This window comes from Arthrobacter sp. zg-Y1219 (assembly GCF_030125545.1).
Taxonomy (GTDB): domain Bacteria; phylum Actinomycetota; class Actinomycetes; order Actinomycetales; family Micrococcaceae; genus Arthrobacter_B.
The window spans coordinates 57672-113401 of record NZ_JASKLY010000001.1 but is presented as its reverse complement, the minus strand read 5'-3'; the positions used below and the strand labels follow the sequence as shown (position 1 = coordinate 113401).

57 protein-coding genes (1 of these 57 only partly in view) are annotated in these 55730 nt (G+C 64.9%); 25 read left to right on the top strand and 32 right to left on the bottom strand.

All coding sequences use genetic code 11. The features are described 5' to 3' along the window. The first annotated feature begins 8 nt into the window (after positions 1–8). Positions 9–2357 (top strand): alkaline phosphatase, encoded by a 2349-nt coding sequence (locus QNO00_RS00520; RefSeq protein WP_284023245.1) that lies wholly within the window; start codon positions 9–11, stop codon positions 2355–2357. A gap of 44 nt (positions 2358–2401) precedes the next feature. On the opposite strand, the gene QNO00_RS00515 is transcribed toward QNO00_RS00520, so the two are convergent. The 7 genes from QNO00_RS00515 to QNO00_RS00485 form a co-directional block, all read right to left on the bottom strand. Beyond that, positions 2402–3085 (bottom strand): response regulator, encoded by a 684-nt coding sequence (locus QNO00_RS00515; RefSeq protein WP_284023244.1) that lies wholly within the window; start codon positions 3083–3085, stop codon positions 2402–2404. After that, positions 3082–5640, bottom strand: coding sequence for a DUF4118 domain-containing protein (locus QNO00_RS00510; protein WP_284023243.1), 2559 nt, complete (start codon positions 5638–5640; stop codon positions 3082–3084). The genes QNO00_RS00515 and QNO00_RS00510 overlap by 4 nt, the downstream gene beginning before the upstream one ends. A 4-nt stretch (positions 5641–5644) precedes the next feature. Further along, positions 5645–6253 (bottom strand): potassium-transporting ATPase subunit KdpC, encoded by a 609-nt coding sequence (gene kdpC / locus QNO00_RS00505; RefSeq protein WP_284023242.1) that lies wholly within the window; start codon positions 6251–6253, stop codon positions 5645–5647. Between the two features lie 88 nt (positions 6254–6341). Then, complete coding sequence (kdpB, locus tag QNO00_RS00500) at positions 6342–8585, bottom strand: potassium-transporting ATPase subunit KdpB (RefSeq protein ID WP_284023241.1); 2244 nt, start codon at positions 8583–8585, stop codon at positions 6342–6344. A gap of 2 nt (positions 8586–8587) precedes the next feature. Continuing rightward, entirely contained in the window at positions 8588–10249 is a 1662-nt protein-coding gene (gene kdpA, locus QNO00_RS00495; protein WP_284023240.1) for a potassium-transporting ATPase subunit KdpA, read from the bottom strand. Beyond that, positions 10249–10338, bottom strand: a complete 90-nt coding sequence (locus QNO00_RS00490) for a potassium-transporting ATPase subunit F (RefSeq protein WP_229965910.1) — start codon at positions 10336–10338, stop codon at positions 10249–10251. The genes kdpA and QNO00_RS00490 overlap by 1 nt, the downstream gene beginning before the upstream one ends. A 247-nt stretch (positions 10339–10585) precedes the next feature. Continuing rightward, a complete protein-coding gene (locus tag QNO00_RS00485) occupies positions 10586–11086 on the bottom strand; it encodes a hypothetical protein (protein ID WP_284023239.1) in 501 nt (166 codons plus the stop codon). 105 nt (positions 11087–11191) lie between these two features. On the opposite strand from QNO00_RS00485, the gene QNO00_RS00480 reads away from it, so the two are divergent. Continuing rightward, a complete protein-coding gene (locus QNO00_RS00480; RefSeq protein ID WP_349643456.1) occupies positions 11192–12247 on the top strand; it encodes a lantibiotic dehydratase C-terminal domain-containing protein in 1056 nt (351 codons plus the stop codon). Positions 12248–12264: 17 nt separating this feature from the next. Here QNO00_RS00480 and QNO00_RS00475 read toward each other — a convergent pair whose 3' ends face one another. Then, positions 12265–12474: a RidA family protein gene (locus QNO00_RS00475; RefSeq protein WP_284023237.1), complete on the bottom strand. Its 210-nt coding sequence runs from the start codon at positions 12472–12474 to the stop codon at positions 12265–12267. A gap of 2 nt (positions 12475–12476) precedes the next feature. On the opposite strand from QNO00_RS00475, the gene QNO00_RS00470 reads away from it, so the two are divergent. Beyond that, a complete protein-coding gene (locus tag QNO00_RS00470) occupies positions 12477–12989 on the top strand; it encodes a DinB family protein (RefSeq protein ID WP_229965914.1) in 513 nt (170 codons plus the stop codon). On the opposite strand, the gene QNO00_RS00465 is transcribed toward QNO00_RS00470, so the two are convergent. The 3 genes from QNO00_RS00465 to QNO00_RS00455 form a co-directional block, all read right to left on the bottom strand. Continuing rightward, on the bottom strand, positions 12986–13315 hold the full coding sequence (locus QNO00_RS00465; protein WP_284023334.1) for an ester cyclase: 330 nt from the start codon (positions 13313–13315) through the stop codon (positions 12986–12988). The genes QNO00_RS00470 and QNO00_RS00465 overlap by 4 nt on opposite strands. A gap of 115 nt (positions 13316–13430) precedes the next feature. Next, entirely contained in the window at positions 13431–15068 is a 1638-nt protein-coding gene (locus QNO00_RS00460; RefSeq protein ID WP_229965916.1) for a ribonuclease J, read from the bottom strand. Between the two features lie 301 nt (positions 15069–15369). Further along, complete coding sequence (locus QNO00_RS00455) at positions 15370–15852, bottom strand: MarR family transcriptional regulator (RefSeq protein WP_229965917.1); 483 nt, start codon at positions 15850–15852, stop codon at positions 15370–15372. A gap of 160 nt (positions 15853–16012) precedes the next feature. On the opposite strand from QNO00_RS00455, the gene QNO00_RS00450 reads away from it, so the two are divergent. Next, the gene (locus tag QNO00_RS00450; protein ID WP_284023236.1) at positions 16013–17860 is read left to right on the top strand and encodes a flavin-containing monooxygenase; all 1848 of its coding nucleotides are present in this window, start codon (positions 16013–16015) and stop codon (positions 17858–17860) included. 120 nt (positions 17861–17980) lie between these two features. On the opposite strand, the gene QNO00_RS00445 is transcribed toward QNO00_RS00450, so the two are convergent. The 5 genes from QNO00_RS00445 to QNO00_RS00425 all read right to left on the bottom strand — a co-directional run bounded on the left by QNO00_RS00445 (position 17981) and on the right by QNO00_RS00425 (position 23079). Beyond that, positions 17981–19069, bottom strand: a complete 1089-nt coding sequence (locus QNO00_RS00445) for a cytochrome b/b6 domain-containing protein (RefSeq protein WP_284023235.1) — start codon at positions 19067–19069, stop codon at positions 17981–17983. 355 nt (positions 19070–19424) lie between these two features. Then, positions 19425–20411 carry an electron transfer flavoprotein subunit alpha/FixB family protein gene (locus QNO00_RS00440; protein ID WP_229965920.1) on the bottom strand — a complete coding sequence of 329 codons (987 nt, stop codon included), beginning with the start codon at positions 20409–20411 and terminating at the stop codon, positions 19425–19427. Further along, the gene (locus QNO00_RS00435; RefSeq protein ID WP_284023234.1) at positions 20411–21196 is read right to left on the bottom strand and encodes an electron transfer flavoprotein subunit beta/FixA family protein; all 786 of its coding nucleotides are present in this window, start codon (positions 21194–21196) and stop codon (positions 20411–20413) included. Before QNO00_RS00435 ends, QNO00_RS00440 begins: the two co-directional genes overlap by 1 nt. Before the next feature lie 153 nt (positions 21197–21349). Beyond that, on the bottom strand, positions 21350–22177 hold the full coding sequence (locus QNO00_RS00430; RefSeq protein WP_284023233.1) for a MaoC/PaaZ C-terminal domain-containing protein: 828 nt from the start codon (positions 22175–22177) through the stop codon (positions 21350–21352). After that, positions 22174–23079, bottom strand: a complete 906-nt coding sequence (locus QNO00_RS00425; RefSeq protein WP_284023232.1) for an SDR family oxidoreductase — start codon at positions 23077–23079, stop codon at positions 22174–22176. Before QNO00_RS00425 ends, QNO00_RS00430 begins: the two co-directional genes overlap by 4 nt. A 96-nt stretch (positions 23080–23175) precedes the next feature. Between QNO00_RS00425 and QNO00_RS00420 the strand changes: the two genes are divergently transcribed. The 5 genes from QNO00_RS00420 to QNO00_RS00400 all read left to right on the top strand — a co-directional run bounded on the left by QNO00_RS00420 (position 23176) and on the right by QNO00_RS00400 (position 27378). Further along, positions 23176–23934 carry an enoyl-CoA hydratase family protein gene (locus QNO00_RS00420; RefSeq protein WP_284023231.1) on the top strand — a complete coding sequence of 253 codons (759 nt, stop codon included), beginning with the start codon at positions 23176–23178 and terminating at the stop codon, positions 23932–23934. A gap of 7 nt (positions 23935–23941) precedes the next feature. After that, on the top strand, positions 23942–24793 hold the full coding sequence (locus QNO00_RS00415; RefSeq protein WP_229965925.1) for a CoA transferase subunit A: 852 nt from the start codon (positions 23942–23944) through the stop codon (positions 24791–24793). After that, the gene (locus QNO00_RS00410; RefSeq protein ID WP_229965926.1) at positions 24790–25542 is read left to right on the top strand and encodes a CoA-transferase subunit beta; all 753 of its coding nucleotides are present in this window, start codon (positions 24790–24792) and stop codon (positions 25540–25542) included. The genes QNO00_RS00415 and QNO00_RS00410 overlap by 4 nt, the downstream gene beginning before the upstream one ends. Beyond that, positions 25539–26618 carry an NAD(P)H-dependent flavin oxidoreductase gene (locus tag QNO00_RS00405; protein WP_284023230.1) on the top strand — a complete coding sequence of 360 codons (1080 nt, stop codon included), beginning with the start codon at positions 25539–25541 and terminating at the stop codon, positions 26616–26618. The genes QNO00_RS00410 and QNO00_RS00405 overlap by 4 nt, the downstream gene beginning before the upstream one ends. An 85-nt stretch (positions 26619–26703) precedes the next feature. Continuing rightward, the gene (locus tag QNO00_RS00400; protein WP_284023229.1) at positions 26704–27378 is read left to right on the top strand and encodes a hypothetical protein; all 675 of its coding nucleotides are present in this window, start codon (positions 26704–26706) and stop codon (positions 27376–27378) included. Positions 27379–27457: 79 nt separating this feature from the next. Here QNO00_RS00400 and QNO00_RS00395 read toward each other — a convergent pair whose 3' ends face one another. From QNO00_RS00395 to QNO00_RS00385, 3 genes are read right to left on the bottom strand one after another with little or no spacing between them, the layout of a single operon-like run. Next, complete coding sequence (locus QNO00_RS00395) at positions 27458–28609, bottom strand: acetyl-CoA C-acetyltransferase (protein ID WP_229965929.1); 1152 nt, start codon at positions 28607–28609, stop codon at positions 27458–27460. A 12-nt stretch (positions 28610–28621) separates the two neighbouring features. Beyond that, positions 28622–29425, bottom strand: a complete 804-nt coding sequence (locus QNO00_RS00390; RefSeq protein WP_229965930.1) for an SDR family oxidoreductase — start codon at positions 29423–29425, stop codon at positions 28622–28624. Then, positions 29422–30591 (bottom strand): acyl-CoA dehydrogenase family protein, encoded by a 1170-nt coding sequence (locus QNO00_RS00385; protein ID WP_284023228.1) that lies wholly within the window; start codon positions 30589–30591, stop codon positions 29422–29424. The genes QNO00_RS00390 and QNO00_RS00385 overlap by 4 nt, the downstream gene beginning before the upstream one ends. 120 nt (positions 30592–30711) lie before the next feature. Here QNO00_RS00385 and QNO00_RS00380 point away from each other — a divergent pair, with 120 nt between their 5' ends. The 6 genes from QNO00_RS00380 to QNO00_RS00355 all read left to right on the top strand — a co-directional run bounded on the left by QNO00_RS00380 (position 30712) and on the right by QNO00_RS00355 (position 36587). Beyond that, positions 30712–31569, top strand: a complete 858-nt coding sequence (locus QNO00_RS00380; RefSeq protein ID WP_284023227.1) for an enoyl-CoA hydratase — start codon at positions 30712–30714, stop codon at positions 31567–31569. Next, positions 31566–32744: an acyl-CoA dehydrogenase family protein gene (locus QNO00_RS00375; protein ID WP_229965933.1), complete on the top strand. Its 1179-nt coding sequence runs from the start codon at positions 31566–31568 to the stop codon at positions 32742–32744. Before QNO00_RS00380 ends, QNO00_RS00375 begins: the two co-directional genes overlap by 4 nt. Beyond that, positions 32741–33757: an acyl-CoA dehydrogenase family protein gene (locus tag QNO00_RS00370; RefSeq protein WP_284023226.1), complete on the top strand. Its 1017-nt coding sequence runs from the start codon at positions 32741–32743 to the stop codon at positions 33755–33757. The genes QNO00_RS00375 and QNO00_RS00370 overlap by 4 nt, the downstream gene beginning before the upstream one ends. Before the next feature lie 7 nt (positions 33758–33764). After that, positions 33765–34877 carry an acyl-CoA dehydrogenase family protein gene (locus QNO00_RS00365; RefSeq protein WP_284023225.1) on the top strand — a complete coding sequence of 371 codons (1113 nt, stop codon included), beginning with the start codon at positions 33765–33767 and terminating at the stop codon, positions 34875–34877. 85 nt (positions 34878–34962) lie between these two features. Next, complete coding sequence (locus QNO00_RS00360) at positions 34963–35829, top strand: CoA transferase subunit A (RefSeq protein ID WP_229965936.1); 867 nt, start codon at positions 34963–34965, stop codon at positions 35827–35829. After that, positions 35829–36587, top strand: a complete 759-nt coding sequence (locus QNO00_RS00355; RefSeq protein WP_229965937.1) for a CoA-transferase subunit beta — start codon at positions 35829–35831, stop codon at positions 36585–36587. The genes QNO00_RS00360 and QNO00_RS00355 overlap by 1 nt, the downstream gene beginning before the upstream one ends. Before the next feature lie 15 nt (positions 36588–36602). Here QNO00_RS00355 and QNO00_RS00350 read toward each other — a convergent pair whose 3' ends face one another. Further along, positions 36603–37220 (bottom strand): TetR/AcrR family transcriptional regulator, encoded by a 618-nt coding sequence (locus QNO00_RS00350; RefSeq protein WP_284023224.1) that lies wholly within the window; start codon positions 37218–37220, stop codon positions 36603–36605. A gap of 131 nt (positions 37221–37351) precedes the next feature. Here QNO00_RS00350 and QNO00_RS00345 point away from each other — a divergent pair, with 131 nt between their 5' ends. Then, the gene (locus tag QNO00_RS00345) at positions 37352–38956 is read left to right on the top strand and encodes an AMP-binding protein (protein WP_284023223.1); all 1605 of its coding nucleotides are present in this window, start codon (positions 37352–37354) and stop codon (positions 38954–38956) included. Positions 38957–39054: 98 nt separating this feature from the next. Here QNO00_RS00345 and QNO00_RS00340 read toward each other — a convergent pair whose 3' ends face one another. Together QNO00_RS00340 and QNO00_RS00335 are read right to left on the bottom strand one after the other, a co-directional pair. Next, positions 39055–40275: an acetyl-CoA C-acetyltransferase gene (locus tag QNO00_RS00340; RefSeq protein ID WP_284023222.1), complete on the bottom strand. Its 1221-nt coding sequence runs from the start codon at positions 40273–40275 to the stop codon at positions 39055–39057. Further along, on the bottom strand, positions 40275–41087 hold the full coding sequence (locus QNO00_RS00335; protein ID WP_284023221.1) for an SDR family oxidoreductase: 813 nt from the start codon (positions 41085–41087) through the stop codon (positions 40275–40277). Before QNO00_RS00335 ends, QNO00_RS00340 begins: the two co-directional genes overlap by 1 nt. 171 nt (positions 41088–41258) lie before the next feature. Here QNO00_RS00335 and QNO00_RS00330 point away from each other — a divergent pair, with 171 nt between their 5' ends. Then, complete coding sequence (locus QNO00_RS00330; RefSeq protein ID WP_284023220.1) at positions 41259–41837, top strand: acyl-CoA thioesterase; 579 nt, start codon at positions 41259–41261, stop codon at positions 41835–41837. A 431-nt stretch (positions 41838–42268) separates the two neighbouring features. Here the strand turns inward: QNO00_RS00330 and QNO00_RS00325 are convergent, their stop codons facing one another. Then, positions 42269–42622, bottom strand: a complete 354-nt coding sequence (locus QNO00_RS00325; RefSeq protein ID WP_284023219.1) for a hypothetical protein — start codon at positions 42620–42622, stop codon at positions 42269–42271. A 346-nt stretch (positions 42623–42968) separates the two neighbouring features. Between QNO00_RS00325 and QNO00_RS00320 the strand changes: the two genes are divergently transcribed. Further along, positions 42969–43400 (top strand): class F sortase, encoded by a 432-nt coding sequence (locus QNO00_RS00320; protein ID WP_349643457.1) that lies wholly within the window; start codon positions 42969–42971, stop codon positions 43398–43400. Positions 43401–43541: 141 nt separating this feature from the next. Here the strand turns inward: QNO00_RS00320 and QNO00_RS00315 are convergent, their stop codons facing one another. The 3 genes from QNO00_RS00315 to QNO00_RS00305 form a co-directional block, all read right to left on the bottom strand. Further along, positions 43542–43934, bottom strand: a complete 393-nt coding sequence (locus tag QNO00_RS00315) for a DUF6176 family protein (RefSeq protein WP_284023218.1) — start codon at positions 43932–43934, stop codon at positions 43542–43544. Positions 43935–45122: 1188 nt separating this feature from the next. After that, entirely contained in the window at positions 45123–45335 is a 213-nt protein-coding gene (locus QNO00_RS00310; protein WP_284023217.1) for a hypothetical protein, read from the bottom strand. 698 nt (positions 45336–46033) lie between these two features. Beyond that, positions 46034–46696 carry a GNAT family N-acetyltransferase gene (locus QNO00_RS00305; protein ID WP_229965952.1) on the bottom strand — a complete coding sequence of 221 codons (663 nt, stop codon included), beginning with the start codon at positions 46694–46696 and terminating at the stop codon, positions 46034–46036. Positions 46697–46825: 129 nt separating this feature from the next. Between QNO00_RS00305 and QNO00_RS00300 the strand changes: the two genes are divergently transcribed. Then, complete coding sequence (locus QNO00_RS00300; RefSeq protein WP_284023216.1) at positions 46826–47572, top strand: formylglycine-generating enzyme family protein; 747 nt, start codon at positions 46826–46828, stop codon at positions 47570–47572. Between the two features lie 97 nt (positions 47573–47669). Here the strand turns inward: QNO00_RS00300 and QNO00_RS00295 are convergent, their stop codons facing one another. Beyond that, on the bottom strand, positions 47670–48017 hold the full coding sequence (locus tag QNO00_RS00295) for a hypothetical protein (protein ID WP_229965954.1): 348 nt from the start codon (positions 48015–48017) through the stop codon (positions 47670–47672). 287 nt (positions 48018–48304) lie between these two features. Here QNO00_RS00295 and QNO00_RS00290 point away from each other — a divergent pair, with 287 nt between their 5' ends. The 4 genes from QNO00_RS00290 (at position 48305) to QNO00_RS17330 (ending at position 50268) form a co-directional block, all read left to right on the top strand. Next, positions 48305–48769, top strand: a complete 465-nt coding sequence (locus QNO00_RS00290; protein ID WP_284023215.1) for a nuclear transport factor 2 family protein — start codon at positions 48305–48307, stop codon at positions 48767–48769. 179 nt (positions 48770–48948) lie between these two features. Further along, complete coding sequence (locus tag QNO00_RS00285) at positions 48949–49380, top strand: hypothetical protein (protein WP_284023214.1); 432 nt, start codon at positions 48949–48951, stop codon at positions 49378–49380. Beyond that, positions 49380–49673, top strand: coding sequence for a transcriptional regulator (locus QNO00_RS00280; protein WP_283998361.1), 294 nt, complete (start codon positions 49380–49382; stop codon positions 49671–49673). Before QNO00_RS00285 ends, QNO00_RS00280 begins: the two co-directional genes overlap by 1 nt. A gap of 262 nt (positions 49674–49935) precedes the next feature. Continuing rightward, positions 49936–50268 (top strand): GNAT family N-acetyltransferase, encoded by a 333-nt coding sequence (locus QNO00_RS17330; RefSeq protein ID WP_502862889.1) that lies wholly within the window; start codon positions 49936–49938, stop codon positions 50266–50268. A gap of 88 nt (positions 50269–50356) precedes the next feature. Here the strand turns inward: QNO00_RS17330 and QNO00_RS00270 are convergent, their stop codons facing one another. From QNO00_RS00270 to QNO00_RS00250, 5 genes are all read right to left on the bottom strand, one after another. Further along, positions 50357–51130, bottom strand: coding sequence for an SAM-dependent methyltransferase (locus tag QNO00_RS00270; protein WP_284023212.1), 774 nt, complete (start codon positions 51128–51130; stop codon positions 50357–50359). Between the two features lie 148 nt (positions 51131–51278). Then, positions 51279–51788 (bottom strand): hypothetical protein, encoded by a 510-nt coding sequence (locus QNO00_RS00265; protein ID WP_284023211.1) that lies wholly within the window; start codon positions 51786–51788, stop codon positions 51279–51281. 327 nt (positions 51789–52115) lie between these two features. Then, a complete protein-coding gene (locus QNO00_RS00260) occupies positions 52116–53219 on the bottom strand; it encodes an MBL fold metallo-hydrolase (protein ID WP_284023210.1) in 1104 nt (367 codons plus the stop codon). A gap of 43 nt (positions 53220–53262) precedes the next feature. Beyond that, positions 53263–54027 carry an enoyl-CoA hydratase-related protein gene (locus tag QNO00_RS00255; protein ID WP_284023209.1) on the bottom strand — a complete coding sequence of 255 codons (765 nt, stop codon included), beginning with the start codon at positions 54025–54027 and terminating at the stop codon, positions 53263–53265. A 65-nt stretch (positions 54028–54092) separates the two neighbouring features. Further along, positions 54093–54917: a hypothetical protein gene (locus QNO00_RS00250; protein ID WP_284023208.1), complete on the bottom strand. Its 825-nt coding sequence runs from the start codon at positions 54915–54917 to the stop codon at positions 54093–54095. 336 nt (positions 54918–55253) lie between these two features. Here QNO00_RS00250 and QNO00_RS17285 point away from each other — a divergent pair, with 336 nt between their 5' ends. Both QNO00_RS17285 and QNO00_RS00245 read left to right on the top strand, forming a co-directional pair. Next, positions 55254–55388 carry a hypothetical protein gene (locus QNO00_RS17285; protein WP_349643455.1) on the top strand — a complete coding sequence of 45 codons (135 nt, stop codon included), beginning with the start codon at positions 55254–55256 and terminating at the stop codon, positions 55386–55388. Further along, positions 55348–55730, top strand: the 5' portion of a protein-coding gene (locus QNO00_RS00245; RefSeq protein ID WP_349643454.1) for an aldo/keto reductase. The gene runs 490 nt beyond the window's last position; 383 of the gene's 873 nt are visible here — the first part of the coding sequence; the start codon lies at positions 55348–55350; its stop codon lies beyond the right edge, outside the window. The genes QNO00_RS17285 and QNO00_RS00245 overlap by 41 nt, the downstream gene beginning before the upstream one ends.

The following is a 55730-nucleotide window of genomic DNA, read 5'->3' as shown; positions in this document are numbered from 1 at the left end:
AATTCGCTGTGAAACAGGCAATCGCGGGAAAACACACGCTGCGGGCAGTGACGACGGCGGCGGCAACCGCCGTCGTTTTGGGAACTGCACCATTCATCGGGCTGCATGGGACGGGAGAAGGTCAGGGAGGAGGCGACTACGGCGGGTCCCCCGCAGCACGGAACGTGATCCTGATGGTCGGGGACGGCATGGGACCGGGTCAGCGCGAAGCCATCCGACTGGCCTTGGTGGGACTAACCGGAGAGTTGGAGATGGATTCCCTGCCCTCCGCCGGCAGGGTGCACACTAATTCCGCGGATCCGGAAAGCTTCGTTACGGACTCAGCGGCGGCCGCCACGGCCATGGCCACCGGAGTCAAGACGTACAACCGCGCCATTGGCGTTGACCTCGAGCAGCAGCCGGTCACCACGGCTCTGGAAGTGGCCGAGGAGCTGGGCAAATCGACGGGACTGGTGACCACCAGCAACGTCACCGATGCCACGCCGGCGGCCTTCGGATCCCATGTTGCGGACCGGGACGAACAGAGTGCCATTGCGCGTCAGTTCCTGGAGAGCAGCCGGCCCGAGGTCATCCTGGGTGGCGGCGAGGATCACTGGTATCCGGCCGGAAACCCGGGGCGCCATCCGGACAATCCGCCGGAAGATCCGTCCGAGCAGAGTGCCGGAACCGAGGGGAATCTCGTCGAGGAGGCCCAGTCCCTCGGGTACGAATATGTTTGGGATCGCGAGGGCCTGCAGGCAGCCGACTCGCCCATGCTGCTGGGCCTCTTCGCCAACGAAGAGATGTTCCAGTACGGCGACGACGTCGAACCGCTGTACCAGCCCACAGTTCCCCTGACGGAGATGACGTCCAAGGCACTCGAAATCCTTGGCTCCGGGGGCGCGGGCGATGGCGGCAACGGCAACGACGCCGATAACGGTGACCGAGCCCAAGGAGACAACGGGAGCCGCGGCAATGACGGATTCTTCCTCATGGTCGAGGAGGAAGGCATCGATTCCTTCAGCCACGTGAACAACGCCGAGCTCACGATTGAATCGGGCATCGAGTTCGACCGGTCAGTGGCCCTCGCCAAGGATTTTGCGGAACAGGACGGCGACACCCTGCTCATTGTCGTGGGTGATCACCAGACCGGCGGCATGACCATTGAAGCCGTCGATGTTCCCGAGCCCGGAGAGGAACCGGACGAGTCCGGAGACGGCCCCTCCGCCGAGGACGGCCCGCTGCCGGTGGCGAACTCGAACCAGCAGTTCATGGTGGACTGGACCACCGGCGGACATACAGCGCTGGACGTTCCCCTCACGGCCATGGGGCCGGGATCAGAACTGCTGAACGGAGTCTACGAAAACACTCATATCTTCGACGTCATGGTCCAGGTGATGCGTGCGGGCGCGGACGGCGACGGCGAGGGCGGCGGTAATCCTCCGGACTGGAATAAGCCCAAGACCCGCTTCGACCTGCAGTCACACCGCGGCGGACGCGGCGAATACACGGAGGAATCCCTGACAGCCTTTGCCCGATCACTTGAGCTTGGGGTCAGCACCTTGGAACTGGACACGCATTTGACCGAAGACGGCAAGGTGATCGTGTGGCATGACGACTTGATCATGCCGGAGAAGTGCCGGGACACCGCCCCTGCCCGGCCTGTGGACCCCGAGTTCCCCTATGTGGGTGACCGTGTGGCACTTCTGGACCTGGCGCAGATCAAGACCCTCGACTGCGGCTTCCAGCAGCTGCCGGGCTATCCCGACCAGGAGGTGGTGGAGGGTAACCGCATCGCAGAACTCCGGGACGTGTATGCGCTTGCCGATGCCTACGATGCCCGAAAGATCCGCTTCAACGTCGAAACCAAGGTTGAAGACGGCCTGGAGGGCGGTCCGGGAATGGAAGCCCTGGCGCGTGCCGTCGTCGCGGAAGTTGAAGCCTCGGGCCGGGAACGCCGCACCACCATCCAATCCTTTGACTGGGCCGCCCTGAACGTGGTGGCCGACATCGCACCGGACCTGAAGCTGGTGGCGCTGGCCCACAACGCCGTTGCCCTGCAGGTGGGCCAGCCCGGCGCCGCGCCCCAGCTGGGCGGCATGGACATCGACGATTACAACGGATCGCCCGCCCTGGCCGCCGCAGCGGCCGGGTACGACGTCCTCTCCCCCATCGCCACTTCTGTCACCGCGCAGCTGATCCAAGAGGCGCACGACGCCGGTCTTCCGGTCATTCCCTGGACCGTCAACACAACGGATGCCATGAACGCCCTGATGGATCTGGGGGTGGATGGACTCATCACCGACTACCCGACACTGCTGCGCTCAGTCATGGAGGAACGCGGCCTGAAGCTGCCGCGGGTTTACAGCCGTTCCTGAGGCATCAGAGCAAAGCGCCAGGAGGAATGGAATAAGGAAGCCTGCTAAGCCCGGGCCGGAACAAAGCGGTACCCCATGCCGTGCTCGGTGACAAAGTGCACCGGAACGGCGGGGTCGGCTTCCAGCTTGCGGCGCAGCTGTCCCATGTAGAGGCGGAGATAGCCGGTGTCAGTGGTGCCCGGACCCCATACCTCGGTGAGCAGGGAAGGCTGGCTGATGAGCCGGCCCGGGTACTGCACCAGTGCTTCCAGCAGCCGCCACTCGGTGGGGGTCAGCCGGATGGCGGAACCGTCGGAAATCCGCACCACTGACTTCGCCGCCAAATCCACCCGGACGTCGCCGAAGACCACTTCGGACTGCTCCGGAGCCGCCGGAGTGCGGCGGGTCAGGGCACGGATGCGTGCCATCAGTTCCTCAGTGGAGAAAGGTTTGGTCACGTAGTCGTCGGCTCCCAGGTCCAGGGCACGGACCTTGTCGGCAGAGTCGGTGCGGCCGGAGATGACCAGGATCGGTGCCCGGCTCCAGCCGCGCACCGCCGCGATGACCTCCATGCCGCTGAGCCTGGGCATGCCCAAATCCAGGACGATCAGGTCCGGATGCTCTTCCACGGCCTTGCGCACCGCCGCGGCACCGTCGGCAGCCGTGGCCACCTCGTAGCCGTAGGCGGCGAGGGTGATGCGCAGGGCCCGGAGGATCTGCACGTCGTCGTCGGCGACCAGGATTTTCACAGGGCACCCGATTCGCGGGACGGGGCTGAGTCAACCGGAACCGCAACCGCACCCGAAGCCGCACCCGAAATGTCGGCCGCGGGAAGGGACAGCACCATGGTCAGTCCGCCGCCGGGCGTATCCTCGGTCTCCAGCGTTCCCATCATTCCTTCCATGAAGCCCTTGGCCAGCGCCAGTCCCAGACCCAGTCCGGTCAGGTTGTCGGTGTCCCCCAGCCGCTGAAACGGCACGAACACGTCTTCCAGGCGGTCGGAAGAGATTCCCGGCCCACAGTCTATGACGCGTACTTCCACCCGGCCGGCAAACGCGCTCGCCGCCAGCACCACCTTGGATCCGGACGGGGAGAACCGCACCGCGTTCGCCAGCAGATTCACCAGGACGCGCTGCAGCAGCACGGAATCGGCCAGCACCGGCGGAAGGTCCGGAGGAATCTCCAGCTCCACTTCGGCCGGGCCCAGGTTCAGTTCTTCCAGGGCCGGAAGCACCACCTCGGCCGTCTCCAGCGGGGCGAGGCTCACGCCAAGCACCCCGGCCTGCAGCCGGCTGACATCGAGCAGGCTCGTGACCAACCCCGACAGCGTGGCCAGGGATTCCTCAGCAGTGGCCAGCAGCTCGGCGCGGTCCTGCTCGCTCCACTGCACATCCGGGGCCCGCAGCCCGGTGACTGCGGCAGTTGCCGCCGTGAGCGGGCGGCGCAGGTCGTGCCCGACGGCGGCCAGCAGCGCGGTGCGGACCTTGTCGGCGGCCGCGAGGGACCCGAGACCCTCGGCAGTCTGGGTAAGGTCGCCGAAATCCAGGGCCGCCTCCAGCTGGGCAGTGATCACCGCCAGCAGCCGGCGGTCCGAGGCCTCCAGATCGCGGCCGTACAGTTCCAGCACCGCCCGATCCCCGACCGGCAGCCGGGTGGGGGCTGCAGTTCCCGGAACCGTGCCCGGAACCGTGCCCGCAGCGGCGAGCACGGCGTCGTCGGCCAGCAGACGCACGGTGGTGAGGTTGAAGGCTTCCCGGGTGCGTCCCACCAGTGCCGCCAGGGCGTCTTCTCCGCGCAGGACGTTTCCGGCCACCGAGGCCAGCAGGTCGGACTCGGCGGCGGCGCGGTCGGCCGTGCGGGAACGGCGGGCGGCACGGTCGACAACGAAACTGACCAGCACGGCGTTCACGATATACAGGATCAGCGCGAGCACATGCTCCGGAGTCGCAACCGTAACCGTGTACAGGGGCTGAATGAAGAAGTAGTCCAGGGTGATGCCGGAGAGCAGCGCAGCAAACAGTGCCGGCCAGATGCCGCCCGTGAGGGCCACCAGAATAACCAGCAGCTGGTAGCTGAGCACGTCGCCGGTGATCGAAGCCGGAGTGCTCATGGTCACTAGGAACCAGGTCAGCAGGGGCCCGCCGGCCAGGGCAAGCGCTCCGCCGTACAGCCGCCGGCGCATCGTCAGTGCGCCGCCGAGCCGCGGCAGGACGGGACGCCCGCCGGCCGCGGGGTGGTTGACGATGTGCACGTCGATGTCTCCGGACTCGCGCACCACCGTGGCGCCGATGCCCGGCCCGGTCAGCAGGGCCCAGATCCGCGGCCGGCGGCTGACACCGATGACCAGCTGGGTGGCGTTCACGCCGCGGGCGAACTCCACCAGGGCGTGCGGGACTTCCCCGCCCATCACTTGGTGAAAGGTTCCGCCGAGCTTTTCCACCAGCGCCCGCTGGGCTTCAAGTTCACCCGGATGGGTTTCCCTCAGCCCGTCGGGGCTGGTGACATGGACGGCCAGCAGCTCCCCGCCGGCGGAGCGCGCGGCAATGCGCGCACCCCGGCGCAGCAGGGTCTGTCCCTCCGGGCCCCCGGTCAGGGCCACCACCACCCGTTCGCGTGCCTCCCACTTGTTCGAAATGCCGTTCTCGGCCCGGTAGCGGTTCAGGGCGCTGTCCACCTCGTCCGCCAGCCAGAGCAGCGCCAGCTCCCGCAGCGCAGTGAGGTTGCCGAGCCGGAAGTAATTGGACAGCGCCGCATCCACCCGGCCGGACGGATAGATGATGCCCTGCGAAAGCCGGCCGCGCAGCAGCTGCGGAGCAATGTCCACCAGCTCCACCTGATCCGCGGCCCGAAGCACCGAGTCCGGCACCGTTTCGCGTTGCACGGTGCCGGTGATCTGCTCGATGACGTCGTTCAGCGACTCGATGTGCTGGATGTTCACGGTGGACAGGACATTGATTCCGGCAGCGAGCAGGGCCTGGACGTCCTGCCACCGCTTGGCATGGGCCAGGCCGGGGGCATTGGTGTGGGCCAGCTCGTCCACCAGGGCGTAGTCCGGCCGCCGGGCCAGCACCGCATCCAGATTCAGTTCGGACAGCAGCAGGCCGCGATGGTCCACCGCAATGGTAGGCACCGTTTCCAGGCCCTCGGCCATGGCTGCCGTGGCGGCGCGGCCGTGGGTTTCCACCACCGCCACCGCCACGTCCCTGCCCTCGCCGGCCAGCCGCTTGCCCTCTTCGAGCATGGTGTACGTCTTGCCGACTCCGGGCGCAGCACCCAGGAATACCCGGAGTTGTCCTCGTGTCATGCTTCTAAGTGTCCAACTGCGCGAGCGCAATGTTCAGTTGCAACACGTTCACCCTGGACTCCCCCAGCGCTCCTGCCTGCCTCCCTTCCACCGCATTCTCGACCAGCGCCCGCACCTCGTCGGTGTCCAGACCGCGCTCGGCAGCCACCCGGTTTGCCTGAAGCAGCGCGTACTCGGGGCTGATGTGCGGATCGAGGCCCGACGACGACGCCGTCAGGGCGTCTGCCGGCACCTCCTTCGGATTCACTCCCTCGAGTGCGGCGACGGCCTCGCGGCGCTCATCGATTGCCGCTGCCAGGTCCGGGTTCGTGGGACCCAGGTTGGAGCCGCTGGAGGCACCGCCGTCGTATCCGTCACCGGCCGCGGACGGCCGGGACTGGAACCACTGCGGCAGGGCGGCGCCCTCCTCGTCGGTGAAGGACTGGCCGATCAGCTCGGAGCCCACTGTGGCGCCGTCCACGGCGACCGGAGATCCGTTGGCCTGGTTGTTGGCCACGGCCTGCCCGATCCCGGTGACAGCCAGCGGATAGACGATGCCCAGGGCCAGGGTCAGGACCACTGCGGCCCTCACCGCCACTCCCAGCTGACGGGCGGACGTGCGTGCGGTACTCATGATGCTCCCTGGTTGTTGACCTGGTTGTTGACGCGCGGGTTGCTTGGTTGATCTGCTTGATGGTCAGTTCCTGCTCCGGGGTGCCGCATCAGAACCCCGGAATCAGGGACACGGCCAGGTCGATGAGCTTGATCCCGATGAAGGGTGCCACCACACCGCCGACGCCAAAGACCAGCAGGTTCCGGGTGAGGATTCCGGAGGCGTTCGCGGCGCGGTATTTCACGCCGCGCAGGGCCAGCGGAATCAGGGCGATGATCACGAGCGCATTGAAGATGACCGCGGAGAGGATCGCCGACGCCGGCGAGTGCAGGCCCATGACGTTCAGGACAGCCAGTCCCGGGAAAACTCCCATGAACATCGCGGGAATGATCGCGAAGTACTTGGCCACGTCATTGGCGATAGAGAACGTGGTCAGCGCCCCGCGGGTGATCAGCAACTGCTTGCCGATCCGGACAATGTCGATCAGCTTGGTGGGGTCCGAGTCCAGGTCCACCATGTTGCCGGCTTCTTTCGCAGCCGACGTTCCGGTGTTCATGGCCACGCCGACATCGGCCTGGGCCAGTGCCGGGGCATCATTGGTGCCGTCCCCGGTCATGGCTACCAGCTGACCTTTGGCCTGTTCCGTGCGGATCAGCGCCATCTTGTCCTCCGGGGTGGCTTCGGCCAAGAAGTCGTCCACCCCGGCTTCCGCTGCAATCGCCTTCGCGGTGCGCGGATTATCGCCCGTGATCATTACCGTGCGGATGCCCATGGTGCGCAGCTCCGCGAAGCGCTCCTTCAGCCCGTCCTTGACCACGTCCTTCAGGTGCACGACGCCGAGTACCCGGCTGCCGCCGTCGGCGTCGCGCACCGCCACCACCAGCGGCGTGCCGCCGCCGGCAGAGATTTTGTCCACCTGGTAGGCCAGGTCGGAAAGCACATCAACCTTGATTCCGCCGCTCTCGGCTACCCAGTCCATGACGGCCGAACCGGCACCCTTGCGGATCTTCGACCCGTCGGCACGGTCCAGGCCGCTCATCCGGGTCTGCGCGGTGAAGGGGACGCTGACGGCATCGGCCTCCTTGACGGGAAGCCTGTCCTTTCCGGCGCTGTCAGTTCCCGCCAGCAGGCCGGCGGCCAGGTCCACGATGGACTTGCCTTCCGGCGTCGGATCCTCCGCGGAGGACAGGACGGCGGCGCGGATCAGTTCATCCCGGTCCGCGCTTGCCACCGGAATGAAGTCCGCTGCCTGCCGGTTGCCGTACGTGATGGTGCCGGTCTTATCCAGCAGCAGGGTGGTGACATCTCCGGCGGCTTCGACGGCACGGCCGGACATGGCCAGCACGTTGTGCTGGACAAGGCGGTCCATGCCGGCAATGCCGATGGCGGAGATCAGCGCGCCGATGGTGGTCGGAATCAGGCAGACCAGCAGGGCCACCAGGACCGGGATGCTCACCGCGGCGCCGGCGTAGCCCGCCAGCGGGTTCAGCGTCACCACAACGACCAGGAAGATCAGTGACAGGGTGGCCAGCAGGATGTCCAGGGCGATCTCGTTCGGCGTTTTCTGCCGGGCTGCCCCTTCCACCAGACGGATCATCCGGTCCACGAACGTCTCCCCGGGCTTGCTGGTAATGCGGACCACGATGCGGTCCGAGAGCACCCGGGTGCCGCCGGTCACGGCTGACCGGTCGCCGCCGGACTCCCGGACCACCGGGGCGGACTCGCCCGTGATGGCCGACTCGTCCACCGACGCAATGCCGTCAATGATGTCGCCGTCGCCGGGAATGATTCCGCCGGCGGTGACCACCACGACGTCGTCGAGCACCAGATCCGCGGAGGCAACCTCCTCGCTGGCGGTGCGGGAGGCCGACGGATCGCCGGCCGGGTCATAGCCGGTAACCCGCTGCGCCGGGGTGGTGGTGCGGGTGGCGCGCAGCGACGCCGCCTGGGCCTTGCCCCGGCCTTCGGCCACCGCTTCGGCCAGGTTGGCGAAGATGACGGTCAGCCAGAGCCAGGCGGCGATCAGCCAGGTGAAGCTTCCCGGCACCGCGCTGCCGCCGGAGGTTCCGGCACCGCCGGTGACGGACTCCGCCACTGCAATGACGGTAATCAGCGCGGCGCCCACCTCCACGATGAACATGACCGGTGTGTGCCACATGATGCGCGGATCGAGTTTGCGCAGGGCTCCGGGAAAGGCCGCGGCAAGCTGGGCGGCCGAGAAGCCGCTGCCCCGCCCGGACTTCGTGCCGTCGCCGGGCCCTGAGCCGTCCGGCGTTTGGTCCGGACCGTTTCCGGGCTTGCCCGCAGAGTTTTTACCGCGGTTGGATGGGGAGTTTTTCGTCAGAGTGGTCATGGTCAGAGCAACCCTTCCGCCAGGGGACCCAGCGCGAGTACGGGAAAGAAGGTCAGGGCAGTCACGATCACGGTGACGCCCGCCAGCATTACGACGGCCTGGGGCCGGTGCGTGGGCAGGGTGCCGGCGGAGGCCGGAACCCGGTCCTGTGCCGCGAGGGAGCCGGCCAGGGCCAACACGAAGATCATCGGCAGGAACCGGCCCAGCAGCATGGCCAGGCCCAGCGCGGTGTTCAGCCACGGCGTGTTGGCGGTTAGCCCGGCAAAGGCGGAACCGTTGTTGTTTGCCGCCGAGGTGAAGGCGTACAGCACCTCGCTGAAGCCGTGCAGCCCCGGGTTCAGAATGGAGGTGTCCTGTACGTCTTCGCGGATGCCCGGAACGGCGAAGCTCAGCGCCGTGCCGGCGAGCACGAGGGTGGGCATGGTCAGCAGGTAGAGGCTGGCCAGCTTGATCTCGCGCGGGCCGATCTTCTTGCCCAGATACTCGGGGGTCCGGCCGACGAGCAGCCCGGCGATGAAGGAGGTAACCAGGGCCAGAATCAGCATGCCGTAGAGTCCCGAGCCGACACCGCCGGGTGCCACTTCGCCGAGCATCATGTTGAGCATGGCCATCATGCCGCCCAGCGGGCTGAAGCTGTCGTGCATGGCGTTCACGGCTCCGGTGGAGGTTGCCGTGCTGGTGGTGCCGAAGAGGGCGGAGGCGGCGATGCCGAAACGCTGTTCCTTGCCCTCCATCGAGCCGGCTTGGCCGGAGGCGGCGGAGAATTCCAGTGCCGTCATGGCCGCCAGCGAGACCGTGAAGATGCCTGCCATGGCGGCCAGGATGGCGTAGCCCTGCTTGCGGTCACCCATCATGGTGCCGAAGGTGCGCGGCAGGCTGAACGGAATGGCGAGCATCAGCACAATCTGGACCAGGTTGGTCCACGCCGAGGGGTTCTCGAACGGGTGGGACGAATTGGCGTTGAAGAAACCGCCGCCGTTGGTGCCCAGCAGCTTAATGGACTCCTGAGAGGCGACCGGCCCGCCCGGAAGGGTCTGGGTGCCGCCGCTGAGGGTGGCAACTTCCGTGAAGCCGTTGAAGTTCTGGATGACGCCGCCGATGAGCAGGACCAGCGCACCCAGGAAAGCCCCGGGCAGCAGCAGGCGCAGCACGGAACGGGTCATGTCGGTCCAGAAGTTACCGATGGTCGTTTCCTTCCGGGCCGCGAAGGCGCGGACGAGGGCCACGGCCACGGCCAAGCCGACGGCTGCCGAGAGGAAGTTCTGCACTGCGAGCCCGGTGAGCTGGACCGCGTAGCCCATGGTGACTTCCGGAGAGTACGACTGCCAGTTGGTGTTGGCGACAAAGGATGCGGCCGTGTTGAACGCGAGCCCTTCCGGAACGGCCGGCAGGCCCAGCGACCCCGGAAGCAGATGCTGGGTGCGCTGCAGTGCATAGACCAGCAGCAAGCCAACAGCCGAGAACGCCAGAATGCTCCGCAGGTAGGACTGCCAGGACTGCCGCGATGCGGAGTCGACCCCAATGAGGCGGTAAAAGCCGCGTTCAACGGCGAGGTCCTTGGTGGACGTATAAAACCGTGCCATGTAGTCGCCCAATGGGCGGTGGAGCGCTGCGAGCACCACGGCGACGAGGAAGAAGGAGGCCACGGCCGGCCAGAGGCCCATCAGAAACGCTCCGGTCGGATCAGTGCCGCGAGCAGATAAACTGCTGCGGCTGCCGCCAGGGCCAGCGCGAGGACGTCGAAGAAGATCACAGCTTCTCCACCGCCCGGATGCTCAGGAACAGAGCGGCAAAGAATGCCGCGATGCCCAGCACAATGAGAACGTCAAGCAAGGGGACCCCCAGGGATCAAATCGTTGTCCTCTGCCGGCTGCGGCAGCCGGCAGGGCGCGGATGCGCCTTTACGAGTAGATCCCCTGGAAAGGGGCTATTAACGTTTCCTCACGGATTCCTAACGGATCCGGGACGGACCTTAACGGAAATTCAGCGGTACAGGTCCGTTAATCCCTGGGAATAATGCACGGGCAGGCTACGGATCCGCCCGAGCTGGGAGCCGGGCACTGCGTGCAAAAGCTGGTCCGTTCAAAAAGGACATCCAGGAATTCGGGAACGGTGCCCGCGGTGGTGCGTCCTCCGGGCGCTGCGAGCAGCGGCGGGGTTGGATGGACATGTTCCAAGTCGAATTCCTCGATCCCCAGGGCGGAGCCGAGCAGGCTGAGCAGCTGCTCCTCGGCCTCCGGGCTCATGGTTCGTCTCTTGGAGATGCACCCGCGGGCAAGGCGCGGTCGGGGCCCGAGGAAACTTACCTCAAAGTATGCGGCCGACCGGCGGATAATGACGTCGACCGCATACATTGGCGGGCCGTCGGTCCACACCACCTCCACGCTGGACGCGTCGAAGGACGTCAGCGCCGTCACCTGGAACAAAACCCCGCCGAAGGTTCCGGTCAGTTCGTTGTCCAGCAACGCAGCAAGGGCTGGAGCCCATGAACCGTCTGTCATGCGGTCCTTACCGGATCCCCGTGACCCTGGGTGGTCTGTTGTTTCAGCAGAGCACAGTTACTTTGACTTGGCAATGGATTCTCGATCCTCAAAGGATTAAAGCCCATGCACCATCTCCACCCGCTTCTTACGTGTGACTCTTTGTGGAGTGGGGATTTCCCTGCCGGCAAGGGAATATCACCGGCAATAAGCAAATATGGGGGGAAAATGTGTCGATTGACTCCTGACAATGGCGCCAGTCTACTGAATCACGAAAACACATGGTGGATCCTGACCATTCAGCCTGCAAGGAAGGATGTCCGTGACCCGGTGGTTGGTCAAATTGTGACGCCGCTGGCTGCACACGCCCGGGTGCTGGGCGCCGAGCGGTGGTCTTACAAGCTGTCTCAGAGCCCCGAAACATCATCCGTGCAGGTCCGTATCCTTGCTCCCCCCGCTGTCCTGGAATGCCTGCTGTCTTTGACCCGGGCGCTGGTGAATCAGGCTGTTGCACAGCTGGGCAGCCTGGACATCTCCGAGCAACGGTTCTGCCCTGGCCCGACCTGCTGGGGAGGAGAGTCCGTGATGCCCAACTTCGAGTCTGCCCTGGCCAAGTTCGGCGGCTTGGAGGGCCTGAACTTGGCGGCTGAAGTTGGCGAGCTGTCCTCCGACCTCGCTGCTTGGGCTCTGTCCTGCTTTCCCAATGCACAGAGCCGCTCCCCGTTGGCGGCACTGCTGCTCTTCGATACCGCACACGCAATGATGCGCGGACCGCGCTCGTCCATCTGGGCTGACCGCAGGAGCGTTTCCTGGGACTACTACTGGGACAGCCATTTGCGCGGCTGCACCGGATCCGTTGGCCCGCAGGCCGCGAAGCTGCGCGAGGACCTCACAGCGCGGCTGGCGCCGCGGATCATGCCCGCCCACCGCCTGATGGCAGTTACGGCTTCGGAACCCGCGGTGGAAAACTGGCGTCGGCGTTGGTCCCGGGCCATCGACGGGTACCTGTACCGAGCGGACAAGGAGCGGGTCAGTCGAAGCGCCCAGCACCTCACTGTGTACCAGGGCAGTCAGCTGCTCAACCGTCTCGGTTTTGACGTGCTGGAGGAAGCCGCGCTGGGACTGTATGCCCGCTCGTGGAGCAAGGACCGTGAAGCCACCCTGCGCGGCCTGCGCCCTTAGGAAGATGCCCGGCCCGCTTAGCCTGGGGACCCGACGGTGGCGACCGCATCCAGCTGCACCTTTGCACCCAGCGGCAGTCCAGCTGCCTGGAGCGTGGTGCGGGCCGGGTGCGGTGCCGGGATGCGCCTGGCGTACACGGCATTCGTCAGCATTGCATCACACTGCTCGGCGACACCGACCGAAACCAGCTCGCCGTTGTCGGGACTATAGGAGCGGTAGGGTCGCATTCGTGAGTACACCGTCAAGCCATGATTCCGCTGCCTTCGCATCTCCGTTGGAACTGCAGTTCCAAGTATTTCTCGACGACCACCGCGGTGCCCTCTATGACTGCCTCGACGGCATGACCGAAACGGAGGTCCGCAGCAGGCTCGTGCCGTCAAAAACGACTCTCCTGGGACTGGTCAAGCACGCCACCTTTGTGGAGCAGGTGTGGTTCAACGAGGCGATCACGTGCCTCTCCCGAGCCGAAATAGGCTGCCCGGCGGGACCTGACGAGTCGTTCGACCTCACTCCGGAGGACACCATCGCCTCCGTCCGCGCCGCGTACAGCCTGGCCTGTTCGGCGTCGCGGGCCGCGGCAGCGGGCCGCGGAATCCATGACGTTGTGCACGGGAATCGCAGGGGGCCGCTGCCGATGCGGTGGATCTATCTTCATGTGCTCCGCGAACTCGCCCAGCACTGCGGCCATGCGGACGTCCTGCGCGAGCAGATCATTGCCGCACGAGGTGTGGCACGGGCTTAGCCCTCAGCCGCGCCCGGCCTCAAGCGCTTGAGCACGCCGGTCTGCTGGAGCAGCGAAAAGCGGTCCGGCACTCCCCAGTGTTCAGTGATGCGCCCGTCAGCGACAACGGCGATGTCAATTACCGTCACTTCAACCGTCTTTCCGCTCGGCGGTCCGAAAAACGGCCCCGTATTCGTGCCGCGTCCGCGAAAGCGCACCCAGGCGGTGTTGCCGCGCGTTGCCCAGTCTTCGAGTTCATAGCTGATGTCCGGCATGGCCTCGTGGACCTGCCGGATGGCCTCTTTGACGTGGGCAACGGCATCGGGTCCGCGGCCAGATGGAACGATAGGACCCGGCCCGCAGCACCGACAGGGCCAGAAGCAAAAAGAAGGTCCGGCGTCGGAATTACGACGCCGGACCTTCTTTTTTGCCGCTGCAGGGGGCTACCGCCCCGAGACAGGCTTAGGCATCGACGACAATCGCCGTGACGGCAGGCGTGCGGTTGTAGAAGCGGCGCATCCAGTTGGCAACGGAACGCTCAATGATGACCTCGGGGTCTTCATTGCGGGCACCGCGGCCGCGGCCGTTGGCTGCGTCGTTGATGGCCTTTTCCACAACGGCTTCGGCCTTCTTGACGTCGCCCGGGCTGCAGGCGAACCCCTTGATGAAGAACTCCGGCGGCTCGGCAACCGTGCCGGTGTCCGGATCGATGAGGGCCAGGACCGTGACGGAACCCTGCTCGGAGAGCTGCAGGCGCTCCTTGAGGTCATCCTCGGTGGTGTGGCCGACGCTGTCGCCGTCCACGAAGACCAGGCCGACGGGGATCTTGCCGGAAATCGACGCGCGGCCGCGGCGCAGGTCAACGGTCACGCCGTCTTCTGCGATGACGACGTCGCGCGGGTCCATGCCGGTGGCGACGGCGATGGCCGCGTTGGCCTTCAGGTGGCGCCATTCGCCGTGGACCGGCATGACGTTGCGCGGCTTGACGATGTTGTAGCAGTAGGCCAGTTCCCCGGCACTGGCGTGGCCGGAGACGTGGACCTTGGCGTTGCCCTTGTGGACCACGTTGGCGCCCAACTGGGTCAGGGAGTTGATGACGCTGTAGATGGCGTTCTCGTTACCCGGGATCAGCGAGCTGGCCAGCAGCACGGTGTCATTCTCCTGGATCCGGATCGGGTGGTCCTTGTTGGCCATGCGGGACAGGGCTGCCAGCGGCTCGCCCTGTGAACCGGTGCAGATCAGGACAACCTTGGGGTCATCGGAGCGCTGAAGGGCCTTGAAGTCCACCAGGATGCCCTTGGGGATGTTCAGGTAGCCCAGTTCCTCGGCGATGGTCATGTTCCGGATCATCGACCGGCCCACGAAGGCAACCTTGCGCTTGTAGCGGTCGGCAGCGTCGATAACCTGCTGGATGCGGTGGATGTGGCTGGCGAAGCTGGAAACGATGATCCGGCGCGGCGCGGTGCGGAACACCGTGTCGATGGCGGGAGCCAGTTCCTTCTCCGAGGCCATGAAGCCCGGCACGTCGGCGTTGGTGGAGTCCGTGAGGAACAGGTCCACGCCTTCGGCGCCAAGACGGGCGAAACCGGCCAGGTCGGTAATCCGGCGGTCCAGCGGGAACTGGTCCATCTTGAAGTCACCGGTGTGCAGGATCATTCCGGCCTCGGTGCGAATGGCAACGGCAAGGCTGTCCGGGATGGAGTGGTTGACGGCCACGAACTCGAGGTCGAAGCCGCCCATGGTGCGGCGGTCCCCTTCCTTGACCTGGATCAGCTTCGGGGTGATGCGGTGTTCCTTGAGCTTCGCCTCGACGAACGCGAGAGTCAGCTTGGAACCGATCAGGGGGATGTCCGCACGTTCGCGCAGCAGGTAGGGAATGCCGCCAATGTGGTCTTCGTGGCCGTGGGTCAGGACGACGCCAACGACATCGTTCAGGCGGTCACGGATGTACGAGAAGTCAGGCAGGATCAGGTTAACGCCGGGGTGGATCTCCTCGGGGAAAAGGACGCCGCAGTCAACGATCAGCAGTTTGCCGTCGAATTCAAAGACAGTCATGTTTCTGCCGATTTCGCCGATGCCGCCCAGCGCGACAATGCGCATGGTTCCTTTGGCGAGTTCCCGGGGGGCTTTTAGTGCGGCAGCTGTTCTATTCACGGATGAAAGTTCTTTCGTCGAGTACGGGTTTACTACGGGGGTGCTGCAGCTGTTCGCCGCTGCACCAGGAGGTCAGTGGTCCGTTCCGGAGCCGACTCCCCCGGGCCCGCGCGCAGCTATGCGCATCTTGGGCCACCGGGCTGTCACCGCTTTGATCGCCCTTTGGATGGTCAGCGGTGATGAGCCCACACGGGCAGAGTCGTCCAAAACCGATGGACATCTCTTATCTTCTCATTTTCTTCTGCTATTACCGCATTCGCCCTGCGGGCGGCCTCCGCACGGTCTCGGCATGGACAGCCTGCAGCCCCTGTTCCAAGGCCCGCAGGTCTTCCAGCGACAGCCGTCTGAGGATCTCGGAACTGAGTTCGGGCCGGTTCGCCACGAGGCGCCTGACGAGGGCCCTGCCCAGCGGTGTGGCATGGACCCGGCGCACTCGGCCGTCCTGTTCATCCTGGGACCGTGCAGCCGCACCCTGCGTGACGAGCCGGTCCACAAGGCCCGACATCGAGGCCAGTGAAACACCGAATGAGTCCGCCAGCCCGCGGCCTGTCGTTCCGTTCTCCGTGGTGGCCAGGACGGCCAGCACCTTCAGCTGCTGGATGGTGAGATCAGTTGTCAGGAGTGAATCGAGGAGAACCGGCAGCGTGGTCGCCTGATACGAATCGGCCAGCGACTCGAGGTTTCGTAATACTTGGTCGCGTTCCTGCCGCTCTTCGGCTCCATCGGTCATGTCCTCACCGTAGTAGCCGGCAGCCGATCAGGAAACATCCAGTGCAATTAGTTAGCCTGAAGTTAACTATTTTCGAATGGTTGAGATCCACGGGCATCCCGGCGAGCTGTAAATGGGGGGAACCGCCGGGGCTGCTTTTTCCACGAACTAAGGACGATTAATGAGCAACCGCAGTGCAACCGCCACCTCCGGCGGACACGCCCGCCACGACGGTCAAATCCTTGATGCGCTCGATGTTGATTCGCTGAGGGCAAAGTACAAGCAGGAACGGGACCGGCGGATCCGGCCCGACGGCGCCACGCAGTACCAGCCGGCCACGGGAACCTTCGGCTACTACGCCACTGATCCGTACACCGAGCGAACTGAGCGCGAGCCGCTCACCGACTCCGTCGAGGTCCTGGTGGTCGGGGGCGGATTCGGCGGCTTGCTCACCGGTGCCCGCCTGCGCCAGGCCGGCGTCGAGGACATCCGCATGATGGATGAGGCCGGCGACTTCGGCGGCACCTGGTACTGGAACCGCTACCCCGGCATCCGCTGCGACATTGAGTCCTATCTGTACCTGCCGCTGCTTGAAGAAGTAGGCGCGATGCCCAGCGAGCGGTACGCCCCGGGCGAGGAGATCCGCCGGCATGCCGTGGCCATCGCCAAGAAATTCGATCTGTACCGCGACGCCGTCTTCCACACCCGGGTCAGCAGCCTGACCTGGGACGAAGAGGCCCTGGAGTGGATCGTGCAGACCGACCGCGGCGACACGATGCGCGCCCGCCAGGTCATTACCTCCTCCGGAACCCTGACGCAGCCCAAGCTTCCGGGCATCCCCGGCATTGATTCCTTCAAGGGCCACACCTTCCACACCAGCCGATGGGACTACGGCTACACCGGCGGGAACCAGTTCGGCGGGCTGTCAAAGCTGGCCGACAAGAAGGTTGCCGTGATTGGCACCGGAGCCACGGGCATTCAGGTGATTCCCATGGTGGCGCGCGACGCCGAGCAGCTCTTCGTTTTCCAGCGCACCCCCTCCTCGGTGGATGTCCGGGACAACCGCCCCACCGATCCGGAGTGGGCAGCGTCCCTGAAGCCCGGCTGGCAGCAGGAGCGGATGGACAACTTCCTCTCCGTTATCTCGGGCGAGCCGGTGGAAGAAGATCTTGTCGGCGACGGCTGGACTTCCACGGCGCAGCTCCAGCGCAAGATGATCAGCGGTTCCGTTGACACGACCGTTTCGGCAGAGGAACGGGAACGGATCGACGAGCTGGTCGACTTCGCCAAGATGAACGAGATCCGTGCGCGGATCGGCGCTGTGGTGTCCGATCCCGCCACCGCCGAAGTGCTTCAGCCCTGGTACCGCTACATGTGCAAGCGGCCCACCTTCAGCGACTTCTACCTGGAGGCGTTCAACCGCCCCAACGTTACGCTGGTCGACACAGCGGACTTTGGCGGCATTACGCGCATGACGGAGACCTCCATCGTGGTGGGCGACGTCGAATACGAAGTGGACTGCGTCATTTTCGCCACCGGGTTTGAGGTCGGCGTCTCGGGCGTGACCTCCGGTGCCATGCCCGTCACCGGCCGCGGCGGGCGCACGCTGCTCGAGGCCTGGAGCCGGGGGCCGAGGACGCTTCACGGCTTCTATACCAACGGCTTCCCCAACCTCTTCCACCTGGGCCCGATGCAGAACGCCAACTCCGTCAACTTTGTGCATATCCTGCTCGAACAGGCCAACCACATTGCCGCCGTCATCGCCAAGGGACGCGAGACCGGAGCCGACTACATTGAGCCGACGGCGGAAGCCGAAGATGCGTGGTGCCGGACCATCCAGGAAACATCGAACGACAACAAGCAGTTCCAGGCCGAATGCACACCGGGCTACTACAACCGTGAAGGCAATCCGCCGCCCGTGAGCTTCTCCTTCGGGCCGGGGCCGGTTGTCTTCCACCGCCTGCTCAAGAAGTGGCGTGAAGAGGAAATCCTTGACGTCCTGGCCGTCAAGGAGAGCCAGCGCGCTTAGGAAACAAAGAATGTAAGGAGCCGACAACGAAACAAGGACTCCGGACGGCGATCGCCGTCCGGAGTCCTTGTCTTCATCGCGTTTTTGTTCGTGTTCTCCGTCGCTGACCTGGAGAGAAAGTTAGCGCCCGACCTTGCCAAAGAGCGAGGCGATGGGAGCCAGAATCAGCGGGCGGGCCGCAAACCACGCTCCAACCATCACGAGCAGCGAGGCGAAGAAGACCCAGAACCCGAACCAATTCACCGCATCCTGGCCGCCGTACATGTGGTTGAGATTGCGCAGCGCACCGGTTGATAGCACCAGGGCGACGTGCACAATGATGAATCCGACAAAGTAGAACATCACGGGGAGGTGGATGGCCCGCGCCACTTCGATCGGATAAAGGGTGCTCAGCCGCTTGGCCTTTGAAGGCCACAGGTCCGACATCCGGAACCCGCTGGCGGCAGCCAGCGGCGCCGCGATGAAGATGGTCACGAAGTAGGCAAGCACCTGCAGGCTGTTGTAGTTCACCCAGCCATTCTCCGTGGGCCAGTCCAGCGAAAGGTACTGCAGGGCGGCCGAAAGGGCGTTGGGGAAAACGTCCCAGCTCGTGGGAACCACCCGCATCCACTGCCCGGTAACGGCGAGCAGAACCACGAAGATTCCCCCGTTGACCAGCCAGAGAAGGTCCAGTGACTGGTGCAGCCACAGGGTGATGCTGATCTTCTTCGGATTCTTGCCCCAGCGCGGCGTCCAGGATGCCGGCGGCTTCCGCTGCGTCCGGACCTGCCAGCCCGAGCGAATAATCAGGACCATGAAGAAGGCATTAAAGAAGTGCTGCCAGCCAAGCCAGCCCGGCAGCCCGACGGGGGCGTCATGCGGGAGGTGGCTTTCACCCGGGTACTGGGCGATGAAGCCCTGCACGGAGTCCTGGGTGACGAGCCATCTGGCCACCAAAACGGCGATGGCGAAAAGGGCGAGCAGCGCAGCAGTCGCGAGACCGCCCCGCGCGAGCCTGCTGCGCCCGGACGCGGCAGCGCCGGCCTTTGCTGCAGGTTTTGCCGTCGTTTTCCCTGCCGGATTGGCTGCCGCGGCGGCGGAGGCAGCGCCTGCAGCCGGAGCCTGGGTCCGAGCACCGGACGCTGAAGCAGAACCCGAAGCTGAACCTGACGGGGCACCGGCAGGAGAAGCCGACGGCGTCCCGCTGCCTCCGGCGGCCGGGCGCGGCATACCCTGACGTCGCCCCGGCACTGCCGGAGCCGGTGTGGCGGTTGCCGCTGGTGTGGCCGCCGCCCCTACTCCGCTTCCATTGGCGGCCGAAGAGACTGCCGGCGCGGGGGCGGTGCTGGTCCCGGTGGCAGCGCGGGGCAGGCCCTGACGCCTGCCTGCCGGCGCAGCAGCCGGTGCTGCGCCGGCAGGCACGGCACCGGCTGCTGCGGTGTTATCGGATGCGGGCGTCACTGGTGTTGCGGTTTCTGGTGTTACTGGTGTTACTGGTGTTGCTGTTGCAATGTTCTCCTGCTTGTCCCCCGCCTCGCCGGCGGGAGCGCCGGGAACTCGGGGAAGGCCCTTCCTCACCATGGAACTATCCCCGCTTCGATTCGATTGCTTTGACCAGCTGGGGTACTACCGTGAACAGGTCGCCCACCACGCCGAAGTCGGCGATTTCGAAAATCGGAGCATCGGCGTCCTTGTTGATGGCGATGATCGTCTTGGCGGTCTGCATTCCGGCGCGGTGCTGGATGGCACCGGAGATGCCGAGCGCGATGTAGAGCTGCGGGGCAACCGTCACTCCGGTCTGGCCGACCTGGAGGGTTTGCGCCACGTACCCGGCGTCCACCGCTGCCCGCGATGCTCCGACGGCTCCGCCAAGCGCATCGGCAAGACTCTCAACGAGGGCGAAGTTCTCACCGGATCCCACGCCGCGGCCGCCGGAGACGACCACCTCGGCGCCGCGCAGTTCGGGGCGCGAGGAGGCAACGATTGTCTCTTCGTAACTGTTGATGAGGGCGTCGGGTGCTCCGGACGCAGCCACAGCCAGCAGCTCTGTTTCGGCGTCCTGCGCGGCGGCCCGCACGCTCGACGACCCCTGGCGCAGCGTGATCACGAGAGTTCCGGCAGCAGCGGCGGAGTCGACGGAATAGGCGCCGCCGTAAACGCTGTGGTGGGCGACTACTCCCTCCTCATCACGGGAAACACCGACGGCATCCGCGGCCAGGGACGAGCCGGAGCGTGCCGCAAAGCGTGCAGCGGCATCCCGGCCCTGGATGGAGTTCGAGACCAGCACGGCCTCGGGCGAGACGGCCGCAGCGGCCGCGCTGAGTGCATCGACCAGCGGCGAGACCACGGCCGTGTCGAGCTCGGCTGATTCACTGATCATCACGTAACCCGCGCCGAGTGCCGCCAGCTCAGCGCTGAGCCGGTCCGCGTTGCCTGGCGCCGCGACGGCGAGTGCTACGGGCGTGCCCACGGTTGAGGCCGCGCCAATGACCTCTGCTGCGCTGGAGCGGAGCTGGCCGGCCGGTGAGACATCGACGAGCACGAGAACTGAGTTCGCAGGGTAGGCGGTCATTATGAGCGTCCTTTGATGAGTTGGTTCTGGATGAGGAAATCGGCGATCTGCTGACCGGCGTCGCCGTCGTCCTCAATGCGGATTCCGGCGGTGCGTGCGGGGCGCTGCGCCACCGCGATAATGATGGACCGGCCGGCGTTCTCGTCGACCGCTATGCCCAAATCGGCCAGGGAAAGCGTCTCGAACGGCTTCTTCTTGGCGGCCATGATGCCCTTGAAGTTTGAGAAGCGCGCATCGGGAAGGGCCTCGGTGATCGAGATGACTGCCGGAAGGGCAGCGCTGACCTCGAAGGCGCCCGACTCGATGTTCCTGCGCCCGGCGACGGTCGAGTCGGTGATCTCGACAGTGCTCAGCGAGCTGATGCCGGCAACGCCCAGCAGTTCGGCGAGCATCGAGGGAAGGACGCCGCCTCCCCCGTCGGTGGAGAGGTTGCCCGCGACGACGAGGTCAAACCCGATGTGCCGGATGGCGGCGGCGAGCGTTTCGGCGGTCAATGTCAGGTCTGCGCCCAGCAGGGCGTCGTCGTGAACATGCACGGCGCGGTCCGCGCCCATGGCCAGGCCCTTGCGCAAGCTGTTGGGCACCGTCGCGGGGCCCACTGCAAGCAGGACAACCTCGGTTCCCGGGTTGCTGTCGCGGTGCGTCAGCGCAACCTCGAGGGCCCGCTCGGTGATCTCGTCGAGCACGAGATCGCTGCCGGCCCGATTCAGCAGGCCGGTTTCCAGATCCAGGGTGCGATCGCCCCAAGTATCCGGAACCTCTTTCATTAGTACAACAATTTTCATCATGTGCCCTTCGTCATCGTCGTCAAAGACTCTTTGTTGATGGTCTTCACAACCGCGGTCTCGGCTCGGCGGACCCCGCCGCGATCGTATCCCAGACCTGCCGGTTCTTGTGATTCGTGTCATAGTCCGGGGTCTTGCTTCGACCCTGGGTGCTCATCCGAAGACCGCCAGGCCCTCGGTGAGCACCGGCTGGTCCCCCACCCGGGCGTCGAAGCGGCCGCCCTCCCAGGTGCGCACGGTGATCTCATCCCCGGGGAACACGACGCCGGCAAAGCGGCCGGCAAGCTGGACGAGGTCTGCGGGATGGGCTCCGGCAAGCTCGGCCAGCGGCAGTGTGGCGGATGCCAGCGAGGCGAGGCCGTGCAGGATCGGGCGCTTCTGGCCGATGCGCTCCGCAGCCTGCGGATCGATGTGGATGTGGTGCCGGTCGCCCAGCAAGCGGTACAGCGCCGCCTGATTGGCTACCGTCTGCACGCTTGCGCCGCCGAGGGGTTCCTCGGTCAGGGCTGCGGACTTGGACGGACCGCGGTCCCCGCCAAAACCGCCGAAACCGGGGGCGAACAGGCTCCACGTCGCCACGAAGTACTCACATTCAACGATCACGTTGAACACTGCCGCGGCGCCCTTGTCCCACACCTCACCCACCCGTGCGTTGAGCAGGATCTCCCCTGACCGCGGCAGCGGCTTGAGGACGGCCAGCTCCTGCGATCCGTGTACGGCCCGGTTGTCGAAGGCTCCCTGCTCGGCCAGTACATCCGGTGCCCACTGCGCCAGGGTCAGCCCGAACGAGGGGAGAACACGCAGCCGGTCCTCGAAGACCAGATCAAGGTCGCCGGCCGGGGCGCCGACGGCCAGCGCATAGAGGATGGCGTCGGTTTCGGTATAGCCGACGGTGCGTTCGCCGAGCGCACGCCCGGCCCAGGCGGCGGCCCCGGTGAGCTCAGTGCCGGTGGATCCTGCCCCGGTCAGGTCCGTGCTCATACGCCGTAGACCGGCTCGGGAGTGGCGGCTTTGACGAGCAGCTGCTCGATCGCCTCTCCGGCGGCCGCAGCGTCCCAGCGCTGTCCCGCGTCCTCGGCGGGACCATGGTTCCAGCCCTCCTCGATGCAGATGCGGCCGCCTTCGATTTCAATCACGCGGCCGGTGACGGCGGCGGAGGATCCGCTGGCAAGCCAGGCGACGATCGGAGAAACATTTGCCGGATTCATGGCGTCGAAGCCGCTTTCCGGAATGGCCATCGCCTCAGCAAAAGCGCCTTCGGTCATCCGGGTGCGGGCGGAGGGGGCTATGGCATTCACCGTTACTCCGTAGCGGCCCAGCTCCTGCGCTGCGACGAGGGTGAGCCCGGCGATTCCGGCCTTGGCGGCCGAGTAGCTTGCCTGGCCAACGCTGCCCTGCAGGCCGGCGCCGGACGAGGTGTTGATGACCCGGGCATCGTGCGTCCTGCCGGCTTTGGCCTCGTTGCGCCAGTATTCGCTGGCGTGGCGCAACGGTGCAAAGTGTCCCTTCAGGTGCACCCGGATGACGGCGTCCCACTCCTCTTCCGAGGTGTTCACCAGCATGCGGTCGCGGACAAAGCCCGCATTGTTCACGAGCACGTCCAGGCGTCCGAACGTGTCGATGGCCTGCCGGACCAGCGCGGCCGCCTGCTCGAAGTCGGCGACGTCAGCTCCGTTCGCCACCGCCTCGCCGCCCTCGGCGCGAATCAGCGCCACGACGTCGTGCGCCGGGCCCGAGGCCTCCGCCACGCCGTTGAGGGTGGTTCCCAGGTCATTGACCACGACCTTCGCGCCCTGACGCGCCAGCTCAAGGGCGTGTTCGCGCCCCAGCCCGCGGCCCGCCCCGGTCACGATGGCGACTCGTCCTTCACAGATGCCGGTCATGTCGTGCTCTCCTTTGAGTTGACTGCAATGTTCTGCAGTGTACCGTCTACCAAGCAAATGCTAGGCTATCAAGCAAACGTTAGGTAGGGTCACATTATGGCAATTACATCGAAGATGCACCACGACGGCGTGCGTGCGGTAACCATGGACTATCCCCCGGTCAATGCTCTGCCCGTGGAAGGCTGGTTCGCGATCAGCGAGGCCCTCGACGAAGCAGGCAAGGACCCGGACACCCGCGTTGTGGTCCTGCGGGCAGAAGGCCGGGGCTTCAACGCCGGCGTCGACATCAAGCAAATGCAGGCCACCGATGGCTTCAGCGCCATTCTGGGCGCGAACCGCGGCTGTTACCTCGCCTTCAAGTCGATCTACGAGTGCCCGGTGCCGGTCATCGCGGCCGTGAACGGCTTCTGCCTCGGCGGCGGAGTGGGGCTCGCCGGGAGCGCCGACATCATCGTTGCCGGAGAGGACGCGTACTTCGGTGTCCCCGAGGTGGACCGCGGCGCCCTCGGGGCCGCAACCCACCTCTCCCGCCTCGTGCCGGCGCATCTGCTGCGCACCCTGTACTACACCAGCCGGACCATCACCGCGCAGCGGCTGGCCGAACTGGGCAGCGTGGCCGAGGTGGTCCCGGCCGACCGGCTCGACGCCGCAGCGTTTGCCCTTGCTGAAGAAATCGCCGCCAAGGACACCCGCGTGGTGCGGGCGGCGAAGGAAGCGCTGAACGGCATCGATCCCGTCGATGTCGTGAAGAACTATCGCTGGGAACAGGGTTTCACCTTCGAGCTCAACCTGGGCGGCGTCGCCGACGACCTGCGCGACGACTTCGTCGCCACCGGCCACTCCCCCGCGAAATGACCGGAAAATGACCAGCAAGGTCCTCGATGCCGAGGCGGTCATCGAGCAGTTCACCGACGGGATGACCATTGGCATCGGCGGCTGGGGCTCGCGGCGCAAGCCCATGTCCCTGGTGCGCGCCCTCGTCCGCTCGGGAGTCCGCGACCTGACAATCGTCAGTTTCGGCGGGCCCGACGTCGGAATCCTGTGCGCCACCGGACAGGCCAAGCGCGTGGTTTACGGTTTCGTCACGCTTGACTCGATTGCCATCGAACCGCACTTTGCCGCGGCTCGGCAGGCCGGCGCCGTCGAAGCCGTTGAGCTCGACGAATCCCTGCTCGTGTCGGGGCTCCGCGCCGCCGGGCGGCGGCTCCCCTTCGAGGCGACCCGTTCCGGCCTCGGCGCGGACGCCCTGGCGGGAAACCCGCACATCCGCACGGTCACCTCGCCCTATGACGACGGCGAAGTGCTGGTGGCCATGCCGGCCATTCCCCTCGATCTGGCCCTGGTGCACCTCAACCGCGCCGATGAACTCGGCAACGCCCAGTGCCTCGGGCCCGATCCGTACTTCGACGACCTGTTCGCCCGCGCCGCCGCTCGCACGATCGTCAGCGCGGAGGCGGTGGTGACCACTGCCGAACTCACCCGAAACGCGCACCCCTCCACCCTGCTGCTGAACCGCACCATGGTGGATCACGTGGTTGAGTCACCGCTGGGCGCGCACTTCACATCCTGCCTGCCCGACTACGGCCGTGACGAGGCTTTTCAGCGGGAGTACGCGCAGTCGGCGTCCTCCCCCGATGCCTGGCAAACGTTCCGCGCCCGCTACCTGGATCTGGACGACGCCGCCTACCGGGCGAACCTGGCCGGTGTGCGGTGAACGCGGTTACGCGGGCCGAAGTTGCCGTCACCGCCTGCAGCGATCTGTTCCGCGGCCAGGCCGACATTCTGGCCAGCCCGGCAGGCGTGGTGCCCACCATCGGTGTGCGCCTCGCCCTGTTGACCCACGCTCCCGACCTCATGATCAGCGACGGCGAGTCGACAATCCTCGGCGATGTGCCGGCCGTCGACCGGCCAAGCACAACGCCGGCGGGTTACCTGCCGTACCGTGAGCTGTTCGAATTGATCACCACGGGTCGCCGCCACGTGGTGATGGGCGGGGCGCAGATCGACCGCTTTGGAAACCAGAATCTGTCCGCCATCGGCGAGCATGCCCGGCCGACCCGGCAGCTTCTGGGCACCCGGGCCGCAGCCACCAACACCGTGAACCACGCCACGAGCTACTGGATCCCCCGCCACAGCCGCCGCAACTTCGTCGAGAACGTGGACTATGTGACCGGCATCGGCACCGACCGCGCCCGTGCCGCCGGCACCGCCGCCCGGTTCCACCGGCTGCACCAAGTTGTCACGAACCTCGGCGTCCTGGATTTCAGCGGACCTGATTCCAGCATGGCGCTGGTGTCGCTGCACCCCGGGGTAACCCTCGAGGAGATCCAGGCCGCGACCGGATTCCCGCTGCACAGTGCGGGCCCCGTCAGCACCACCCGCCTTCCCGATGAGCGCGAACTGCATCTCATCCGGGAGGTTCTCGATCCCCGGAACCGCAGAGAACAAGAGGTCCCTTCATGAGCACCGCAAACCGCATCTCCACCCCCCTCACCGAACTCACCGGCGTCGACCATCCCATCGTGCAGACGGGGATGGGCTGGGTGGCCGGGCCCCGGCTGGTTTCCGCCACGGCGGAGGCGGGGGCCTTGGGCATTCTTGCCTCCGCCACGATGACGCTCGCCCAGCTGGAGCAGGCCATCGTTGCGGTCAAGAGCCGCACAGATAAGCCTTTCGGGGTCAACCTGCGCGCCGATGCGGCCGATGCCCCTGCGCGGGCCGAGCTGCTGATCAAGTACGGCGTCAAGGTTGCCTCCTTTGCGCTGGCACCGAAGCGCGAGCTCATCGACAAGCTCAAGGAGAACGCAATTGTCGTGATTCCTTCGGTTGGCGCAGCGCGGCATGCCGAAAAGGTGGCCGCCTGGGGTGCAGATGCCGTCATGATCCAGGGCGGGGAAGGCGGCGGGCACACCGGCGCCATCCCCACGACGCTGCTGCTGCCCACTGTCGTCGATGCCGTCGACATCCCCGTCATAGCGGCGGGAGGCTTCTTTGACGGCCGCGGTCTTGCTGCAGCCCTTGCCTACGGCGCCGTCGGCATCGGCATGGGAACCCGGTTCCTGCTCACCAGCGACAGTTCGGTGCCCGAGGAAATCAAACAGCGCTACCTCACCTTCGGCCTCGACGGAACTGTGGTCACCACCAAGGCCGACGGCATGCCGCACCGGCTGCTGCGCACCGAGTTCGTTAACGGGCTGGAGGACACCGGAAGGCTGCGGCAGCTGCTGCCCACCCTGCGCCGCTCCCTGCAGTTCAAGGAGCTCTCCGGGCAGTCCTGGCTGGAGATGGCACGGGACGGTTTGTCGATGAAGCGAGGCACGGGCCGGAGCTGGAATCAGATGATGCTGGCCGCCAATACGCCCATGCTCCTGAAGGCCGGGCTCGTTGACGGCGACACCTCCGCCGGCATGCTGGCTGCCGGGCAGGTGGTCGGGGTCATCGACGAATTGCCGTCGTGCCAGGAGCTGGTCGATCGCATCGTCGACGAGGCGGTCCTGCGGCTGAAGGCGGCCAGCGGAGCCGTTCTCGTCCAGGGCTAACCGCCCGTTACACTCCATAAGGCAATGTGTGACTCCGGATACACACTGCCGTTTGTGTCAGTCTCAACATCAAGGAACACACTCAATGAACGTCATGAAGAACTCCCTCACCGCATTGGCCCTCGCCGGGTTGCTGGGCATGACCGCCTGCTCCACCGACGCTGCCAAGGGTGAGGCTGCAAGCACCTCGGCAACCGAGACGGCCTCCGCCTCAAGCGAGCCCACGGAAAGCTCCTCCGCCTCCGCCTCGAGCAAGCCCAAAGAATCCGCCTCCGCCTCGAGCAAGCCCAAAGAATCTTCCTCCGCCTCTCCGAATGCGTCCGAGACCAAGTCCAAGGACCTCCAGGACCAGCTTGCAGCGTTCGGTGAAGAGTGGACGTATGAGGATGGACTGACCGTGAAAGTCTCCTACCTCGGAGGCGCGACAGCGAGCCAGTATGCTTCGGGTGCAGAAGCCACCGGAGGCCAGCTGCGCCTGTTCGAGGTGAGCATCACCAACAACAGCGAAGAGATCTTTGATCCCGCCATGTTCAACGCCTCCGTCAATTACGGTGCCGAAGGCACCGCCGGCAAGCGCGTCTTCGACACGGGCAGCGGCCTTGAGGGTCAGTTCCAGGGCAAGATCCTCCCCGGCGGCACCCAGACGGTGAAAATGGGGTACGCGGTTCCGAACGATGCCCCGCTGGACCTGCTGGTGACCACAAGCCCGAGTTGGGACCATGAGGAGAAGCTGTTCCACGGCGAAGCCGTCAAGCCGTAGCCTTCCCCTCTGCAGCACGGAAAAGGCGGCCCGCATCCGGAAGATGCGTGCCGCCTTTTCCGTACCCGGGTGACGTGCGTCAGAGGCGCTCGATGATGGTGACGTTGGCCTGGCCGCCGCCCTCGCACATCACCTGCAGGCCGAACCGTCCGCCGCTGCGCTCCAGCTCGTTCAGCAGCGTGGCCATGATGCGGGTGCCCGTCGCACCGATGGGGTGGCCGAGCGCAATGCCGCCGCCGTTGACGTTGATCTTGTCCCTGTCGATGTTCAGTTCCTGCGCCCAGGCGAGCACGACGGACGCGAACGCCTCGTTGCATTCGAACAGATCGATGTCGTCGACCTTCATGCCGGCGCGCTCCAGCGCGTAGCGGGTGGCGCGGATCGGTCCGGTCAGCATCCAGACCGGATCATCGGCGCGCACCGAGATGTGATGGATGCGGGCGCGCGGCGTCAGGGAGTGCGCAGCCACGGCGCCTTCCGAGGCAATCAGCAGGGCGCTGGCTGCGTCGCTGATCTGCGAGGCCACGGCCGCAGTGATCCGGCCGCCCTCGGTGAGCGGCTGAAGCGCCGCCATTTTCTCCAGTGACGTCTCCCGGCGGGGGCCCTCGTCATGGGCAAGCCCGGCGATCGGAACGATCTCCTTCGCGAACCGTCCGCCGTCCGCAGCGGCGACCGCGCGGCGGTGGCTTTCCAGCGCGAAGGCCTCCATGCTCTCCCGGGAGATGTTCCACTTTTCGGCGATCATCTCCGCCGAGCGGAACTGCGACACCTCCTGGTTTCCGTAACGCGCCACCCAGCCGGGCGACTCGGCAAACGGAGTGGTGAAGCCGTACTGTTGGCCGGCGGTCATCGCCGCTGAAATCGGAATGGCCGACATGTTCTGCACGCCGCCGGCCACAATCAGGTCGGCGGTTCCGGACATCACTCCCTGAGCGGCGAAGTGCACGGCCTGCTGGCTTGATCCGCACTGCCGGTCAATGGTCACGCCCGGGACGTGATCGGGCATTCCGGCGACCAGCCAGGCGGTGCGGGCGATGTCGCCGGCCTGGGAGCCGAGCGTGTCGGTGCAGCCGAAGATGACGTCGTCAACGGCGCCGGGATCGATGCCGGTGCGCTCAACGAGTGAGGAGATGACGTGGGCGCCGAGGTCTGCGGAGTGGATGCCGGCGAGCGAGCCGCCGCGGCGTCCCCCCGGAGTGCGGACGGCGTCGATGATGTATGCGGTAGTCATGGCAAAGTCCTCTCAGGCCTGCTGGCTGCTTACGGACACGACTTCACCAGTCATGTAGGACGAGTAGTCGCTGGCGAGGAACACCATGACGTTGGCGATTTCCCACGGTTCGGCAGCCCGGCCGAACGCCTCACGCGCGGTGAGCTGCTCCAGCAGTTCGTCCGACGTGACCTTGGCCAGGAACGGGTGCATGGCCAGGCTCGGTGACACGGCGTTGATGCGGATTCCGTGCGGCGCGACGTCGAGCGCGGCCGAGCGGGTGAGGGCCATGACGCCTGCCTTGGCTGCGGCGTAGTGGGCCTGCTCCTCCTGGGCGCGCCAGCCAATGACCGAGGCGTTGTTGATGATGACGCCCTTGGTTCCGTTGCGAACCATGCGGCGCGCCGCGGCACGCACACTGCGGAAGGTGCCGGTGAGGGTCACGTCCAGGACCTTGGACCACTGCTCGTCGGTCATTTCCAGGATGGAAACGCTGCCGCCCAGGCCCGCATTGTTGATCATCACGTCGACGCCGCCGGCCTCCTCGGCGGCGTCGAGCAGCGCCTCGACCTGCTCCTCCACAGTGACGTCGCAGACGGCCCAGCGGACCCGCTCGGTCCCGAACTCCGCGCCGAGCTCGGCGGCGGATGACTCCAGCCTTCCGGCGTGCGTGTCTCCGAGCACCACCAGGGCGGCGCCTTCTTCGAGGCAGCGGCGTGCTGCCGCGGCGCCGATGCCGGCACCCGCCGCGGCGGTGACGACGACGCGCCGGCCCGTGAGCAGCCCGTGGGCGGGAACATAGGCGGGAACGGGTTGTGCGATGCGCGAGGAACTCATGCGCGTGCCTCCTTTGGCAGTCCGAGCACACGCTCGGCGATAACATTGCGTTGAATTTCGTCCGAGCCGCCATACAGGGTGTCGGCGCGGCTGAACAGGAAAAGGGTCTGCAGCGCGTCGAGCTCGTAGGGCTCCGCAGCGACGGTGAGGCCGCCCGGACCGGCGACGGCCATGGCGAGTTCGCCGAGCGCCCGGTGCCACGGCGCCCACAGCAGCTTGGTGATGGAAGCCTCGATGCCCTGCTCGCCGCTCAGCGTTCGCAGCCCGTGCAGCCGGAGCATTTCCAGCCCCATGTGCGCCGAGACAATCTGGTCCTGAATGATCGGGTCCTCGATCGCACCGTTGCTGCGGGCCAGGTCGACGACGGCCTCCAGTTCCCGCTGGAACGCGATCTGCTGCGCCAGCGTGGAGACACCGCGTTCGAAGCCGAGGGTGCCCATGGCGACCGACCAGCCGGAACCCGGCGCGCCGACAACGAGGTCTGCAGCCGTCACGGCGCTGTCGAAGAACACCTCGTTGAATTCCGAGGTACCCGTCAGCTGCAGGATCGGCCGGATCTCGACGCCGGGCTGGTCCATCGGCACGAGCAGGTACGAGAGCCCGTCGTGCTTGCGCGGGCCGGAGTCGGTGCGGGCGATGACGAAGCACCAATCGGCGTGGTGCGCCAGGGACGTCCAGACCTTCTGCCCGTCAATCACCCACTGCCCGTCCTGAAGCCGGGCCTTGGTGGAGACGGCGGCCAGGTCCGAGCCGGCTCCGGGCTCTGAGTAGCCCTGGCACCAGAGTTCCTCCACCGCCACGATGCGGGGAAGGAAGCGGGCCTGCTGCTCCGGAGTGCCGAACGCGATCAGCGTCGGGCCGAGCAGTTCCTCACCGAAGTGGTTAACCCGTGCCGGAGCATCCGCCTTGGCGTACTCCTCATGGAAGATCACCTGCTGGAGCAGGCTCAGCCCGCGCCCGCCGTGCTCCTTCGGCCAGCTGACACAGCTCCAGCCGTGCGCGGCAAGGTGGCGGTTCCACTCGAGGCGTTCCTCGAAGGCCTCATGTTCACGGCCGGATCCGCCGAGGCCGCGCAGCTGCGCAAACTTGCCGACGAGATTGGATTCCAGCCACGCTCGGATCTCCTGACGAAACTCGTCGTCTTCCACTGAATAGATCAGATCCACGAAACACCTTTCATCGCCCACCGCCATTGGTCATAAAGTCGAGCTTCGCCTATGCTAGCAAACCAAGCACTTGTTTGGTGAACCACATCACAGGGGGAAGTGTCTCAGAGAGGAGCCACGATGAAGAACGACGATTCCAACGAGGTTGTTACATACGAGGTCCGCGGGTCCGTGGCCATCGTGCGGCTGAACCGGCCCGAGTACCGCAATGCGCAGAACTCGAAGGTCACCTACGCACTGGATGCCGCGTTCACGGAGGCCGTGCAGGACGACGCGGTCAAGGTCATCGTCCTGGCCGGGAACGGCAAGCACTTCTCGGCCGGACACGACATCGGCACCCCCGACCGTGACATCGACCAGAGCTTCGAGCGCAAGGCAGTGATGTGGTGGGACCACGTTGGCGCCACGGGCGTTGATTCCCGTTTCGCCCGGGAATCCGAGGTGTACCTCGGCATGTGCCGGCGCTGGCGCGAGATCCCGAAACCGATGATCGCCATGGTCCAGGGCGCCTGCATCGCCGGCGGCCTGATGCTGGCCTGGTCCTGTGACTTCATCGTCGCCAGCGAGGATGCCTTCTTCTCGGATCCCGTGGTCCGGATGGGAATTCCCGGCGTGGAGTACTTCGCCCACCCCTGGGTGATGAACCCGCGTGCCGCCAAGGAGTTCCTCTTCACCGGCGACCGCTTTACGGCCCAGCGCGCCCACGACCTGGGAATGGTCAACCACGTTGTCCCGGACTTGGAGCTGGAGGACACGGTGATGGCCATGGCCGAACGGATCAGCGCCATGCCCCGCCTCGGGCTGGCCCTCGCCAAGAAGGCAGTCAATCAGTCGGAAGACCTGCAGGGTCTACGCGCCGGCATGGATTCGGTCTTCGGGCTGCACCACGCGGCGCACGCACACAACGCAGAGGTCGGCGCGGATTCGCTGGCCGGAATGGGAGTCAAGGGCATGCGCGACGCGGCGGGTACCAAATGAACCTCGATCTGACAGATGAGCAGCACGCTTTCGCGGCGGAGGCACGGGCCTGGCTGGCCGAACACGTGCCGCCGGCCCCGCTGCCGTCGATGGACACGGCCGAGGGTTTTATCGCCCACCGGAAGTGGGAGGCCACCCTGGCCGAAGGCCGCTGGTCGGCCGTTGCCTGGCCGGAGGAATTCGGCGGCCGCAGCGCCGGCCTCGTTGAGTGGGTGCTCTTTGAAGAGGAGTACTACCGCTCCGGCGCCCCGACCCGGGTGGCGCAGAACGGCATCTCCCTGCTGGCGCCCATCCTGTTCGAGCACGGCACCGATGAGCAGCGCGCCCGCTACCTGAAGCCGATGACCGACGGTTCGCTGATTTGGGCGCAGGCCTGGTCGGAACCGGGCGCCGGCAGCGACCTGGCAGCGATCCGCAGCACCGCCCGCCGCGACGACGAGCGCGGCGGTTGGCTGCTGAGCGGCCAGAAAACCTGGAGCTCGCGTGCGGTGTGGGCCGACCGCGGCTTCGGACTCTTCCGCAGCGACCCGGCCGCCGACCGCCACCGGGGCCTGACCTACTTCCTGTTCCCGATGGACGCCCCGGGCCTCACCGTGCGCCCGATTGCACAGCTCGACGGATCAACGGGTTTCGCTGAACTGTTCTTCGAGGATGTTTTTGTTCCCGATGCGGACGTGCTCGGGGCCCCCGGCGACGGCTGGCGCGTCGCCATGAGCACCGCCGGCAATGAGCGCGGGCTCTCCCTGCGCGCCCCCGGCCGCTTCTGTGCAGCCGCCGACCGGCTCATCGATCTGTGGAACGACCAGCAGCACGAGGATCCGTTCGCGCGGGACGCCGTCGTGGATGCCTGGATCAAGGCCGAGGCCTACCGCCTCTACACCTGGGGCACGGTCAGCACGCTGCAGAACGGCGGCGACATCGGCGCCGAGGGCAGCGTGAACAAGGTGTTCTGGTCCGAACTCGACATAGCACTGCACGAAACAGCGTTGACCCTGCTCGGCCCCGCGGCTGAGCTGCGCGGCACCCCCGGCGTGGCCGACGGCCGCTGGGTTGACGACTACCTCTTCTCGATCGCCGGCCCGATCTACGCCGGGACGAACGAGATCCAGCGCAACATCATTGCAGAACGTCTACTCGGCCTCCCCCGCGGCGGCGACGGCAGGAGAGTGTCATGAAATTTGTGTTGACCGAAGAACAGCAGGCACTGGCGGAAGCCGTCGACGAGATCATCGAAAGTGCCGGCGGAACGAAAGCCGCTCGGACCTGGGCGGCCGGCGACCCGGCGTCGGGCCAGGCACTGTGGGCCCAACTCGCCGATCTCGGCCTGCTTGGCCTGTGCGTTCCGGAGGCCGACGGCGGCATGGGCGGCACCGCCGTCGACCTCGTGGTCGCCTTCGAACGGCTGGGCTACCATGCCGTGCCGGGGCCCTACATCGAGTCGGGAGCACTGCTGCCCGACCTGGTCGGTGCCGATGTGCGCCGCGGCATCGTTGACGGTTCGATCATTGCCACGGCGGCAGTGCCCGGGCTTGCTCCCTATGCCCTGGACGCCGCGGCGAGCAGCCATCATTTCCTTGTCGACGCCGAGTCCATTTCGTCAGCCACGTCCGGACCCGGCATCGCCTCAATCGACAGGACACGCACGCTTCATGAGCTCACCGCCGCCGGGGAGTCCTCCGCACTGGATCCGGCCGTGGTGGCCCTGGCCCTCGACCGGGCGACGCTGGCGTGTTCGGCAGTACTGCTGGGTGCGGGTGAACGCCTGCTGGCCGAGGCCGTCTCCTACGCCAAGATCCGCGAGCAGTTCGGACGCGCGATCGGCGAGTACCAGGCGCTCAAGCACCAGCTCGCCGACGTGCGCATTGCCCTCACCTTCGCCCGCCCGCTGGTCACCGGCGCCGCGCTGAATCTCGGGGACCCCGACAGTGCCCGCAGCATCTCTGCGGCCAAGATCGCCGCCGGGGAAGCGGCCAACCTGGCCGCGCGCGTTGCGCTGCAGGTTCACGGTGCGATCGGCTACACCGAGGAGCACGACCTGGGCCTGTGGATCACGCGGGTGCGCGCCCTAATGGGCGTGTGGGGCACTCCCCGCCATCACTATGACCGCATCGCTTCGCTCCTGCTGTCCCCCGGAACCTCCCCCGCGCCTTCCCCCGCGCCCTCGCCCGTCGTCTCCCCCACCCGCTGAGGACATCATGGACTTCTCACTGACCGACGAGCAGAACGAGCTCGTAAAGACGATCCGTGCGGTGCTCAACCGCCACGCGACCTCCGCAGCAGTGCGCAAGGCCGCCGAATCCGAGGCCGGGTACGACGTCGAGCTGTGGCGTGTCCTGGTGGAAGAGGTCGGCGTCGCCTCGCTCGCCATTCCGGAGGAGTACGGCGGAGTCGGCTTCACCTGGTTTGAGACCGGCCTCGTGCTGGAGGCGCTCGGTTACTCCCTGGCTCCCAGCCCGCTGCTCGCCTCCGCAGTCCTTGGTGCAGCCGCGATCCTGCAGGCCGACGACGAAGCGGCCAGGGAGCGACTGCTCCCCGGCATCGCCGAGGGCACCTCCCTGGCAACGCTGGCCTGGGCCGACGGGCAGGGCCGCTGGAGCACCCGCGGGTCGGGCATCGTTGCCACGCCCGGCGAGTCGTGGACGCTTGACGGCACGGCGACACTGGTGCTCGACGGCGGCAGCGCCGACACGGTCATTGCGGTGGCCGCCACGCCGGACGGCGTCGGACTGTTCGAAGTGCTCGACGTCGACGCCATCCAGCGGGTGAACGTCCCCGCAGTGGACACCACGCTGCGCTTCTCGACGATGACGTTTAGCCGGGTTCCCGCCCGGCCGCTCCGGCTGGACGCCGAAGCAGCCCTGGAGAAAATCCGCGACATCGCCATCGTGGCGGTGAGCTGCCTGCAGGTAGGCACCGCGCAGCGAGGACTCGACATGACGGTCGAGTATTCCAAGCAGCGCGTGCAGTTCGGCCGCCCGATCGGCTCCTTCCAGGCGCTCAAGCACCGGATGGCTGACATGCTCGTCCAGGTGGAAACGGCGCGCACCGCCGCCTGGGCTGCGGCCTGGTCCGCCGGAACGGATGCTGCCGACCTGCCCGAGCGGGCCGCCTCCGCCGCCGCCTGGTGCGCAGACGCGCTCGACCATGTGGCGTCCGAGACCGTGCAGATGCACGGCGGCATCGCCATCACCTGGGAACACGATGCCCAGCTCGTCTTCAAGCGGGCCCACGCCACCGGCCAGCTCTTCGGACAGTCACGCGCGCACCGCCGCCGCCTGGGTGTGCTCCTGGGCGTCACAGCGGGCTAACTGCCGCCAGACCGGGGACGGCTCATGCTAGTCTGACTACCAAACAAGCGCTAGGTTTCGCAATGATGCGGGAAAAGAGGAGCGGATGCCCGACAAGAGGATTGGACTCACTGAGGCGATCTCGTCCATTGAGTCCGGAATGACCATTGGTATCGGTGGATGGGGGTCGCGGCGCAAGCCCATGGCCGCGGTCCGTGAGCTGCTGCGCAGCGACGTGACCGACCTGACCGTTGTCGCCTTCGGCGGCCCCGACGTCGGCCTGCTCGTTGCGGCCGGCAAGGTGCGCAAGCTGATTTACGGCTTTGTGTCGCTGGACAGCATCGCGCTGGACCCGCTGTTCACCGCGGCCCGCGAACGCGGCGAGCTGGAAATCAGCGAATACGACGAGGGCATGTTTGTCACCGGGCTGCGCGCCGCGGCCTCCCGGCTCTCGTTTCTGCCCACGCTGGCCGGACTCGGCTCGGACGTGATGGCGGCGAACCCGCACCTGAAAACCATCGCCTCGCCGTACTCCGATGACGAGTACGTCGCGGTCCCGGCAACACCGCTGGATGTTGCCCTGATCCACGTCAACCGGTCCGACAGCGGCGGCAACGCGCAGTTCCTCGGCCCGGACCCGTACTTTGACGACCTCTTCGCCATGGCTGCCACCCGCACCTTTGTAACCACCGAGCGGATCGTGGAAACGGAAGACCTCCTGGACGAGGGCTCATTCCACACCCTCATGTTGAGCCGCATGTACGTCACGGGTGTCATTGAGACCCCCAACGGCGCCCATTTCACCACCTGCGAGCCGGACTACGGCCGCGACGAGGCTTTCCAGAAGCACTATGCCGCCTCCGCGAAGGATCCCGAAAGCTGGCGCGCATTTGTTCACGAATTCCTCTCCGGCGACGAGGCCGGCTACCACGAGGCCGTTGCCCGCTTCCATGCAGTACAGGAGAAAAAGTAATGACCGCAGACGCCACCATCGCCGAAATCTGCATTGCGGCGTGTTCAGACACCTACCGGGAGTCCGGAGAGCTGATGGCGCACGCCGTCGGCACCATCCCGACCATCGGCGCCCGCCTGGCCAAGCTCACGCACAACCCCGACCTGGTCCTGAGCGACGGCGAGGCCTTCATGATGAGCGAGCCGCCGCCCCTCGGCAAATCAGCGGCAGGCGGCGGAATCATCGAGGGCTGGGCTCCGTTCCGCCGCGTCTTTGACATCGTCGCCACCGGCCGGCGCCAGAGCATGATGGGTGCCAGTCAGATTGACCGCTACGGCAACCAGAACATTTCACTGATCGGCGATTGGAACAAGCCCAAGCGCCAGCTCATCGGCGTGCGCGGCGCTCCCGGCAACACGGCCAACCACCGCGTGGATTACTGGGTCTCGCGCCACAGTGCGCGCCTGTTTGTCGAGTCGGTCGACATGGTCTCCGGCGTCGGAAACGACAGGGCGCGGGCCGCGGGACCATCGATGCGGTTCCACCACTTGGGCGTGATTGTCACCAACCTTGCCGTCCTGGGCTACGACGACGACGGCCGCGTCACCGTACTTTCGATCCACCCCGGCGTGGATCCGCAGGAGGTCGTGGACAACACGGGTTTTGCGCTCGACGTCGAGGGCGCTCCCCTCACCCGCGTTCCCACCGCGGAGGAGCTGCGCCTCATCCGCGAGGTGCTGGATCCGCGCGGGGGCCGGACCCGGGAAGTCCAGAACTAACCGGCCCCTGGCGGATCAGTCCTGCTGGCGCCCGTTGTGTACCTGTTGGCGTAACGGGCGGCCGCCACCCCCCGCCGCGGGCCGCCCGCCGGGGCGGAACCAGCGCACCGTCGACCAGACGGCGTCGCGAATGAACCGGTAGGTCATCGCCGAGTCCAGATCTGCGCGGAAGACACCCTCCCGCTGGCCTTCCTGGATCACTTCCTGCCAGATGCCTTCAATCCGGGCACCTTCCTCGGCCACAAACTCGAAGCCGGGAAGGTTGGCCAGAAACGCCGCCTCATTCTGGTAAATGCCAACGGCGTCCGGTTGTTTTTCGATGGTGACAAAGGCAGTCCGGACGAGTTCGTCAAAGACATGCCGCGGCCCGCCGCCGGCGGCGGCAATCTCCTCCGACCGCTGCCGCAGTCCGCCCTGGAAGGACCGCAGGATTTCCTCCAGGATCGCTTCCTTGGACGAGAAGTGGTGATAGAGGCTGCCCGAAAGGATTCCGGCATCGTCGGCAATGTCGCGCACCGTCGTCGCGGAGTATCCGCGGGTGGCTATCAGGTGGGCGGCAATGGCCAGCAGCTGTTCCCGCCGGTCGGAGCCCGGCTCGCTGGCTGCAGATTCCGTTTTTTTGCGCGTTGCCATCAAATCTCCTCTATTCGGAATTACCAAGGTTTTATGCCCAAGCATTTGCTCAATTATCTCGCATTTTAGGCACGTTACTGTATTAGCCGCGCCATTGCGTTTTTTGTCACACGGAATGAAAGGATTCCCTGATGCATCTCTCCGACGCACGGACCATTCCCCAGTTGCTTACCGACATGGCGCGGCTCGGTGACCACCATGCCGTCGTCGTCGGTGACACCGCCGTCTCCTACCGCGAGCTCGCCGACCGCATTTCCGAGGCGTCGCGCGGTTACCTCGCCCAGGGGGTGCAGCCGGGTGACCGGATTGCCCTGTGGGCTCCGAACCGCCTGGACTTCATCCTCGCGATGCTCGGCGCGCAGGCGGTGGGTGCGGCGGTGGTGCCCCTGAACACGCGCTATACCGGTCATGAGGCGGCCATGATCCTGCGCCGCTCGGGCGCGTCGATTCTGGTTGTTGCCGATGATTTCCTTGGCCGCCGGCCGCTGGATCACCTCCGGAAGGCAGCAGCGGAAGCGGCTGCTGAGGGCGAGACCTCGGGTTCTCCGATTTCCGGGCTGCCCGCGGTGCGGCTCGTCATCCGCCTCGACGGGACGGCCGACGACGCGGGCGAACTCGCGTGGAAGTCGTTCCTGGCCGCCGGCGTCACCGTCGCCGACGACGCCGTGAGTGCGGCGGCGGCCGCCGTCCGCCCGGACGACGTCGTCGACATCCTCTACACCTCGGGCACCACCGGCCTACCCAAGGGCGTCATGAGCGCGCACCGGCAGACACTGGGCGTCGCACGGGCCTGGGCCGCCGGGGCAGAGCTCTCCCAGGAGGACCTCTATGCAGTGGTCAACCCGTTCTTTCACGGGTTCGGCTACAAGGCGGGAGTCATCGCAGCGCTGCTGGCCGGTGCCACGATCTACCCGGTGGAGACGTTCAATCCCTCGGAGCTGCTGGAGCTGATCCAGAAGGAACGCATCAGCGTCCTGCCCGGGGTGCCCACCATCTTCACCTCGTTGCTCAACCATCCCGAGCTGAAAACCTACGACACTTCGTCGCTGCGCTTTGCCATCGCCGGCGCTGCGACAGCCCCGGAAACGCTGTTCAGCGACATGTCCACGGTGCTCGGGTTCCAAACCGTTGCGCAGGCGTACGGGATGACCGAGTGTGTGGTCGCAACCTTGTCCCGGCCCGGCGAATCCCTGGAACATGCCAAGCAGACCACGGGCCCGGCGGTTGCCGGCGTCGAAATCAGGGTGGTGGACGCAGCCGGCAAGGATCTGCCGATCGGCGAGGACGGCGAGATCCTGCTCCGCGGCGAGAACGTGATGCTGGGATACTTCGATGATCCCGAGGCCACCAGCAACGCCGTGGACAAGGACGACTGGTTCCACACGGGCGACATCGGCCGGCTGGACGAGCACGGTTGCCTGAAGATCACGGACCGGCTGAAGGACATGTTCATCGTGGGCGGGTTCAACGTCTATCCCGCAGAGATCGAGAACGTGCTGCGGCAGCACCCCGCGGTCAACGAGTCAGCCGTCATCGGCATCGACGACGAACGGATGGGGTCGGTGGGCAGGGCTTTTGTTGCACTGCTGCACGACGCCGATCCGAAGCCCACGTCGGATGACCTTGCCGGCTTCTGCAAAACCCGCCTGGCGAACTACAAAGTGCCGCGCGAGTTCGTGATCGTCAACGACTTTCCCCGCAACGGCACCGGCAAGGTCCTCAAATCCAAGCTGTAAGAGCAGCTGTCGGGAACTTCCCGCGGCACCAAAAAGGGCGGTTGCAGGATTTTCCTGCACCGCCCTTTTCGGATACTTCGGTGACGCTTGTGCGGAAGCTAGCTCAGCCGCTCCAGGATCATGGCCATGCCCTGGCCGCCGGCCACGCACATAGTCTCAACCGCGAACTGCTCGTCGCGCTCCTGCAGGGCGTGGATTGCCGTTGTCGTCATGCGCGCACCGGTCATGCCGAAGGGATGACCCAGGGCAATGGCGCCGCCGTTGACGTTCACCTTGTCGGGGTCGATGCCGATGTCGTCGATCGAGGGCAGGACCTGGGCAGCAAAGGCTTCGTTGAGCTCCATGATGTCCATGTCGCCGATGGACATCTTGGCGTTGGCCAGGGCACGGCGCACTGCGTCAACGGGGCCCAGCCCCATCAGCTCCGGCGACATCGCCGCGACGCCGGTCGAGACGATGCGCGCCAGCGGAGTCAGTCCCAGTTCGGCGGCGCGGCGGTCGCTCATGATGACGAGGGCAGCGGCGCCGTCGTTGAGCGGGCAGCAGTTGGCCGCCGTAACGGTGCCGTGTTCGCGGAACACCGGCTGCAGGGTCGAGAGCTTTTCGATCGTCACGCCGGCGCGGGGACCGTCGTCGGTTGAGACAACGGTGCCGTCGGTCAGGGTGACGGGCGTAATGTCCCTGTTCCAGAAACCGCGGGCCGCGGCGGCTTCGGCGCGGTTCTGGCTGCGCACTGCCCACTCGTCCTGTGCCTCCCGGGAAACTCCGCGCAACTGGGCCACGTTCTCGGCGGTGTCACCCATGGCGATGTAGATGTCCGGCAGCTCGCCGCGGTCGCGCGGATCGCTCCAGCGCGCGTCGGCGTCTTTGGCCAGGGCCTTGGTGCGCTCCATGGCGTCGAAGTACGCGGGGTTTTTGGTGTCGGGCATGCCGTCGGACTTGCCGAAGCCAAAGCGGGAGACAGTCTCCACGCCTGCGGAAATGAAGACGTCGCCCTCGCCGGCCTTGATCGCGTGGAGCGCCATCCGGGTGGTCTGCAGGGAGGATGAGCAGTACCGGTGCACAGTGGTTCCCGGAACGCTGTCCAGGCCGAGCTGCATGGCGACCATACGGGCAATGTTGTAGCCCTGCTCCCCCGCCGGTTGGGCGCAGCCCATCATCAGGTCATCGATGGTAGCCGGATCGAGCCCGGGAACGGCGTCCAGTGCGGCACGGATCATCTGGGCGGCAAGGTCATCGCCGCGCATCCCGCGCAGTGATCCCTTGTTGGCGCGGCCAATGGGTGAACGTGCTGCAGAGACAATTACTGCTTCAGTCATCAGTGTGCTCCTTCTACTTCTGCTTCATGAGGTTTGAGAATGTCGGCGTTCGGAGTGTGCGCCAGGAAAGCGGGCCATTCGCCGCCGCCGTCGACGTCGAGCACTGCGCCGGTGATGTGGCTGGCCAGCGGTGAGGCCAGCATGACGCAGGCGGCGCCCACCTCGCCGGGATCGGCCAGCTGTCCGCGCGGAATCGTTGCTGCCACGCGGGCGTAGCTGTCGGCATCGCCGTAGTGGTCCGCGGCGCCCTCGGTGGCGACGAGCCCGCAGCTGACGGCGTTCACCCTGATCTGCGGTGCCCACTCCACGGCCAGGCTGCTGGTCAGGCTTTCCAGCGCGGCTTTCGCGGCACCGTAGACGGCGGTGCCGGGGCTGGGGCGGCGGGCGCTGATGGAGGTGATGTTGACGATCGATCCGCCCTGTTCCTGCGCCATCATGATGGGATGCACCGCGCTGACCACGTGCGCCGCTGACAGGAAGTTCAGTTCGGTGATGGCGCGCTGGTAGCGGGCGGAGCCGCTTTCAAAACGCCCGAACGGCGACCCTCCTGCATTGTTGACGGCGACGTCGATGCGCCCGCGGCGGTCGACGACGTCGGCCACCCACGCGCGCACCTGCTCGTCGTCGCGCACGTCGACGCAGCTGAAATGCACTGCCGGCCGCGTCGAGGCCGACGGCTCAGGTTCTGTCCTGCCGCAAATCTCCACAACGGCGCCGGCGCCGACGAACGCGTCGACGATGCCCGCGCCCACGCCCCGGGCACCTCCTGTGACGAGTACGACCCATCCTGTGAGATCGATTGTTATCGACATCGGTTCCCTGCCCTTTCTTCGCGACGGCGCGAATGGTTCACACTGTACCAAGCAAATGCTAGGTTGTCGCGCTTCACCATAACAAACACTTGCTTGTGTAATCTGGGCGGAACGGTCCATGGCGGAGCACTGGTTGGCGCCTCGCGCAACCCACAACAACGAGGACACTTCATGGGAGCGGTTCCCCTGAACGCAGCACCGGTGACCGAACGGCGTCCGCCGCTGCATCAGCACACGCAGCGGCTGAGCTACGCGGACACTGACCCCGCCGGCATCCTCTATTACGCAGCATGGTTTCCCCGGATGGAGGCCCTGCAGACGGAATGGCTGTGCCTGAACGGCCTGCGGCAGGACACGCTGCTGGAGCGGTTTGGCTGGTCGACCGTCTCGCGGGCAACCCGGTGCGACTACCTCAGCGCGGCCCGGCTCTTTGAGGAGATGACGATTGAACTCCGGGTCGGCGAAATCGGCACGTCCTCGGTGCGCTTTGACTTTGAGATGTGGCGGTACGCCGATGACACGTCGCCACCGCTTCAAACTGGCTCGTCACCGTCTCTCCGGATCAGCGACCCATCCGCACCCCCGAGGTGTGGCCGCGATCAGATCCGGTCCAAGCACCCGAGTCGGCTGGCTGGGAACCTCAAAAGGACCGAACTTCTGTTCCGTACCGGAACGTCCCTCGCGGAGACTAAGTTTGCCATCGTCATACGTAGCCACCAGATCCGCGGTGCTTCCAACGAGCTTGGCTGAGTCGGGAATAGTCCAAAGAACATCACCGGCAACCGCCGCCGCAGAATCTCCGCTCCCACTCTCCGGGGCAGCACTCTTTTCCCCTGAACCCGCGAGAGCGGGAACGAGGAACAACGAAAGAAGCAAAGTAGCGGCAGCCGGGATCGCCCACCAACGCTCGCGCGCTGCGGCCCAGATCCGCTGCCCTGTCTTAGCATCTTGTCCCTCTTCAACAAGCGTGGCCGTACCGTCAGCACCGAGTTTGAGAACATACGTCTCATCACCGTCCAAGACAGTGACAAGGACAGGGAACTGCTCAGCCGTCCGAGAGCTGCGCAGCAGCTCCAGCGTTGCTTTCGCGCTGGTTGTCCGGGTGCCATCAGCCGACACCCACGACTCCCCCTCGCGGCGGACTTCGGCTGTAGAACCAATACGGCTGTGTTGTTCTGCCATTACTGTCCTTCCTCGCTGATCTTGGGGCATTCGGTATGGCTTGGCCCAGGGACAGCCAGATCATCTTCCGGAGCTGCCAGCACCCACACGTCAGAGCCCTTGGACTCAAAGCGGGTCAGCGCCCGTGAAGCCTCCAAATTGGCCACAGCAGCCCGCGCCACTGTCAGGGGCACCTGCGCCTGCTTAGCCAACTCCTCGATCCCCAAGGGCTCCGGAGTCCCATTAGCCGTGACATTGCCTGTAGCGATGCCGTAACGGTCAGCGTTACTCACCACGGCCAACAGGATCTTGTCCTCGCACCAGGTGTCCATTCCGTCCGGGAAGATTTCCCGCACAACATCCCGCTCACGCACCCACGTCACCTGTTCCTCATGTAGGCACCCTTTCCGGCGCCCTCTCACCCTCTAAGCACCCCGAAAGGTGCGCTCGCAGAATGTCGCTCCCCGAAAAGGAAACAGCCAGCCCAAACCCCGCAACCCGCCGCGGCCAATCCGCTAAGTACCTACGCCCGGCACTGGCTGTCCTGGCCCTGCTCTGCGGCACAACCGCCATCTATGCCGGTAGCCAGGGACTCGGAGAACCGCTGGCCTACCAACAGGCACCCACCGTCGCCAAGCCGTTCACCGCAGCAGACCCCAGCACCTACACCGGCACCACACCGCCCCCCGGAAATGCCGCCCTCCACCATCGCTATCCCCCCTGGGGATCACCGCGCCGGTCACCGAATCCGACATAGACACCTCCGGGGCCCTCATCCTTCCGACCTCGGAGAAAACAACCAGGTACACAGGAGCCGCCGCAGCCGCCGCCCTCGGCGCAACCGAAGGCTCCACCGTCATAGCCGGACATGTGAACTTCGCAGACGGCTCACCCGGTGCCCTTGCACCCCTCGCCAAGATCGCCAAAGGAACCCCCGTCTACCTCACGGACACCACAGGGACCCGACACGAATACAAAGCGAACACCGCACAAACCCTCACCAAGACCGGACTCCCCCAGGGGCTCTTCGCCCCCGTCGGCCCGCCCCAGCTCGTCCTCATCACGTGCGGCGGACCCATCGACAACACCGGCAGCATCCTCGAATACACGCACAACACCGTCGTTACCGCAGCCCCAACCACAGTCCCCTAAACGCACAAAAGACCGCTGAAGCCATAGCTTCAGCGGTCTTGGTCGCAATAATAGACAGGATGGTTTCACGGCACTTCATGGCCGGCTGATCTCGTAAGCGGATCCTCCAGCGAGACGCAGGCCTGCGACCGGCTCATCCGCTCAGTGTTTCCGCTCTGGTATGGACCCAGGAGATTGGTTCTGCGGCAGCGGATGCATGGAGTCGATGACACGGGCGGGCATCATCGTCACCTGCGCAGTGAGGTCGACAGGAGTAAAAGCAGGATCAATGCAGGACTTCCAGAACTCGATGTGTTTGGCATCAAGCCAGTGCGAAGACTCATAAAGGTCAGTACCGCCCTCGCCCCGCACGCTGTACCAATAGAGATAGTCGATGCCGTCGAGAGTCTCCGAGAAGATCGTTTCCACGTACATTTGCTCTGGCTCGAGGGTCTCCTGCACAGCCTCCATATGCGACCGCAAGAACTCCATCCATTCAGCTACCTCTTCCTGTTTCCCAGCCTGAACACGGAATCTAGTTAGCTCAACACGCATGACCCAAACCTTTCACGGCTCCTTAACTTTTCTCGGCCATATTTACCGCTTGATCCTACTGGTCACGGCCCCGGTCCTGCCCGTAAGCCGGTCGGCTGCGGACAGGTCTATCAAAAATCAACGTGGTGATTAGACTCCTGGTATGCGTGAGCCCCAGCGGCAGGTCAGAACTTGAGCCCGTCATCCTCGTCCCGTTATGGAAATAGGTTCCAAGCTTGGTGTGGAATCCTTGTCGGCGTATGCGTTTTTCTCCCGCCCATCCTGCGCCTAAGTTATGAGGGATGGACGGGGCCAAACATATTTTTCGTAGCTATTGGTGCCATCTTGATCCTCGCGTGGTCATTTCGGCTGATTTTCATGAATCGGGGCAAACAAGAGCGGACGCCATTGGGGCCAGACGAAGGCAAAAGACACTAGCGACGGGATCCTGAGCTCGCCTTCACGCTCGCCGATCGTCGCTCCACCATACGTAGAAAAGCGATACCGCTAGGCTCCAGAGGAGTACCGCCACAATAATGGTGGACAGCGACGGCCCAAGACTGCATTCACCCGCCACAGCAACAAAATCAGCACAGGGTGCCCGGCCGCGAGAATATTGCCACAACGCCTGCAACCACCGCCGCAATGGCAGCAAGTAGTAAGACGAAACGACGATTCCCCCGCTTGATCATGATTTCCTCGCGACGAGGCCTGCAGTGCTGACGTTGTTTTCCGCACACTACATTGGGTCCTTGCAGATTTCCGCAATACTCGAAACTAATCGCTTCTGGACGATCACTGAGGGATCGGCCTGCGGGCGGGCTGAAGGGACGAACGCAACTCTAATCCGGCTACGTTCGATTCTGGTTCCGCAAACTCCATATACCCATGTAGAGCAGCCACGGCATCATGACAAAGAGGGGAAGCCATGTGGCGACTCTGTCTGTGTTGGCAAAAACGTTGAAGACGGCGATCAACAACATCAGGCTCGTGACGATAACCGCGAGGCGAGCAAAAGGAACAGGTCAAGGACGTATGGATCTCATGAGTGTGATGCTAATGCCATTCGCGCAAGCGTCCGTAAGCCGGTCCATCACCGGGCGCTCGGAATGCCTGCGGTGGGCAGTCTTTGGCCGTGGATGCGACCATTTGTAAGGTAGGAAATAGTTGGTATGTCGCAGAACGATTGGTGAACTTACTGTGCGGATGTCAGTCACCCTTTACCACGTTGTCACATCGCCGACGTCGCAGAACGGACCAGGCGCTGCCAACAGCAACAGCTATAAGAACGGTGATGGTCATAATCCACCATTGTTGAGTAACACCTGCGAATATTGCGCCGAAAATCATTCCCCCTATTAGAGCGCGGTAGAACCAGCCTTTGGGCATTCCGAGGTATCCCGGTTCCGCTTCAGTTTCCATCTGGCCAGCCTAGGCAACTCAGATAGGGAGTCAACCACGGCCATGCCTAGGCGATCCCTCATCAGGACGCTGCCGACCCATGATGAGCACGTTGACGAGTTGCCAAATTCACTATCGAGCCCACGCACCAGAGCGCTGCGCAGCCGACTGACCGTGTGTGCCGATGCCGCGGTGCCGACATCTTGAAACGACCCCATCCCGCCATGGTCCAAGGTGAGAGCATTTTCGCGTTGCCTCAAGCAAAATGCCTCGGTCTGCGATATCGATGAATTGCTCGTCGAGCCAGTCGGCAACTTCTATTCGTTGCTTGTCCTGCTCTGTCCGGGCCGCAGCACGTAGCTCCTCTGCTGCGGCGATTATCTCGTCTCGGATGGCTTCCAAGCTGTACTGCTGTCTACGGCCCATTCATAAATCCTATGTGGTTGTCATTCACTTACCACAGCAACGGATCCCAAGCCGAACGGAAAAACTCTGGTCCGCCGTGTGTACTCGCTCGGCCGGGATTTGGATGACCAACATGGTTCCAATGAACTCATTGACCGCACCAACGCATAGAAGGATTATGCCGAGCCGCCGGGGTGCCATCACGCCAGCATATTCGACGGCACAATCGAGTGCCCGTAAGCCGACAGGCTCACGGGCACTTGAGGTCGCCTTGTGAGTGTGGGTGGTTTCTCAAAAAAGACCAGCGGCTGAACCTAGCCGTCGCTAAGGAGAATCCCAAGATAGTCTGCGGAACGTACGTGTCCTCTCACGTCGAGGTTCCAGGCGGGCCGTATAAACCTTTCCGAGCTAAGGCGCAGGTACTGAACCTCTGTTACTTCCGTAGGTTTCCACGATTCCCTGAAAATCCCATTGGGCTCGTAACCCAAAGATTTTGACACACCTAGAGAAGCCGAGTTCCAGACTGCTGCCTCGGAGACAGCGGTGTTCGCCTTTAACCAATCAAATGCGTAGAGGATGACTGCTGTTCGCATCTCCTTGCCGAGGCCTTGGCCCTGAGCATCTTGGCGGAGCCAGGAGCCCGTTGACACCGTCTTGAGTGTGCCAAACCCTTCGGCACTCAAGTCCTGACACCCGACAAAGTCGTTGCCTCTCCAGACTCCGAAGTGGAGTGCCCACTTCTCCGGTGTCGATTCTGCACGTGCCCGCCAAATCCGTCGTGCAGTGTTTGCGGAAAGATCTTCAGGGCGTGCCTCCGTCCACGGATGGGAAAAAGGCATCTGCCCTGGGGGATGTATGCCAGCCTCCGCGGCTTCCACTGCAGCGGGCAAGTCCGCATCTTGGATCGGTCGCAGAACCAAACGTGGAGTGGAGAGAACTAATCCGAAGGGTGGCCACAAGGTGGCTAGGCTGGTCACCCCTAATCCTAACCAGACGTTGTGACGTTGATCCGGCTCGAAATCCGTAACCTCCTATGTGCACGGCCCGTTGAGGGATCGGCTACCGCCATACGACATTCGTCCTTGCTTCGGTGAGAGCATGGCGGAATGGCTACTCTCGCTGTTCGCCCTCTGCCGGCAGGAGCGGTGGATCTGCATGTCGCGCGACGCCGACGTCACTGGTCCGTGAAGCTCGAACCGTTCTCCATCGGAGTTGTTCCCATTACTGAGGCCACATACGCCCAGATGATGGGCGATGATAAACCAAGCTCCATGTCGCCCGTGGTGGATCTGAGCTGGCTGGATGCAGTCAGGTTCTGCAACACGGCATCAATCTACGATGGACTCGTGCCCGTCTACACAATGGATGAGGGCAATGTGACTTGGCAGACTGAAGCTTCCGGGTACCGGCTGCCGACGGAAGCCGAATGGGAGTATGCCTGCCGGGCCGGTACGACGGGGCCGCATTACGGGTCCCTCGAGCGGATCGCATGGACTGCCGACGATCAGGTGGATGAACCTCAAGCTGTCGGATTGAAGCAGCCCAACACTTTCGGCCTGTATGACACGCTGGGGAACGCTTGGGAATGGTGCTGGGATCTGCTCGACCCAGCACGATATGGAGACTACCGAGTCTTCCGTGGAGGTGGTTTTGCTGACAAACGTTGGAGCGTTCGGGCGTCCACGCGGCGGGGAGGAGCACCCGGGATGAAGCATCCCGACGTCGGCCTCCGAGTAGCCAATGGCCTTTTTCATACGGGGCAATCTGCACAGGGCTGGTCAGCTCAAGCAGACATCAAGCGAGGGACCGTTTGGGGGCCTTTACCGTCAGGCTGGACACCTTTAGGTGAGTAGTACGCGGCCTCCCCCCTGCTAACCCCGCGTGGTGACCTTGAAAAGGATTCTCAGCGAACACCTTGTGTGCGTCTGACATAGATGCGTTCAAGGTTTACTAGATGTCAGGTTTCTGCGCATATGCGGAGAGGACGAGGACCATCACGGTCGTAACCACCATCGCGAGGAGCGGTACCCAGAACGCGATCCGGCGCTGGGCGAGCATCACGAGCGTGGCTGCTGCCGCCGCGAGTGGGATGAGGAAGACGAGAACGATGCCAGTCGTTGCCGCCCAGTGCGGTACTGAACGGGTTCCGTCCATCCAGTCGGACGCGCCGAGGGCGATAATCAAGTACTGCACGACGGCGACGAACGGCTGCGCGACCAAGAAGACGATTGAAAAGACGCGGTCGATGATTGAGGGCTGTCTGGCACTTCGTTCATCGACCTGTGTTTCTGTATCCACTATTCGTCCTAACGCATGCTCGAAGTATTTCCGCTGCCGTCGACGTAGTCTATGGGACTGCCTAACGACCAATCAGCTGCACCAGCCGCGTGCTCATGACCCGACTCAACCGGCCGCACCCGGGACTGCCCGGCCTTGCGAACACGTCCGGCAAAAGAGAAGGGTCAAATAACCGTCGGCTTCCCCGAAATCCGTTCCCCGTTCTGCCGCCGGCCGACATCGGCTGTCCCAGTCAACGACGGGCTTACGGACGTATCCAATGTCAGTTCTCTAGATATGATCTGGGGATGGTGAGCTTCCTGCAACAACCCGAGTGGCACGACACCCCTATCCTTCCGGTATCGATTACCAGGGTCACCGCGCAGAAGTGGCTTGATGCATACGTGGCAGCCTGGAAGTCCTATGACGAACGACAGATTGCGGACCTTTGGTCAGAGACTGCTGAGTGGCACTACCCCTTCCAGATGCGGGCATCAGGACGCGAAGAGATCGTTGCTGAATGGATGAGTGAGCGCGACGCCTTCGTAGGTGAGTCCTTTGATGCCAAGTACTATCCGGTCGCCATTGAGGGTGACCGAGTTGTCGCTCATGGCCGAACAGTCTTCTACCAACCGGGCAGTGATCGCGTGGTCACGGCATACGACAACATGTGGTTTTTACGGTTTGATGACTCGGGACGGTGTTCCGAGTTCCATGAGTGGTACGCCGGCCGCCCTGAGGATGAACCAGATCGGGCAGTTCCTGAGCGCTAGCTCAGCGAGCATAGACAAACTAACCGTTGGACGCTCCGCAGGAGGATCCCTTTCGAAAAGGACAAAGCCACCGCCAGGCCGAAGGGATCTGAAGGGTAGTAGTTTCGCGCCTTGAATATGCTTGCGTAGTACATGCGATGCTTGCAAATACCCCGTCCACTGTAGCAAGGAGTACGCTCGTGAGCCCCTATGAGGTAAGCCCCCAAGACGCCGCTATCACGATCGCGGAAACCGACCGGCTGGCCGCAAAAATGCACAAAGATGTGTATGCAATGCGTGTCGCGATGGTGAGCCTGGCCGCCGCTACTGCCTTCGGGCTGCTCATCATTGGGTTGGTCCCGTCGATCGGTGCTGTCGTCGCTGGAACCACCGCGGTAGTCGCCGCAACCATTCCGGTATCACTCGTCGGCGCAACCGCACGAGCACGCGACCGGGCGTTCTCTCGCCGCTACCTTTTTACTATTGGCTTCTGGGCTCTGTTCTTCGCCGGGACGATCATCACAGGCATGTACCTCTACCCGCAAGTACCGGGCTTCTGGATTCCCGCGGCAATCCTGTGTGCAACCCCGCCTGTCGCCTTCATCGTCACAGGAAACCGAGCGGCCCACTAATGGCACACCCACGATCCGAGCTCGATAAAGAACTACTCTCTCCTCTCCGGCTTTCCATCCTCGCCGCTCTCTCCCGAGTGGGCGAAGCTGAGTTCGCCGCCATTCGCGACGCAATTGAAACGAACGACGCTGAGCTTTCACGACAGCTCACCAGACTCTCTGATGTTGGCTACGTTCGTATCGATAAGCAGCGATCGGGCCGTTACATGAAGACGTGGCTATCCCTCACAAAAGAAGGACACGCAGCCCTCACCGCACACATCGCGGCACTCAAGCGGATCACAGACAACTAAGATTTCAATCCTGTTCAACGTTGCCCGGCTAGGGTTCCTCTTACGGCCACTCAGGGAGTCAAGCGGTAGGTGGCAAACTGGGTGACGTGATAAACACCATCCGCGATTTAGGGCCTGCCAATGTCGAGGCGCTGCAGAATTTACTCGAATCGGTCCCGGACTATGCCGAGCGGATTGCCGGCTATCCGCCGGGGCCGGCGGACGCCCCCAGCGCCTTGATCTCCGTACCACTCAACTTTCCGCGGGCAAGCGTGGAACCGGCTTGTGGAATGGTGCCGACCTCGTCGCCTTTGCCGACATCCTTTTCGGTTACCCTGATCCCGCCGCGGCCTATATCGGACTTTTCATCGTGCACGGCGACCACCCTGGGAAGGGCTTGGGACGAGAGCTCCACGACGCGGTTCTTGCGCGCGTTCACCGGCAATCGTCCGCCGAACGCCTGCGGCTCGGGATCGTCGAGAAGAACGCGGCTCAGCGGAACCATTCTGGCGAGCACTCGGATACCTGCCGACCGGCGAACGGAAAACCGTACCACTACGACAAACTCAGCAGTACCGTCACCCTCTGGGAACGGCCCATCGCACGGGCTCACTGAAGAGCACCGAGTCCCGCCCTGTGGAGGATCCCCTGGTGGAACGCCAGCATGCCTGCGCGCCAGGTGAACGGTGGGTTGCTGTGGACTTCTACCCCCTTAGGCAGAAATACGCCATCCCGAGTACGCCTCGGTAGCCCTGTTCATATGTAGCGCGCTGTTCCACATACTGCCGACGGACCTGCCCTGCGGCGGGATGGCTGGCATCATGTGCTTCTAGCCAGCGGGTAAACCTGTCGCGATATCCGGCCTCGAAGACGTCCCACTCCTGAACGCTTGCCTGGTCGCCGTCCACCACCTCGAAACCAGCGGCACGGATCTGCTCGCGTAGCGCATCCGCTGTCAGGTACTCGTCATCACGTCCAGCCGCAGGGGCGGTAGCAGCCGGATGAGGTGTTGCTGACCAGATCGCCTCGCCGTAGACGAGTCGGCCGCCGGGGAGCACCAGGGCTCGAAGGGCGCGCAGGGCTGCGGCATAGTCGAGCGGCTGCGCGTCCTCTACCGGCGGCCCCCAGATCTGGCTCGCGCCGATGCAGATGACGGCATCTGCGGGGCGAGCCTGAGCTTCTGCCCCGGGCGTCGAATCAAAAGTCGCTCTGTTGAGCAGCCCACGAGCCAATGCCTGTTGCTTCGCCCGGTCGATGGATGCGGAAGCACTGTCCACTCCGCGTCCCCGTGCCTGCGGGGCCGCCGTCAAAACCCGAAGTAGCAGTTCGCCCCATCCGCACCCCATGTCCAGAACCTCAGCCGGCGCCGGGTCGGACAAGAACGCCACAAGGTGAGCGGCACGTTCCTCGGAAAGCGGGGTGAGCCAGGTCAGGGACTCATATAGGGGCGGCAGTTCAAGCAAAGTGTCGTCGGTCACTCAGGGATGTTCTCACGATTCATGGAAGCGGCTGCTTGGGATATCCGCTCGTCCGGCAACGGACCTCTGAACGGCATGACACCGAGGCGATGGGGGTAACTTGGACGGCTCGAGAGTCAATTAGCCATTGGGCGGCGATGCGGCGGCTCTACTTACGGGCATCCTCGGGACCCTTCGAATCCATCATCTGGTCCAGGACCAGGGAGCTCATGGCCGCGATGACCGCCATCACACGCCGCGGCCGAGCCACCCCGCGCCGGAGCAACCATGTTTCAAGCCGCTCATCCAGCACCAGGCTCACTGCCAAGACCCCGCTCACGGTGATGCCCACCGTCGCCGCCAGCACGGCCAATCCGATTGCCGGCAGCCTTGCCGGGCGGGCGTCTGCGCGCACATAGGAAGGGAGGGGTGCGGTGCCCGCAGCGCCGTCGGTGGAGCGGGAAGCGGCCGGAGTGACAAGATCGATTCTTCCGGCGGAAGCCTGCTCCCTCCCTTTCTGACTGCCCTTCCACACGGCTGCCGCGGCGATGATGCCAATGGCGGCGCCGGGCGCAAGAACGTAGACGCGGCGCGCCCCCGGGGACCAACCGGCCGGGCTTTTGAGGGTGAGCACACCGGATACAGCGGCAAGCGTGAGCGACAGCGGAAGATTCTTCATGGCCAACACGGTACATGGCGCACGGCCAGGACGAAGTGATCCCACATCCGTACGCGGATCCCTTGGGAAACTCGAGCAAGGCAAGAAGTTTCGTGGGCCGAGGAACTCCGATTCGAGGCAACGCGGCACACAGGTCATTTCCCTAAGCATCTGACCAGGAGTGAACGTCCCAAGCTCGGCGCGGGATTCAATAGTCGCGATTGCCTTTGTAGCGACGTCCGACGGCCATCCTCCCGCGACAAGCAGCTGCTCCAGCTCGTCGAAGATATTCGCTGCCGGCCCTGGGGACTGGCTTGGGCTTTCGCACAGGTCCTGTTGCGGCAATGCCTATCCGGGGGCGCCGGCTGAAACGGACGGGAAGTCCCCGGTGTTCGTCTCAGTTCCCGGTTCGGGACAGCGCGCAACCAGCCCTTCGAGGAGTCCACTGCGGGCCAGTTCGAGGTGCAGCTCGGTCTGGCGGAGCGCGGCATGCAGGAAGAACCCGTGCAGGCGGGGCCAGCCCGCTCCGTGCAGCCGACACGCGTAGTCCCACACGGACGCGTCCCCGAGCTCCGGCAGCAGATCCGCAATCCGCTGCGTGCGCCGCAGATGATGCTTGCAAATTTCGGCAGCGCGCGCGTCAAGTCCGCGGAAGCGGAACTCGTGCCCCGGCAGCACCTCATATCCGCCGAACCGCTGCAGGGACTGCAGTGACGTCAGGTAGTCCGGCAGCGGCTTGTCTCCGGGGCGGGAACCGAGCCCAAACCCGGAGTGGATCTGCGGCAGTATATGGTCGCCGGTGTAGAGGAGCTTGCGCTCATTGTCGGCGAAGCACAGGTGGCCTCCCGTGTGACCGGGTGTCGCGAGAGCGGTTAAGCTGTGGGAGCCCAGATCCAGCACGTCGCCGTCGTCCAGCAGCAGGTCCGGCTCAATGTCGGAAAACGCCGGCGGCCGCGCAAATGCAGCAGTGAGCTCGCCCCGGCGTGCAGCGGGTACTCCCCATGCCTCCAGGACCCGGCTGTACGACGCCGGACTTCGCAGCTCGGGGCTGAGCTGATGTGTCAGGACAGCCCGCTCCTCGCGGGAGAGCACCACCCTCGCACCCGTCATGGCTCTGAGCGTGGCTGCGATGCCGAGGTGGTCGGGGTGGTGATGGGTGGCGACGACGGTGGAGAGGTGTTCAAGGGTAAGCCCGATCAGCCCCAGGGAACGGTGAAGGGCTTCAAGGTTCCCGGGTGAGTCCCAGCCCGGGTCCAGGATGGAGAAGCACGCCGAGTCGCTGCTGAGCAGGACGTAGCTGAGAGTGTAGGTGACACTGCCTTCGGGGATGGGTGCGGCTATGGCCCACACGTTGTCCGCGACGAGTTCAGGCCGGGGCAGCCGAGAGGACTGCAGCGCCGCCTGCTGCCCGGCGCTCGTCGGGCGGACAGTGCGCACTCCATTGCTGCTCATGGCGAGAGTCTAGCAAGCACTTGGTCCGACATCCCGACAGCCTTCAGCCGCGCTCGCCGCGGAAATCCACCGGCTTCCGGGCCAGAAATCCTTCGCGGGCCCGGGCATACTCCTGCCTGCCCAGCAGGTCCGACTGAATTTCCAGCTCCCGCTGCAGGGCTGCGGCCAATGCCGGGGCCTCGGCGGCACGCAGCAGCCGTTTGGTTTCCGTCACCGCGGCGCGCGGTGCGGAACACAGCCGGCTCACCACCTCGCCAATGCGGGCCTCCAGCTCCGCAGCCGGCACCACCTCGCCCACCAGACCCCATTCCGCGGCGAGGGCCGCCGGAATGCGTTCGCCGCCGAACGCCATGCGGGCTGCCCGCGTCCTGCCGGCGCCGGTGACGACGGCGTGGGTCGCACCGCCGTCGGGCACCAGGCCCAGGGGCAGGAACGGCAGCAGGAAAAAGGCCGAGTCAGCGGCGAGCACCAGATCGCAGGCGAAGGCGATGGAGGCCCCGACGCCGGCAGCCGGCCCGTTCACCGCCGCGATGACCGGCGCCGGCATGGCGGCGATCAGTGACACCACTTCCCCGGCTGCTGCGACAGTTGCCCCGTTGACGTCGGTGCCGAGATCCGCGCCGGTGCAGAAGGCACGTCCCGCCCCGGTGATGACGACGGCGTCAGCGTCCCGGGCCGATTCGAGGGCTTCGGCGAGTTCCGCCAGGGCGGCGGTGGACACGGCGTTGAGCGTGTCAGGGCGGTTGAAGCGCAGCCATGCCACTCCGTTGGTGGACTCAATGCTGATGGAAGTTTCGGTCAGCGTCATCTGCGCTCCTGCGGTTTTGTTGTCGGTTGTCGGCTGGCGGCTGCCCGTTCCGGGCAAAGAGGTGCTCACCAGTCCTGCCAGGGAATGATGGTGCTCAGGGGCGAGGAGAAAAGCACCTCGCCGACGTCCCGCGGGGCGTCCGGAGCCGTTTCAAGCCTGCGCTCCGCTTTTCGAACGGACTCAGCTGTTGTGCCGGGGTCCTCGTCGAGATAGAGCATCCTGATCCGCAGGCCGCCCGGCGGTTCGGCGAATGTGGCGGTGAACGGAAGTGTGCCGTGCTGCTGCGGATGGCTGAAGGAGAAGGTCCAGGCCCCGGCCACCCCGTCAACGTTGAGCAGTTCCGGGATCAGCCGGGTGTCCTCCCAGGTAAAAGAACTGTGGGTGTCGAGTCCGTGCGGCTCGGCGTAGCGGGTCAGGGTGAGGTGCAGGCCGCGGTTGGGGCGGTAGGGCAGCACGTCCGGATCCACCAGCACCCGATGTGCCGCATACCCCTTGACGGGGCGGAAGAAGCCGAGAAGCGGACGCCGAACGCCGGGGATGATGGGGCCGCGGCCCCATTGAAAGGAAGCGTCTCCGAGGTTGTTCCAGGCCGTGACGCTCTCCTCGGTGGGTGACCGGAACCAGTACATCGCGACATAGTCGGTGCCGGCCAGGGCGTCAGCGCCGTTCGGTGAGTTGGCGCCGGTCGTTGATCCAGTGCGGCCTGCTGCACTCCCCCGCGACAGCGCTGCCTCCGGGTCAGCTACGCGGGCCCATCTGTCTCCCCAGGCCACACCGGGAAGCGCGAGGTTTTCCGGCCGGTGGTCGAGCTGGTGCCAGCGGTTGTAGGCCTCGTGCGAAGAGGCGTCGGTGAGTTCCACAAATGAAAAGAAGGCCAGGTCGGCGAGCATGGATTTCCTCTGTCTAGCGCTTGTTTGGTCAGGCTAGCAGACTGCAGACCCGGACGCTTGGAAGTCCCAACGGGATAAGGGCGTGATCTAAAGAGTGGAGGTTCCTGCCACTAAAGCCGGGCCTTCAGATCGTCGAGTTGACCAGTGCTGTGGGTTTCAGGAGCTTGAAGGCTTCATGACGGAGTTCCCGAGATGTCATCGCACCGTTGCCGAGTTTGGTAGACGGTGGTCTCATCGAAACCTTGCGCGTCGAACAGACATAGACTGCACGCACGTTCGGTGGGCGTCTTGGACGCCGCTAGATCCATACTGCCGCTCGATCCATACCAAGGAGACATGATGCAGACACGAACATTGGGCACGCAGGGCCTGACCACTTCCGCCATCGGCTACGGCTCGATGGGAATCTCGCTTGCCTACGGTCCCGGTGATGAGCAGGAAGGCAATTGCTGCAATCCGGAAAGCGCATGAGTTGGGCGTGACGTTCTTCGACACAGCCGAGCTGTACGGCTGGGGTGCGAATGAGGAAATCGTTGGCCGGGCCGTGAAGAGCTTCCGCGACGAGGTCGTCATCGCCACGAAGTTCGGCTTCACGCGCGACGGCGGTTTCGATAGCCGCCCGGAACACATCCGCGACGTCGTCGAGAACAGTTTGCGCCGTCTCGGAGTTGACCACATCGATGTGCTCTACCAGCACAGGGTGGACCCCAACGTCCCCATCGAGGACGTCGCCGGAACCGTGAAGGAGTTTATCGATGCCGGCAAGGTGAAGTACTTCGGTCTCAGCGAAGCCGGCCCGGAGACCATGCGCCG

Coding starts and splice junctions, on each gene's coding strand:
- QNO00_RS00370 (WP_284023226.1), top strand. CDS start 32,741: ATGAAATTTGTGTTGACCGAAGAACAGCAGGCACTGGCGGAAGCCGTC.
- kdpA (WP_284023240.1), bottom strand. CDS start 10,249: ATGGGCCTCTGGCCGGCCGTGGCCTCCTTCTTCCTCGTCGCCGTGGTG.
- QNO00_RS00335 (WP_284023221.1), bottom strand. CDS start 41,087: ATGTCGATAACAATCGATCTCACAGGATGGGTCGTACTCGTCACAGGA.
- QNO00_RS00485 (WP_284023239.1), bottom strand. CDS start 11,086: ATGACAGACGGTTCATGGGCTCCAGCCCTTGCTGCGTTGCTGGACAAC.
- QNO00_RS00250 (WP_284023208.1), bottom strand. CDS start 54,917: ATGCTCGCCGACCTGGCCTTCTTTTCATTTGTGGAACTCACCGACGCC.
- QNO00_RS00330 (WP_284023220.1), top strand. CDS start 41,259: ATGGGAGCGGTTCCCCTGAACGCAGCACCGGTGACCGAACGGCGTCCG.
- QNO00_RS00355 (WP_229965937.1), top strand. CDS start 35,829: ATGACCGCAGACGCCACCATCGCCGAAATCTGCATTGCGGCGTGTTCA.
- QNO00_RS00475 (WP_284023237.1), bottom strand. CDS start 12,474: ATGCGACCCTACCGCTCCTATAGTCCCGACAACGGCGAGCTGGTTTCG.
- QNO00_RS00280 (WP_283998361.1), top strand. CDS start 49,380: ATGGCACACCCACGATCCGAGCTCGATAAAGAACTACTCTCTCCTCTC.
- QNO00_RS00290 (WP_284023215.1), top strand. CDS start 48,305: ATGGTGAGCTTCCTGCAACAACCCGAGTGGCACGACACCCCTATCCTT.
- QNO00_RS17285 (WP_349643455.1), top strand. CDS start 55,254: ATGATGCAGACACGAACATTGGGCACGCAGGGCCTGACCACTTCCGCC.
- QNO00_RS00395 (WP_229965929.1), bottom strand. CDS start 28,609: ATGACTACCGCATACATCATCGACGCCGTCCGCACTCCGGGGGGACGC.
- QNO00_RS00425 (WP_284023232.1), bottom strand. CDS start 23,079: ATGACCGGCATCTGTGAAGGACGAGTCGCCATCGTGACCGGGGCGGGC.
- QNO00_RS00450 (WP_284023236.1), top strand. CDS start 16,013: ATGAGCAACCGCAGTGCAACCGCCACCTCCGGCGGACACGCCCGCCAC.
- QNO00_RS00365 (WP_284023225.1), top strand. CDS start 33,765: ATGGACTTCTCACTGACCGACGAGCAGAACGAGCTCGTAAAGACGATC.
- QNO00_RS00380 (WP_284023227.1), top strand. CDS start 30,712: ATGAAGAACGACGATTCCAACGAGGTTGTTACATACGAGGTCCGCGGG.
- QNO00_RS00375 (WP_229965933.1), top strand. CDS start 31,566: ATGAACCTCGATCTGACAGATGAGCAGCACGCTTTCGCGGCGGAGGCA.
- QNO00_RS00260 (WP_284023210.1), bottom strand. CDS start 53,219: ATGAGCAGCAATGGAGTGCGCACTGTCCGCCCGACGAGCGCCGGGCAG.
- QNO00_RS00445 (WP_284023235.1), bottom strand. CDS start 19,069: ATGCCGCGCCCGGCCGCCGGAGGCAGCGGGACGCCGTCGGCTTCTCCT.
- QNO00_RS00400 (WP_284023229.1), top strand. CDS start 26,704: ATGAACGTCATGAAGAACTCCCTCACCGCATTGGCCCTCGCCGGGTTG.
- QNO00_RS00340 (WP_284023222.1), bottom strand. CDS start 40,275: ATGACTGAAGCAGTAATTGTCTCTGCAGCACGTTCACCCATTGGCCGC.
- QNO00_RS00310 (WP_284023217.1), bottom strand. CDS start 45,335: ATGGAAACTGAAGCGGAACCGGGATACCTCGGAATGCCCAAAGGCTGG.
- QNO00_RS00430 (WP_284023233.1), bottom strand. CDS start 22,177: ATGAGCACGGACCTGACCGGGGCAGGATCCACCGGCACTGAGCTCACC.
- QNO00_RS00510 (WP_284023243.1), bottom strand. CDS start 5,640: ATGACACGAGGACAACTCCGGGTATTCCTGGGTGCTGCGCCCGGAGTC.
- kdpB (WP_284023241.1), bottom strand. CDS start 8,585: ATGACCACTCTGACGAAAAACTCCCCATCCAACCGCGGTAAAAACTCT.
- QNO00_RS00435 (WP_284023234.1), bottom strand. CDS start 21,196: ATGAAAATTGTTGTACTAATGAAAGAGGTTCCGGATACTTGGGGCGAT.
- QNO00_RS00420 (WP_284023231.1), top strand. CDS start 23,176: ATGGCAATTACATCGAAGATGCACCACGACGGCGTGCGTGCGGTAACC.
- QNO00_RS00460 (WP_229965916.1), bottom strand. CDS start 15,068: ATGCGCATTGTCGCGCTGGGCGGCATCGGCGAAATCGGCAGAAACATG.
- QNO00_RS00360 (WP_229965936.1), top strand. CDS start 34,963: ATGCCCGACAAGAGGATTGGACTCACTGAGGCGATCTCGTCCATTGAG.
- QNO00_RS00255 (WP_284023209.1), bottom strand. CDS start 54,027: ATGACGCTGACCGAAACTTCCATCAGCATTGAGTCCACCAACGGAGTG.
- QNO00_RS00315 (WP_284023218.1), bottom strand. CDS start 43,934: ATGCGTGTTGAGCTAACTAGATTCCGTGTTCAGGCTGGGAAACAGGAA.
- QNO00_RS00300 (WP_284023216.1), top strand. CDS start 46,826: ATGGCTACTCTCGCTGTTCGCCCTCTGCCGGCAGGAGCGGTGGATCTG.
- QNO00_RS00440 (WP_229965920.1), bottom strand. CDS start 20,411: ATGACCGCCTACCCTGCGAACTCAGTTCTCGTGCTCGTCGATGTCTCA.
- QNO00_RS00345 (WP_284023223.1), top strand. CDS start 37,352: ATGCATCTCTCCGACGCACGGACCATTCCCCAGTTGCTTACCGACATG.
- QNO00_RS00265 (WP_284023211.1), bottom strand. CDS start 51,788: ATGAAGAATCTTCCGCTGTCGCTCACGCTTGCCGCTGTATCCGGTGTG.
- QNO00_RS00350 (WP_284023224.1), bottom strand. CDS start 37,220: ATGGCAACGCGCAAAAAAACGGAATCTGCAGCCAGCGAGCCGGGCTCC.
- QNO00_RS00415 (WP_229965925.1), top strand. CDS start 23,942: ATGACCAGCAAGGTCCTCGATGCCGAGGCGGTCATCGAGCAGTTCACC.
- QNO00_RS00480 (WP_349643456.1), top strand. CDS start 11,192: ATGCACCATCTCCACCCGCTTCTTACGTGTGACTCTTTGTGGAGTGGG.
- kdpC (WP_284023242.1), bottom strand. CDS start 6,253: ATGAGTACCGCACGCACGTCCGCCCGTCAGCTGGGAGTGGCGGTGAGG.
- QNO00_RS00390 (WP_229965930.1), bottom strand. CDS start 29,425: ATGAGTTCCTCGCGCATCGCACAACCCGTTCCCGCCTATGTTCCCGCC.
- QNO00_RS00405 (WP_284023230.1), top strand. CDS start 25,539: ATGAGCACCGCAAACCGCATCTCCACCCCCCTCACCGAACTCACCGGC.
- QNO00_RS00455 (WP_229965917.1), bottom strand. CDS start 15,852: ATGACCGATGGAGCCGAAGAGCGGCAGGAACGCGACCAAGTATTACGA.